Source organism: Acinetobacter sp. MF4642, assembly GCF_002018925.1.
Taxonomy (GTDB): domain Bacteria; phylum Pseudomonadota; class Gammaproteobacteria; order Pseudomonadales; family Moraxellaceae; genus Acinetobacter; species Acinetobacter johnsonii.
On record NZ_MVON01000001.1, the window covers coordinates 57,672 to 115,342 of the forward strand.

Annotated in this window: 52 protein-coding genes (2 of these 52 cut by a window edge); 25 read left to right on the forward strand and 27 right to left on the reverse strand. The window is 41.8% G+C overall.

Annotated elements, in window-relative coordinates:
- Both ispD and rodA read left to right on the forward strand, forming a co-directional pair.
- Nucleotides 1-365: the 3' portion of a 2-C-methyl-D-erythritol 4-phosphate cytidylyltransferase gene (gene ispD / locus MF4642_RS00285; protein WP_101495433.1), read on the forward strand. It extends 355 nt beyond the left edge of the window; the window shows 365 of its 720 coding nt (coding positions 356-720); the start codon falls outside the window, past its left edge; it ends in the stop codon at nt 363-365.
- Between the two features lie 113 nt (nt 366-478).
- A complete protein-coding gene (gene rodA, locus MF4642_RS00290; RefSeq protein WP_078424919.1) occupies nt 479-1,615 on the forward strand; it encodes a rod shape-determining protein RodA in 1,137 nt (378 codons plus the stop codon).
- Nucleotides 1,616-1,696: 81 nt separating this feature from the next.
- On the opposite strand, the gene MF4642_RS00295 is transcribed toward rodA, so the two are convergent.
- From MF4642_RS00295 to betI, 6 genes are all read right to left on the reverse strand, one after another.
- Nucleotides 1,697-2,182 (reverse strand): hypothetical protein, encoded by a 486-nt coding sequence (locus MF4642_RS00295; RefSeq protein ID WP_078424920.1) that lies wholly within the window; start codon nt 2,180-2,182, stop codon nt 1,697-1,699.
- A gap of 56 nt (nt 2,183-2,238) precedes the next feature.
- The gene (locus tag MF4642_RS00300; RefSeq protein ID WP_078424921.1) at nt 2,239-3,513 is read right to left on the reverse strand and encodes an MFS transporter; all 1,275 of its coding nucleotides are present in this window, start codon (nt 3,511-3,513) and stop codon (nt 2,239-2,241) included.
- A gap of 72 nt (nt 3,514-3,585) precedes the next feature.
- Nucleotides 3,586-5,220, reverse strand: coding sequence for a malate dehydrogenase (quinone) (mqo, locus tag MF4642_RS00305; protein WP_078424922.1), 1,635 nt, complete (start codon nt 5,218-5,220; stop codon nt 3,586-3,588).
- Nucleotides 5,221-5,711: 491 nt separating this feature from the next.
- Entirely contained in the window at nt 5,712-7,376 is a 1,665-nt protein-coding gene (betA, locus tag MF4642_RS00310; RefSeq protein WP_078424923.1) for a choline dehydrogenase, read from the reverse strand.
- Between the two features lie 119 nt (nt 7,377-7,495).
- Nucleotides 7,496-8,968, reverse strand: coding sequence for a betaine-aldehyde dehydrogenase (gene betB, locus MF4642_RS00315; protein WP_078424924.1), 1,473 nt, complete (start codon nt 8,966-8,968; stop codon nt 7,496-7,498).
- Entirely contained in the window at nt 8,961-9,587 is a 627-nt protein-coding gene (betI, locus tag MF4642_RS00320; RefSeq protein WP_078424925.1) for a transcriptional regulator BetI, read from the reverse strand. Before betI ends, betB begins: the two co-directional genes overlap by 8 nt.
- Before the next feature lie 545 nt (nt 9,588-10,132).
- On the opposite strand from betI, the gene MF4642_RS00325 reads away from it, so the two are divergent.
- Both MF4642_RS00325 and MF4642_RS00330 read left to right on the forward strand, forming a co-directional pair.
- Complete coding sequence (locus MF4642_RS00325; protein ID WP_078424926.1) at nt 10,133-12,193, forward strand: choline transporter; 2,061 nt, start codon at nt 10,133-10,135, stop codon at nt 12,191-12,193.
- Nucleotides 12,194-12,205: 12 nt separating this feature from the next.
- Nucleotides 12,206-12,820, forward strand: coding sequence for a MarC family protein (locus tag MF4642_RS00330; RefSeq protein WP_004981851.1), 615 nt, complete (start codon nt 12,206-12,208; stop codon nt 12,818-12,820).
- A 54-nt stretch (nt 12,821-12,874) separates the two neighbouring features.
- Here MF4642_RS00330 and MF4642_RS00335 read toward each other — a convergent pair whose 3' ends face one another.
- The 8 genes from MF4642_RS00335 to MF4642_RS00370 all read right to left on the reverse strand — a co-directional run bounded on the left by MF4642_RS00335 (nt 12,875) and on the right by MF4642_RS00370 (nt 18,870).
- Nucleotides 12,875-13,177, reverse strand: a complete 303-nt coding sequence (locus MF4642_RS00335; protein ID WP_004696655.1) for a cyd operon YbgE family protein — start codon at nt 13,175-13,177, stop codon at nt 12,875-12,877.
- 3 nt (nt 13,178-13,180) lie between these two features.
- Nucleotides 13,181-13,282: a cytochrome bd-I oxidase subunit CydX gene (cydX, locus tag MF4642_RS00340; RefSeq protein ID WP_002120988.1), complete on the reverse strand. Its 102-nt coding sequence runs from the start codon at nt 13,280-13,282 to the stop codon at nt 13,181-13,183.
- Between the two features lie 24 nt (nt 13,283-13,306).
- Nucleotides 13,307-14,452: a cytochrome d ubiquinol oxidase subunit II gene (cydB, locus tag MF4642_RS00345; protein ID WP_078424927.1), complete on the reverse strand. Its 1,146-nt coding sequence runs from the start codon at nt 14,450-14,452 to the stop codon at nt 13,307-13,309.
- A complete protein-coding gene (locus MF4642_RS00350; protein WP_004696658.1) occupies nt 14,449-16,029 on the reverse strand; it encodes a cytochrome ubiquinol oxidase subunit I in 1,581 nt (526 codons plus the stop codon). Before MF4642_RS00350 ends, cydB begins: the two co-directional genes overlap by 4 nt.
- Nucleotides 16,029-16,220, reverse strand: a complete 192-nt coding sequence (gene cydP, locus MF4642_RS00355) for a cytochrome oxidase putative small subunit CydP (protein WP_004696660.1) — start codon at nt 16,218-16,220, stop codon at nt 16,029-16,031. Before cydP ends, MF4642_RS00350 begins: the two co-directional genes overlap by 1 nt.
- 683 nt (nt 16,221-16,903) lie before the next feature.
- Nucleotides 16,904-17,521 carry an OB-fold-containig protein gene (locus MF4642_RS00360; protein WP_078424928.1) on the reverse strand — a complete coding sequence of 206 codons (618 nt, stop codon included), beginning with the start codon at nt 17,519-17,521 and terminating at the stop codon, nt 16,904-16,906.
- A gap of 18 nt (nt 17,522-17,539) precedes the next feature.
- A complete protein-coding gene (locus MF4642_RS00365; RefSeq protein ID WP_010326961.1) occupies nt 17,540-17,851 on the reverse strand; it encodes a Rieske (2Fe-2S) protein in 312 nt (103 codons plus the stop codon).
- Nucleotides 17,852-17,865: 14 nt separating this feature from the next.
- Nucleotides 17,866-18,870, reverse strand: coding sequence for an adenosine kinase (locus MF4642_RS00370; protein ID WP_078425062.1), 1,005 nt, complete (start codon nt 18,868-18,870; stop codon nt 17,866-17,868).
- A 139-nt stretch (nt 18,871-19,009) separates the two neighbouring features.
- On the opposite strand from MF4642_RS00370, the gene MF4642_RS00375 reads away from it, so the two are divergent.
- The 3 genes from MF4642_RS00375 (at nt 19,010) to MF4642_RS00385 (ending at nt 23,721) form a co-directional block, all read left to right on the forward strand.
- Nucleotides 19,010-19,459: a GNAT family N-acetyltransferase gene (locus tag MF4642_RS00375; protein WP_058869792.1), complete on the forward strand. Its 450-nt coding sequence runs from the start codon at nt 19,010-19,012 to the stop codon at nt 19,457-19,459.
- 159 nt (nt 19,460-19,618) lie between these two features.
- Nucleotides 19,619-22,558: an insulinase family protein gene (locus MF4642_RS00380; RefSeq protein ID WP_078424929.1), complete on the forward strand. Its 2,940-nt coding sequence runs from the start codon at nt 19,619-19,621 to the stop codon at nt 22,556-22,558.
- Between the two features lie 17 nt (nt 22,559-22,575).
- Entirely contained in the window at nt 22,576-23,721 is a 1,146-nt protein-coding gene (locus tag MF4642_RS00385; protein ID WP_078424930.1) for a phospholipase A, read from the forward strand.
- A gap of 62 nt (nt 23,722-23,783) precedes the next feature.
- Here MF4642_RS00385 and MF4642_RS00390 read toward each other — a convergent pair whose 3' ends face one another.
- Nucleotides 23,784-25,133 carry a TrkH family potassium uptake protein gene (locus MF4642_RS00390; RefSeq protein WP_078424931.1) on the reverse strand — a complete coding sequence of 450 codons (1,350 nt, stop codon included), beginning with the start codon at nt 25,131-25,133 and terminating at the stop codon, nt 23,784-23,786.
- Nucleotides 25,130-25,783, reverse strand: coding sequence for a potassium channel family protein (locus tag MF4642_RS00395; RefSeq protein WP_058869788.1), 654 nt, complete (start codon nt 25,781-25,783; stop codon nt 25,130-25,132). The genes MF4642_RS00390 and MF4642_RS00395 overlap by 4 nt, the downstream gene beginning before the upstream one ends.
- Nucleotides 25,784-25,933: 150 nt before the next feature.
- On the opposite strand from MF4642_RS00395, the gene MF4642_RS00400 reads away from it, so the two are divergent.
- A complete protein-coding gene (locus MF4642_RS00400; protein ID WP_004981827.1) occupies nt 25,934-26,428 on the forward strand; it encodes a hypothetical protein in 495 nt (164 codons plus the stop codon).
- Between the two features lie 36 nt (nt 26,429-26,464).
- On the opposite strand, the gene ilvA is transcribed toward MF4642_RS00400, so the two are convergent.
- A complete protein-coding gene (gene ilvA / locus MF4642_RS00405; RefSeq protein ID WP_078424932.1) occupies nt 26,465-28,003 on the reverse strand; it encodes a threonine ammonia-lyase, biosynthetic in 1,539 nt (512 codons plus the stop codon).
- A gap of 107 nt (nt 28,004-28,110) precedes the next feature.
- Here ilvA and rpiA point away from each other — a divergent pair, with 107 nt between their 5' ends.
- The 8 genes from rpiA (at nt 28,111) to MF4642_RS00445 (ending at nt 36,038) form a co-directional block, all read left to right on the forward strand.
- Complete coding sequence (rpiA, locus tag MF4642_RS00410; RefSeq protein ID WP_004696685.1) at nt 28,111-28,782, forward strand: ribose-5-phosphate isomerase RpiA; 672 nt, start codon at nt 28,111-28,113, stop codon at nt 28,780-28,782.
- Nucleotides 28,783-28,909: 127 nt separating this feature from the next.
- The gene (locus tag MF4642_RS00415; protein ID WP_078424933.1) at nt 28,910-29,593 is read left to right on the forward strand and encodes a SprT family zinc-dependent metalloprotease; all 684 of its coding nucleotides are present in this window, start codon (nt 28,910-28,912) and stop codon (nt 29,591-29,593) included.
- A 259-nt stretch (nt 29,594-29,852) separates the two neighbouring features.
- The gene (locus MF4642_RS00420; RefSeq protein ID WP_078424934.1) at nt 29,853-30,887 is read left to right on the forward strand and encodes a GGDEF domain-containing protein; all 1,035 of its coding nucleotides are present in this window, start codon (nt 29,853-29,855) and stop codon (nt 30,885-30,887) included.
- 107 nt (nt 30,888-30,994) lie between these two features.
- Entirely contained in the window at nt 30,995-32,050 is a 1,056-nt protein-coding gene (gene argC / locus MF4642_RS00425; protein WP_171262485.1) for an N-acetyl-gamma-glutamyl-phosphate reductase, read from the forward strand.
- Between the two features lie 79 nt (nt 32,051-32,129).
- Nucleotides 32,130-32,876 (forward strand): DUF6776 family protein, encoded by a 747-nt coding sequence (locus tag MF4642_RS00430; protein ID WP_078424936.1) that lies wholly within the window; start codon nt 32,130-32,132, stop codon nt 32,874-32,876.
- Between the two features lie 17 nt (nt 32,877-32,893).
- A complete protein-coding gene (gene clpS / locus MF4642_RS00435) occupies nt 32,894-33,310 on the forward strand; it encodes an ATP-dependent Clp protease adapter ClpS (RefSeq protein WP_004981811.1) in 417 nt (138 codons plus the stop codon).
- A gap of 9 nt (nt 33,311-33,319) precedes the next feature.
- The gene (clpA, locus tag MF4642_RS00440) at nt 33,320-35,596 is read left to right on the forward strand and encodes an ATP-dependent Clp protease ATP-binding subunit ClpA (protein ID WP_058951805.1); all 2,277 of its coding nucleotides are present in this window, start codon (nt 33,320-33,322) and stop codon (nt 35,594-35,596) included.
- Between the two features lie 88 nt (nt 35,597-35,684).
- Nucleotides 35,685-36,038 (forward strand): YnfA family protein, encoded by a 354-nt coding sequence (locus tag MF4642_RS00445; RefSeq protein ID WP_004696700.1) that lies wholly within the window; start codon nt 35,685-35,687, stop codon nt 36,036-36,038.
- A 27-nt stretch (nt 36,039-36,065) separates the two neighbouring features.
- Here MF4642_RS00445 and MF4642_RS00450 read toward each other — a convergent pair whose 3' ends face one another.
- The 3 genes from MF4642_RS00450 to MF4642_RS00460 all read right to left on the reverse strand — a co-directional run bounded on the left by MF4642_RS00450 (nt 36,066) and on the right by MF4642_RS00460 (nt 38,321).
- Nucleotides 36,066-36,539 (reverse strand): hypothetical protein, encoded by a 474-nt coding sequence (locus MF4642_RS00450; protein ID WP_004696701.1) that lies wholly within the window; start codon nt 36,537-36,539, stop codon nt 36,066-36,068.
- A gap of 89 nt (nt 36,540-36,628) precedes the next feature.
- Entirely contained in the window at nt 36,629-37,549 is a 921-nt protein-coding gene (gene argF, locus MF4642_RS00455; protein WP_010326946.1) for an ornithine carbamoyltransferase, read from the reverse strand.
- A 121-nt stretch (nt 37,550-37,670) separates the two neighbouring features.
- Nucleotides 37,671-38,321 (reverse strand): TetR/AcrR family transcriptional regulator, encoded by a 651-nt coding sequence (locus tag MF4642_RS00460; RefSeq protein WP_078424937.1) that lies wholly within the window; start codon nt 38,319-38,321, stop codon nt 37,671-37,673.
- A gap of 246 nt (nt 38,322-38,567) precedes the next feature.
- On the opposite strand from MF4642_RS00460, the gene prpB reads away from it, so the two are divergent.
- From prpB to MF4642_RS00485, 4 genes are all read left to right on the forward strand, one after another.
- Nucleotides 38,568-39,452, forward strand: a complete 885-nt coding sequence (gene prpB, locus MF4642_RS00465; protein ID WP_078424938.1) for a methylisocitrate lyase — start codon at nt 38,568-38,570, stop codon at nt 39,450-39,452.
- 2 nt (nt 39,453-39,454) lie between these two features.
- Nucleotides 39,455-40,591 carry a 2-methylcitrate synthase gene (prpC, locus tag MF4642_RS00470; RefSeq protein WP_004696709.1) on the forward strand — a complete coding sequence of 379 codons (1,137 nt, stop codon included), beginning with the start codon at nt 39,455-39,457 and terminating at the stop codon, nt 40,589-40,591.
- A gap of 181 nt (nt 40,592-40,772) precedes the next feature.
- The gene (locus tag MF4642_RS00475) at nt 40,773-41,234 is read left to right on the forward strand and encodes a DUF2147 domain-containing protein (protein WP_078424939.1); all 462 of its coding nucleotides are present in this window, start codon (nt 40,773-40,775) and stop codon (nt 41,232-41,234) included.
- Nucleotides 41,235-41,484: 250 nt separating this feature from the next.
- Nucleotides 41,485-42,411, forward strand: a complete 927-nt coding sequence (locus MF4642_RS00485; protein ID WP_078425063.1) for an alpha/beta hydrolase — start codon at nt 41,485-41,487, stop codon at nt 42,409-42,411.
- A gap of 68 nt (nt 42,412-42,479) precedes the next feature.
- Here MF4642_RS00485 and MF4642_RS00490 read toward each other — a convergent pair whose 3' ends face one another.
- Nucleotides 42,480-44,117, reverse strand: coding sequence for a long-chain-fatty-acid--CoA ligase (locus MF4642_RS00490; protein ID WP_078424941.1), 1,638 nt, complete (start codon nt 44,115-44,117; stop codon nt 42,480-42,482).
- A gap of 603 nt (nt 44,118-44,720) precedes the next feature.
- Here MF4642_RS00490 and MF4642_RS00500 point away from each other — a divergent pair.
- A complete protein-coding gene (locus tag MF4642_RS00500; protein ID WP_035326937.1) occupies nt 44,721-44,957 on the forward strand; it encodes a hypothetical protein in 237 nt (78 codons plus the stop codon).
- 67 nt (nt 44,958-45,024) lie between these two features.
- On the opposite strand, the gene bioB is transcribed toward MF4642_RS00500, so the two are convergent.
- Nucleotides 45,025-46,014 carry a biotin synthase BioB gene (bioB, locus tag MF4642_RS00505; protein WP_004981788.1) on the reverse strand — a complete coding sequence of 330 codons (990 nt, stop codon included), beginning with the start codon at nt 46,012-46,014 and terminating at the stop codon, nt 45,025-45,027.
- 301 nt (nt 46,015-46,315) lie between these two features.
- Nucleotides 46,316-47,410, reverse strand: a complete 1,095-nt coding sequence (queG, locus tag MF4642_RS00510) for a tRNA epoxyqueuosine(34) reductase QueG (RefSeq protein ID WP_058869796.1) — start codon at nt 47,408-47,410, stop codon at nt 46,316-46,318.
- 22 nt (nt 47,411-47,432) lie between these two features.
- Between queG and MF4642_RS00515 the strand changes: the two genes are divergently transcribed.
- The gene (locus tag MF4642_RS00515) at nt 47,433-48,902 is read left to right on the forward strand and encodes a bifunctional ADP-dependent NAD(P)H-hydrate dehydratase/NAD(P)H-hydrate epimerase (RefSeq protein ID WP_058869774.1); all 1,470 of its coding nucleotides are present in this window, start codon (nt 47,433-47,435) and stop codon (nt 48,900-48,902) included.
- Entirely contained in the window at nt 48,899-49,177 is a 279-nt protein-coding gene (locus MF4642_RS00520; RefSeq protein ID WP_078424943.1) for an acylphosphatase, read from the forward strand. Before MF4642_RS00515 ends, MF4642_RS00520 begins: the two co-directional genes overlap by 4 nt.
- Nucleotides 49,178-49,244: 67 nt before the next feature.
- On the opposite strand, the gene slyD is transcribed toward MF4642_RS00520, so the two are convergent.
- The 3 genes from slyD to MF4642_RS00535 all read right to left on the reverse strand — a co-directional run bounded on the left by slyD (nt 49,245) and on the right by MF4642_RS00535 (nt 52,603).
- Nucleotides 49,245-49,727 carry a peptidylprolyl isomerase gene (gene slyD / locus MF4642_RS00525; protein WP_004696728.1) on the reverse strand — a complete coding sequence of 161 codons (483 nt, stop codon included), beginning with the start codon at nt 49,725-49,727 and terminating at the stop codon, nt 49,245-49,247.
- A 139-nt stretch (nt 49,728-49,866) separates the two neighbouring features.
- Nucleotides 49,867-51,168 (reverse strand): NAD(P)/FAD-dependent oxidoreductase, encoded by a 1,302-nt coding sequence (locus MF4642_RS00530; protein ID WP_078424944.1) that lies wholly within the window; start codon nt 51,166-51,168, stop codon nt 49,867-49,869.
- 124 nt (nt 51,169-51,292) lie between these two features.
- Nucleotides 51,293-52,603: a D-alanyl-D-alanine carboxypeptidase PBP6B gene (locus tag MF4642_RS00535; protein WP_078424945.1), complete on the reverse strand. Its 1,311-nt coding sequence runs from the start codon at nt 52,601-52,603 to the stop codon at nt 51,293-51,295.
- A gap of 179 nt (nt 52,604-52,782) precedes the next feature.
- Between MF4642_RS00535 and MF4642_RS00540 the strand changes: the two genes are divergently transcribed.
- The gene (locus tag MF4642_RS00540) at nt 52,783-54,486 is read left to right on the forward strand and encodes a M61 family metallopeptidase (protein ID WP_078424946.1); all 1,704 of its coding nucleotides are present in this window, start codon (nt 52,783-52,785) and stop codon (nt 54,484-54,486) included.
- Between the two features lie 81 nt (nt 54,487-54,567).
- Here MF4642_RS00540 and uraH read toward each other — a convergent pair whose 3' ends face one another.
- On the reverse strand, nt 54,568-54,966 hold the full coding sequence (gene uraH, locus MF4642_RS00545) for a hydroxyisourate hydrolase (protein WP_078424947.1): 399 nt from the start codon (nt 54,964-54,966) through the stop codon (nt 54,568-54,570).
- Between the two features lie 530 nt (nt 54,967-55,496).
- Between uraH and MF4642_RS00550 the strand changes: the two genes are divergently transcribed.
- A protein-coding gene (locus MF4642_RS00550) for an NADP-dependent isocitrate dehydrogenase (protein ID WP_004696733.1) crosses the window boundary here: on the forward strand, nt 55,497-57,671 show its 5' portion. It continues 57 nt past the right edge of the window; 2,175 of the gene's 2,232 nt are visible here — the first part of the coding sequence; it begins with the start codon at nt 55,497-55,499; the stop codon falls past the right edge of the window.

Genomic DNA, 57,671 nt, shown 5'->3' on the forward strand with positions numbered 1-57,671 from the left:
GTCCATGTGTCACGCAGAATTGTTTATTTAAACTGGTTGATACTGCTATTCAGTCCAATAGAGGGGCAATTTTAGCTATTCCTGTTAGAGATACTTTAAAGCGTGTGATCTCAGCGCAAGATATTCAAGAAACGGTTGATCGTTCACAACTTTGGCAGGCACAAACTCCGCAGATTGCTAAACTGGGGGTGCTGAAAAAAGCAATTGAACATGCACTAGAGGCGCAAGCCTTAATTACTGATGAAGCCAGTGCTTTAGAGTTTGTTGGTGAAAAGGTTCAAGTCGTACAAGGGCGCTCCGATAATATTAAAATTACCTATCCAGATGACCTTGAGCTTGCGCGCCTGATTTTGGCGGCACAATAAGAATTATTTAGATTTATTGAGCTAAAACTACAGAAATATGGGTTTGAATGATGTTATCTAAAACACTTTGAACTTATAATTTGCCCTGTCTTTAGCTCATTCAATTTACGCAAATGATACCATCACAGCAGTATCGTTTTTTACGTCAGTCTTTACGTGACGGTAGAAGCATTAAACATGACTCATCTCGCTGGGCTAAATTGCATTTAGATCCATGGCTTTTATGCTTTCTGATTTTAAACGCCGTGTTGGGATTGTTGGTTATTTATAGTGCTTCAGCGCAAGATATGGGCATGGTGTTTCGCCAAGCCACAAGTTTTGCTGTGGGCTTCATTGTGATGATTATCTGTGCACAAATTCCACCCAAAGTCTATCAGGCCATTAGTCCTTATTTTTTCATCTTTGCTGTGATTTTAATGGTATTGGTCTTGGTGGTGGGCGAAACCCGCATGGGAGCTAGACGTTGGATTAGTCTACCCGGTATTGGTAGTATGCAGCCTTCTGAGTTTATGAAGTTTGCCATGCCTTTGATGATGGCGTGGTACTTTGCAGGCCGCGCATTCCCGCCGAAGTTTATGCATATTGTGATTTCGTTGGGTATCATGATGTTGCCGTTTTTATTGGCAGCTTTACAGCCCGACTTAAACCTAGGTCTCTTGATTCCTGGTGTGTGCGTCATTTTCCTCAGCGGTATCTCTTGGCGGCTCATTACTTTGGCCTGTGGCGCATTGGCTGTTGTGGCTCCCTTACTTTGGATGTTCTTTTTGCAAGAGTACCAAAAAAAGCGAGTGCTCACTTTATTTGACCCAGAGTCAGATGCATTAGGCGCAGGTTGGAATATTATCCAATCCAAGATTGCCATTGGTTCAGGTGGCTTAATGGGGAAGGGGTTTACAGAGGGTACACAGTCACATTTGGGGTATTTGCCTGAGCACCATACCGACTTCATTATGTCGACGTATGCAGAAGAGTTTGGCTTTATTGGGGTGTTCTTGCTGTTTAGTTTGTTTGCAGCCATTATCATTCGTTGTTTGATTATTGGTATGAACAGCTTCCATAATTTTGGACGTTTATATGCGGGTGCTGTGGGCTTAACGTTCTTTTTCTTTGTATTGTTAAACTCTGGGATGGTGAGCGGGATTTTACCTGTAACAGGTGATCCATTGCCACTGATGAGTTATGGCGGAACCGCGGTGATTACCATGCTAGCGAGCATGGGCATCGTGATGTCGATTCATACTCATCGCTAAAGTCTAGAAGAATCAAGCCAGCGATATTGCTGGCTTTTTGTGCTTAAAATAAGAAGAAAACTCTAACGGTTTTTTTGATCTTTATAAAGCACCATATTGCTGCCATGTTTCACCTGTATGCAGGCTATTATAATAGTTTTGTAGAGTATTCAAGTCATGGTATTGCGTATAGGCTAATACTAAAAGCCCAAAAATTAAAGCCGCCTTCAATAGATTTAAACGCGAATGTTGCTGTGAAAAATAGCCTAAGCTAAGTAAGATGAGTATGACTGAGGGGAGAATCGCAATACTTTCATGCTGAGAAATAAACCTCCAACCATTGAGATAAATCAGAATTAGAATGATTCCAATCAATCCCATATAGTTATGGATCTTTTTATTTACAGATGCTTTAAAAACAGTAATTGTTTGAAATATTAAAATTAGAACACTGAAAAGGTATGCGCTTTTTCCACCAATAACCACACTATAGATTGCATTGAATAGGCAATAAGCCAACAACACGGATAGTAAGAAAGCATAGAGTTTGGTATAGAGAATGTGTGAAAAGGGGAAAATCTGTTTCATAATTTGCTCTATTGAAAACTCACATCATATTAAAAGAGGATTTGAAGCTTAACATGCTATTCACCTTTTGCCACTGTGGCATGTTTTTTTAGTGTTGGAGATGGCTTGAGTAAATGTCGCGTACGAGTAGAACTTAGACCACAGATTATTAAACACAACGTCCCTCCAATAAGTACTGCTGGCACCACAGAAAAATAGCGCGTCATCAGGCTCATGTGTAGGGCACCGAGCTGATTGCCTGAAGTGACTAATATGCCATTTAAAGCCGCTACACGCCCTAATAGTGCTTTTGGGGGGAGTTGCTGTAATAAAGTTTGTCGAATGACCATGCTGATGCTATCAAAGGCACCGATTAGAACAAGGAAGAAGACTGAGAGCCAAACATGGGAGGATAGTGCAAAGGCTAAAGTACACAAAGCAATTGCAAAACTACTATAGAGCATATTTCTCCATGCATTTTGCATCGGAGAATAACAGGTCAACATCAACATCATGATACAGGCGCCAATAGCTGGTGCAGCTCTGAGTATACCTAAGCCTTCAACACCAAGATGCAGGATATCGTGTGCAAAAATAGGCAGTAAGATAATGACACTACAAAAAAGCATGGCGCTGAGATCCAGCAACATACTCCAAAACATTAGTGGATGTTTAAAAATAAACAAATAGGCTTCTTTCAAACTTTTGCTTAAATGCTGTTTATGTGGGCTAGGGAATTGACGAGGACTTAATCCGAATAAGCAGATGCTACCCACGCAACACAAGAAAAAAACAATAAAGAGGGTCTTTTCAAGCCCAAGTTGGCCGAGTAAAAGTCCTGCGCATAAAGGCGCTAAAATGCCGCCTATTTGCCAAATGAGCGCGGTCCATGTGGCTGCATTGCTATAGGCTGACTCGGGGGTTAGAAAAGGGCGTAATGAATTAAATGATGGGCTGTAAATGCCTCTAAGTATGCCTAAGCAAAAGATGAGGCTATAAATGCCGCATAAAAGTGTATTTTGTTGAATGTGCTGTTGTTGGTACTGAGAAAAAAGAACAATAAATAATAATGGAATTAAAGTGCTATAGCTAAAACTCCACTGCACAATTTTTTGTCGGTTATAGCGATCAGCCCAGTCGCCACTGATCAGGGAGAAGCAAATAAAGGGGAGTAACTCAATTAAGGCAATCATGCCAAGGCTGAGTGGATTTTGAGTGAGTTGATAGATACTATAGGCAATGACGACTTCTTGAATCATGATGGTTAGAATTAAGCACAACTGATTGACACTCAGAAGTGAAAAATCACGTGAACGAAAAGCCAAAAAAGCATCGGAATGGAAAAGCGACATAAACAGAATAGTTTCAAATATGAATTAAAAAAGGATGGCGCAAAGTCCATCCTTTTTAGGGTTTAAAGCAGATTACTGTGCTTTTGCTACCGCAATAGTTTCGTCATTTGCAGCTTTAGCCATAGGTGTATATTTCAAACCAAGGGTTGTGCTGGTGTATTGGCGAACTTGGTCAAGAAGCACAGGATTAGTGCTGAGTTCTTGTTGATACGATTTTACAATTTGATGTAATTTCGGATTCCATTTACCTGCTACTTGCTGAGGGAATGCTTTTTCAAGCAAGCTCAACATAATATAAGGGGAAGTTGAAGCACCAGGAGACGCACCTAATAGGGCAGTCACAGCACCATCTTGTGATGCAAAAATCTCGGTACCAAATTGCAAGCTTGCAGGTTTGCCTGGTTCTTTCTTAATGATTTGAACACGTTGACCACCTTGGTTCATGCGCCAGTCTTCTGGTTTTGCATCAGGATAGTATTTTTTCAACTCATTAAAACGGTCTTCATCGGTCATCATGACTTGGCTAACTAAGTATTTCACCAAATCAAGATTTTCCATACCCACAGCGGTCATTGGTAAAACGTTGTTCTTAGTGGTTGATTTCAATAAATCAAGCTGAGAACCTTGTTTTAAGAACTTGTTTGAATAAGTTGCAAATGGACCAAACAACACATATTTTTTACCATCGATATAACGTGTATCAATATGTGGAACAGACATTGGCGGTGCGCCTAATTCAGCACGACCATAAACTTTTGCAGTATGACCTTCAGTGACTTTTGGGTTGTCGGTCATTAAGAACACGCCACCTACAGGGAAGCCAGCATATTGCTTCGCTTCTGGTAAGCCTGTCATTTGTAAAAGTTTAACCGCTGCACCGCCTGCACCAATAAAGACAAAGCGCGTTTTCACGTGATCTGTTTTTCCTGTAGTGAGGTTTTTAAATGCAACAGTCCACGTTTTATCATCGTTTTGGCTAATGCCAGTCACTTCAGTCGATGTTTGTAACTGGAAATTAGATTGTTTTTTAAGGTGATCGACCAATTGAGTGGTGATCGAACCATAGTTCACATCCGAACCTACATCCATGCGTGTTGCAGCTACTTTTTGTGCAGCATCACGGCCATTCATCACCAATGGTGCCCATTGTTTAATTTCAGCAGGATTCTCAGAGAATTTCATGCCATAAAACATTGGGTTTTTAACCATTGCAGCGTAACGTTTTTCGAGGAAATTCACGTTATCGCCCCAAACGAAAGCAATGTGCGGTACAGGGTTGATGAAACTATTTGGTCGTCCCAAAACACCTTCTTTGACTTGATAAGACCAGAACTGTTTTGCAACTTCAAATTGTTCAGCCACTTTTACAGCTTTGGTAATGTCCATTTTCCCATCTTTTTCAGAGGTATAGTTCATTTCCATAAAGCCAGAGTGGCCTGTACCAGCATTGTTGAAGCCGTTTGAGCTTTCTTGTGCAACATTGTCTAGGCGTTCATACATGCGAATTTGCCAGTTTGGCTCAAGCTCGCTTAGATATGTGCCTAAAGTTGCACTCATGATCCCACCACCAACTAAGACTGCGTCAACAACAGGCTCATTGCTAGTGGTTTGAATTTTTTTAGACGTGACGGGTCTAAATAAGAAAATTACGACTGCAATAATAAGCAGTACGATTAATACCAAAAGGTATTTTAAAAATTTGTTCATGCGATTATGACCTTGGGAAGCAGGTTTTGGATCGCTTTATAGCGAAGAGAAAATAACAATTATGGTGATAGAGGTGCTTGTAAAAAATTAGCTTGGCAGAATTGAAGTAATACTTAAAATCTCAAGTAGCCAAAGCTTAAATTTTTAAGCTATCACGCATCTTGACTTATGGGTATTTTAGACTAAATATGTATTGACTTAGTAATTTTTATTTTAAATGGGTTGGGTTAAATTATAAATATCAGTGATGTTTGTTTTTAGCTATTGTTTTTATTGAGTTTTATTTTGGTTTAATTTCTGCATTTAAAATGCAGATGTTGAATATCTATACAACTACTCAATATCTTAAACGTTTAAATGTCTAAGTTGAGTCATAATATTAGTTTAAAAATCAAGCAATTTGTGATTATGTTGTTTAAGAAATTATGAATAATTGCCTGACCTTATTATTTTAAAGTTGAATAAAAGGTCAGGTTTTACACCATTAAGAGTTATGCGATTTCGGCGCGGTAAAATGGAGCAGTTGAACGTGGTAAAGCTTGATGACCACGTATTTGATCCGCGATTTTCTCAGCCATCATAATGGTGGTTGCATTTAAGTTACCTGTGATAATCAGCGGCATAATCGATGCATCCACCACACGTAAACTTTGCAGGCCATGCACACGACCTTGTCCATCGACTACCGCCATATCATCTTCACCCATTTTACAACTACAGGATGGATGATAAGCCGTTTCAGCGTGATTACGCACAAATTCGTCTAATTCAGCATCGCTACTCACATCTTTTCCGGGACTGATTTCTTCGCCTCGGTAAGGATCAAGCGCAGGTTGCTGCATGATTTCGCGGGTGATTCGAATCGCGTCACGAAATTCCTGCCAGTCTTGTTCTGTCGACATGTAGTTAAATAAAATACTTGGATGATCGAAAGGGTTTTTAGATGTCACCTGTACTCGACCGCGTGAAGGTGAGCGCATCGAACCGACATGGGCTTGGAAGCCATGCTCTTTGACGGCATTGCTGCCATTATAGTTAATTGCAACAGGCAAGAAGTGGTATTGAATATTTGGCCAAGCAAACTCTTTGGAGGATCGAATAAAGCCACCTGCTTCAAACTGGTTGCTTGCTCCAATCCCTGTTCCGTTAAACAACCACTCTGCACCAATTGCAGGTTGATTTTGCCATTTTAAAGCAGGGTAGAGAGAAACAGGTTGCTTACACTTATATTGTAAGTACATTTCTAAATGGTCTTGCAGGTTTTCACCGACACCCGGTAAGTCATGCACGACTGGAATGTCGAGAGATTGAAGTAAGGTGCTTGAACCCACACCTGAACGTTGCAAAATTTGCGGTGATGCAATTGCCCCTGCACAAAGTAGAACTTCTTTATTGGCATAGACCTGAAGCAAGTTGTTTTGATTAGCACCTTGAATATATTCAACACCAATCGCTTGTTTGCCATTGAACAAAATTTGATTGGTCATGGCGTGGGTAATAATGGTTAGATTCGCTCGACCTTTGGCCATATCTAAATAGCCACGTGCTGTGCTTGAGCGTCGACCTTTGGGGGTCACGGTTCGATCCATTGGGCCGAAACCTTCTTGTTGATAACCATTTAAGTCATCAGTGCGTGGATAGCCTGCTTGCACACCCGCTTCGACCATGGCGTGGAATAAAACATTGTTGTCTGCTTTAGGCGTGGCGACAGAAACAGGGCCAGCATCGCCATGATAGTCATTGCCACCGATATCACGGGTTTCTGCTTTTTTGTAGTAAGGCAGACAGTCGGCATAGCTCCAATTTTCAAGGCCTTTCAAGCTAGCCCATTGTTCTAAGTCCATGGCATTACCACGGATATAGCACATGCCATTAATGAGAGACGAACCGCCTAAGCCTTTGCCGCGACCACATTCCATGCGGCGGTTATTCATATGGGGTTCTGGGTCGGTTAAATACGCCCAATTATAACGACGACCTTGCAAGGGATAGGCTAAGGCAGCAGGCATCTGAGTACGGAAGTCGAGACGATAATCAGGTCCGCCTGCTTCGAGTAAGAGCACGGAAACATCGGGGTCTTCAGTTAAGCGAGCAGCCAGTACATTACCTGCTGAACCTGCGCCAATAATAATATAATCGTAGTGTTGAGAATGCATAATGATCCTTTTTCTATGGCAGGACCACGTTGCATGAGAACGTGGCCACATGTTGAGTTGAGGATGAAAAAAATAATAGATAAAAGGAAGTAAGGATTTAGATGGCTAAAATTCAGACTTTAAAAAATACTTTGGTATGCGCCCAGTTCAACTTGAACTGATTTGATGCGGGTATAGTGTTCAAGTGTGGTGATACCATTTTCACGTCCAACGCCTGACTGTTTATAACCACCTACAGGCATTTCAGCAGGGGATTCGCCCCATGTATTGATCCAACAAATACCTGCCTCAAGCTGATGAATAATGCGATGTGCTTGGGAAATATCTTGTGTGACCACACCTGCGGCTAAACCATAACTGGTGTTGTTGGCACGTTGAATAGCTTCTTCAATACTGTCATAGCTTAAAATGCTCATGACTGGACCAAAGATTTCATCTTGCACAATGTGCATGTCGTCATGACAGTCGGTGAACACGGTCGGTAAAACATATGCGCCCTGAGCAAGTGCTGCTTCAGTGCCACGTTGTCCACCAATCAATAAAGTCGCACCTTGTTGTTTGCCCGACTCAATATAAGACAAGACTTTTTCCATGTGCGGAAAGCTGACTAAAGGTCCAAAGTTGGTTTCAGCCTGCATCGGGTCACCTATGCGGATACGTTTGACACGCTCAATTACTGCCTGTTCAAATGCTGCCTTGAGGGTTTGTGGTACAAATACACGGGTGCCATTGGTACATACTTGACCTGAGCTAAAGAAGTTCGCCATTACCGCAATATCGGCTGCGCGATCAAGGTTGGCATCTGCACAAATAATGAGAGGTGATTTGCCACCGAGCTCCATGGTGACTTCTTTGAGACTAGAAGCCGCAGCACTGGCCATAACCTTTTTACCCGTTGCCACACCACCTGTGAACGAAATTTTTTGAATGTCGGGGTGTTCAGTCAACCATTGACCCACTTCAGCACCAAAACCTTGTACCACGTTGAAAACACCAGCAGGTACGCCTGCTTCAGTGTAGATCTCTGCCAACTTTAAGGCGGTAAGAGGGGTCACTTCGCTAGGTTTAAAAATCATGGCATTCCCTGCGGCGAGGGCCGGAGCTGATTTCCAAAGTGCTATTTGGATTGGATAATTCCAAGCACCAATCCCTGCCACTACACCTAAAGGTTCACGGCGTGTGTAGAAAAAACTACTTTCACGTAGTGGTACTTGTTCACCTTGAATGGCCGTTGCAAGTCCTGCGTAGTACTCTAAAACATCTGCACCAGTGACAATGTCCACAGTAGAAGTTTCACTGAAGGCTTTCCCTGTATCGAGTGTTTCAAGGCGAGCTAACTCGTCATTACGTGCGCGTAAAATATCGACTGCACGACGTAAAATACGGGCACGTTCGACCGCTGTTTTGGCAGCCCATTCACGCTGCCCTTGTACAGCACTTTGCACTGCTGCATCGACATCAGCTTTGGATGCTTGCTGAATAGTGGCAATGACCTGACCTGTAGCAGGATTGATACTGTCAAAGGTTTGACCACTGGTGGCATTGAAATATTGTCCGTGAATATAAAGCGAGTGAAGCTGTACATTATTCATTTTGTTGTTCCTGCCGTATCTGTTGAATTAAGCGAAGTTGCATATCGACATAGTCGTATGCAATAGAACGTGCCAAATCACGATCAAATGCTTGATGACCACTTAAACTTCCACGTAACCATAATCCATCAATCAGTGCTGCTAGACCTTTAGCGGCTTGGCTTGCTTGGGCCTTTGGCATGAGCTGCAAGAAATGAAACTTCAAATTTGAATAAAGCCGTTGGTCATTAATTCGTTGCAGTCGACCTAAGTCGGCTAGGTGCATACTGGCAGACCAAAAATCCAGCCAAACCCGCATAGCAGTGTTGTTGACCTGACTGATGTCAAAGTTGGCATCAATAATGGCTTTGAGCGAATGTTCTGGACTGGGCTGCGTCACCTTTGCTTTATAGCTCGCCGTAGTCTTGGCTAAGACATTCAGCATTTGGCGCATGCAACTGTGAATGAGGCCTTGTTTATCGCCAAAATAATGACTCACAATGCCCGTAGAAAGCTGTGCTTTTTTCGCAATTTGAGCAATAGTGGTGTTGGATAAGCCCACTTCATAAATGACTGCATAGGCAGCATTAATGATTTCTTCACGGCGCTCATGCTCAGGTTTTACTCTACGTTTATTCATGACAATCCAGAACAATTTGCCTTAAATTTAAAGGCGTTAGATTCAATAACTTACATGGAAAGCATCATAGCATTTTTTTATGATACTTTTTATTGATTGAACGTTCAATCAATAAAAAGTACACTTATGGTTAAATTCAAAGCAAAATACTGCTAAATTGCTTTGGATATTCCACATAACTGTTTATTTATCAAAAGGATGTGTCATAAGGTTTAATCTCAGGACATCTTTCAGAAAAGTGAGCTGATGAGCTATAGGCTTACGGTTTTATACTTTTCTCGAGTTGAGAAAGCTCTTATAGTCATGTTGAAGGGAGACATGTGTAAGATTCCTATCAAAATATCGATGAACAAGGGTGGCTCACATTTTAAAACTGTGTAGCAAATGTACCGCATAAATGATTTAGACCTTCAGGTTTAAAGAAGATAGCGTTTTTATTCCTGATAAAAATACTGTCGTTTTCGTTAGTCGATTTTTAAGCTCTCGACCACGAGAAGTTTAAAAATTGGCTTTTGTCTTTTTTTATTTACTTTCTTGAGGATTGTATGGCGACAGATAATCCAAGAGCAGTTGATGATCAAACATTAGCGCCTAAAGACCGTTTAAATGGTGTGGTCTTTTATATTTCAGCTCTCATTATTTTAATTTTTTCTATTACCACCATTTTGTTTAATGACTTTGCTAACCGAACCTTGAATACGGTTTTGGCGTGGGTAAGTTCAACTTTTAGTTGGTATTACTTACTCGCAGCGACCTTGTATATGGTCTTTGTCATTTTTATTGCCTGTTCTCGCTACGGCAACATTAAATTAGGCCCCAAACATTCCAAGCCAGAATTTAGCCTTTTAAGCTGGTCTGCAATGTTGTTCTCAGCTGGAATAGGCATCGATTTGATGTTTTTCTCGGTAGCGGAACCTTTATCCCACTATATGCATCCACCCGTGGGTGAGGGGCAGACCTTAGAGGCTGCACGTCAAGGCATGGTGTGGACCCTGTTTCACTATGGTCTAACGGGATGGTGTATGTATGCCTTGATTGGCATGGCATTGGGCTATTTTAGTTATCGCTATAACTTACCACTGACCATTCGATCTGCTTTATATCCGATCTTTGGTAATAAGATTCATGGGCCGATCGGTCATAGTGTCGATACCGCTGCGGTCATCGGTACTATTTTTGGTATTGCTACGACCTGCGGGATTGGGGTAGTACAACTGAACTATGGCTTACATGTGTTGTTTGATTTACCTGAAAACCTTTGGATGCAAACCGCATTAATTGTGGTTGCGGTGGTAATGACCATTATTTCAGTGACTTCAGGGGTGAATAAGGGACTGCGAGTTCTCTCCGAGATTAATATTTATGTTTCTGTCGGCTTGATGCTGTTTATTTTGTTCTTAGGCAATACCGAATTTTTACTGAATGCTTTTGTGCAAAATATTGGGGACTACATTAACCGTTTTCCAAGTATGACTTTGGAAAGTTTTGCCTTTGAACAACCGAAAGAATGGATGAACAGTTGGACATTGTTCTTTTGGGCATGGTGGGTGGCTTGGTCACCATTTGTAGGTTTGTTTTTAGCACGGATTTCACGTGGTCGAACTATTCGTGAGTTTGTTAGCGGAACTCTCATTATTCCTCTGTTTTTCACACTCACGTGGTTATCAATATTTGGAAATAGTGCACTACATAGTGTGATTTTTGATGGTAACTTAGCCCTTGCACAAAGTGTCATTGCAAATCCTGCGCATGGTTTTTATGACTTGCTAGCACAGTATCCATGGTTTCCGTTTATTGCAGGTGTAGCCACAATTACGGGCTTATTGTTTTATGTGACCTCGGCGGACTCTGGTGCACTGGTGTTGGGTAATTTCACCACTCAATTTACCAATGTTGACCATGATGCACCGCGATGGTTGAGCGTATTTTGGGCCGTAGCGATTGGTTTGTTGACCCTTGCAATGTTGATGGCTAATGGGATTACGGCACTGCAAAATGCCACGATTATTATGGGGTTGCCGTTTAGTTTTGTGATGTTTTTGGTCATGGCAGGTTTGTATAAGTCACTGCGACTAGAAGACTATCGACAAGCCAGTAGCAGTTTAAATGCCGCACCCGTGGTGGGCAATGTCGACATTCTCAACTGGAAAAAGCGTTTGTCCCGAGTCATGCACCATCCAGGAACAACCGATACTCGGCGTATGCTCGATGACATTTGCCGACCTGCGGTAATGGCGGTTGCAGAGGAAATGCAAAAACGAGGTATTGACATTAGTGTTCAAGAGAGTGCGCTAGAAGAAGACCCAAATCTATATCATTTAGATTTGATGATACATTTGGAAGAAGAACAAAACTTTGTCTATCAAATTTGGCCAGTACGTTATATCGCGCCGACCTTTAGTGAGCGTGGCAAACTAGGTAAACGGTTCTACTACCGTCTTGAAACCTATTTGTATGAAGGTTCTCAAGGCAACGACCTTGTTGGTTATACCAAAGAACAAGTGATTAATGATGTGCTGGATCGTTATGAACGCCACATGACCTTCTTACATATCAATCGAATCAGTCCAGGGAATCGTCCCTTATTTCCAGACCCTCAAGGATAATTAGGAGGAACCATGTTGACCTCATATTTACATGCTTTTGCTTTGTTTTTCTCATTGCTGAATCCGTTTTTAATGAGTATTTACATGATTGGCATGATTCGGAACTCCGAAGCTAAAGTGTTTAATAAGGCCTTGATTCAGGGTTGTCTCATTGCCTTTATAGTATTTATGCTGTTTGCGTGGGGCGGAGAAGCGATTTTTAGTAAATATTTAAATGTACGCTTTGAAGCCTTTCAAATATTTGGTGGTCTGATCTTCTTGGTGATTGGTTATCGTTATGTGTTTCAGGGGGCAGATACCATTGGTGAAATGCGTGGTGCGCCTGAGCATTTGGCAGGAACCATTGCGATGCCTTTTATGATTGGTCCAGGAACCATCAGTGCTGCTGTGGTGACAGGTATGGCACTGCCAATCAGCGGTGCGGCCATGATTATTTTCCTGACTTTGGCGTTGACTTGTGGTTTGATGATTTTAATGAAATTTGCACATGATCATTTGCGTTACAAGCATGCCAAATATATTGACCGTTATGTTGATATTGTCGGGCGACTGTCGGCCTTACTGATTGGGACTATTGCGGTAGATATGATTATTAATGGGATTATTGGTGTCATGGCTGAAATGTAGAATCCAAGAAAAACGAACTATAAAAAAGCCCTCAGTCAATGAGGGCTTTTTTATTTAACTGAAGAACCAAGTGTAATAACCCCAGATCATCAGTGGCCATGATAGAAACGGGCTAAACAGCCATTTCCAAATCCAGTGACGTGGCACGAAGCCAACACCGTGGATAAAGCCACCTGAGATACCAATCATGATATACATCAGTGCACTGTGGCTATAGTGACCATTGTCATCCAACATAGCAGCAGGATGTACTAACAACACCGCTGCAAGTGGAAAGGCCAATAGGCAGGAAATTAGCATCGCAAATTTGTTCGGCTTTTTATCTACAGTTTGGTTTTCCATAGCAACGTCTGTCATGGTTTATTCCTCATCAAGGTCTTGATGATGTTCGATATACAGAGCACTGAGTACACCTGCAAAGCAAGCCATCAAAATGCCGAGAATCCATGCAAAATACCACATAATTTGATCTCCTTAGACACAGCCTTAGTAAAGGCTGTGTGAATTCTCTTTAATGTGTGTGTTGGTAATAACACCCCACATTTTGTAGTAACACCAAGTGGTATAGCACAAAATAAGTGGGACAAAGATACATGCCGCAACTGTCATTACAGTTAACGTCGTTTTACTTGAAACTGCATCCCACATGGTCAAGCTTGCAACAGGTTGAATGCTTGATGGCATTAAGAATGGGAACAGCGCAAAACCAGCAGTTAAAATTGCACCCACGACCGCTAAACTCGAACCTAAGAAGCTAAAGCCCGCTTTGTTTTTGCCTGCTGCAAGCACCACAATTAAACCACCTAAGATACCAGCGATAGGCGCAATCATGGTAATTGGGTAAGTCGAGTAGTTGTTCATCCAGCCATGGTTGGCATTGGTCAACACTTCTTTTGCCAATGGGTTAGCAACACCGTTGGTGTCAAATGGAGTGACTAAGGTATAACCTTCGATTCCACCAAAGTACAACCAAGCACCAGCACCTAAGAAACAGATGAGGTAAACAATGCCCATAAGTTTCGTTGCTTGAGCTGAGCGTCTGCGTAAGTCACCATCGGTACGAAGCATGAGCCATGCACCGCCGTGTGCACATAGCATTGATAAGCTAACGAGGCCGCAGACTAAAGCAAATGGGTTAAGCAGGGCGAAAAAGCTTCCTGTATAAGTTGAACGGACAGTGTCATCTAAACTAAACGGCACGCCTAAGAACATGTTCCCAAAAGCCACACCGAAGACCAGTGCAGGCACAGCACCACCAATTGCTAAACCCCAGTCCCATGACGTACGCCATTTGGTATTTTGTAGTTTAGAGCGGTAGTCAAAACCTACAGGTCGTAAGAATAGGGCAAACAGTACCAACAGTAGCGCCCAATACATGCCTGAGAATGCTGTTGCATAAACCATTGGCCATGCGGCAAACAATGCACCGCCAGCAGTAATGAACCAAACTTGGTTACCGTCCCAGTGCGGAGCAATGGTGTTGATAGCCGCACGGCGTTCTTCATCTGTTTTGCCCACAAATGGCATGATCGCCATAGAGCCCATATCGAAGCCATCGGTGAGGGCAAAGCCAATCAGCAAGACGCCGACTAAAACCCACCAAATGATTTTGAGTAATTCATATTCGATCATGCTTGAGTCTCCTCATTACGAGCTGCTTCAAGTTTTTCAAAATGGTATTTACCAGTGTGAAGCGAACTTGGACCAAGACGTGAGAATTTGATCATTAAATACATTTCAATAATCAAAAGAACGGTATAGAACGCAGCTAAAGCAGCGATAGAACCCCACACATCACCTGTACTTAAGCTCGATGCTGACAAGTGTGTAGGTAAAACTTCACCAATCGTCCACGGCTGACGACCTACTTCAGCAACATACCAACCTGTTTGTGCAGCAATCCATGGCAGAGGTAGAGCGAATAGTGCGAACTTCAGTAACCATGGTTTGTTTTCTGCATTGCGTTTTGCCACAGCAAAGGTTGCTAGAGCAAATAACAACAGCATAAGGAAACCAGATACAACCATGGCACGGAATGCCCAGAATAAGCTTGGTACGTGCGGAATCGTGTCTTTTGCAGCAGATTTAATTTGATCTTCAGATGCATCAACTACATTTGGTGTGTATTTTTTCAGCAGTAAGCCATAACCCAAGTCTTTTTGAGTTTCAGCAAATGCAGCCTTTAGCTCTGGAGAAGTATCACCCGCGCGTAGTTTTTCCAGTTGCGAGTAAGCCACCATACCGTTACGAATACGATCTTCGTGTTGTACGATCAAATCTTTAATACCAGTCACTTCTTTGTCTAAAGAACGTGTTGCAATAAGACCCATCACATATGGAATTTTCACTGCATAATCTGTAGTCATGGTTTCTTTATTTGGAATACCAAACAAAGTAAAGGGTGCAGGTGCAGGGTGAGTATCCCATTCTGCTTCAATGGCCGCGAGTTTAGTTTTCTGAACATCACCCAGTTCATAACCTGATTCATCGCCCAGTAAAATCACTGAAAGTGTTGAAGCTAAACCAAAAATTGCGGCAATGGCAAATGAACGACGCGCAAACGGAATATCGCGTTTTTTCAGTAAGTAGTAGCTTGAAATAGCAAGGACGAAAATAGCGCCTGTCACATAACCCGCAGACACGGTATGTACAAATTTTACCTGCGCAACTGGGTTAAAAATGAGAGCACCAAAATCTACCAGTTCCATGCGCATGGTTTCATAGTTAAATACAGAACCGACAGGGTTTTGCATCCAACCATTTGCAACCAAAATCCATAAGGCAGACATATTAGAACCGAGTGCAACCAGCCATGTCACACATAAGTGCTGCACTTTGGATAAGCGATCCCATCCAAAGAAGAACAGACCGATGAATGTCGATTCTAAGAAGAATGCCATTAATCCTTCAATGGCTAATGGAGCACCGAAAATATCCCCCACATAGTGTGAGTAATATGCCCAGTTAGTCCCGAACTGGAACTCCATGGTTAAGCCAGTAGTGACCCCTAAAGCGAAGTTAATACCGAAGAGTTTCCCCCAAAACTTGGTCATGTCTTTATAAATTTCTTTACCTGAAATCACATAGGTGGTTTCCATAATGGCAAGAATAAAGGCAAGCCCCAGTGTAAGTGGAACAAAAATAAAGTGATACATCGCGGTCATAGCGAACTGGAACCGCGAAAGATCGACCACGCTTTCAGATATCATCAACGTGTCTCCTTGATTGGGGATGGATTGCCAGCAATACGCTCAGCAACTTGATTGTCAAAATTTTTAGGAATCGTTGGGGCGTCAAACCAGATGTTCTTAATAACCATTAAAATAATCACCTTAATGATTAAAATGGCCACAATCTCTCTGGTGACTTTTTGATTGAGATTTTTGGGGACTAAGCTCATTTCACAAAGCCTATTTTTTAACTTGCTTTATATTATTAAACAAAAACATACAAAAGATAAATAGTCTTTAAACTTAAATAAAAAATATATTATTAAGTTGTTTAAATACATATACTTAAAATAATGGTGTGATGAAAAATAAACTAATATTTTTGTATTTTAAAGTTGACCAAATTACTTATGTTTATATTTAAATACCTGACTAAAATACTTGTATATATTTATTTTAAATCCGACTAAAACGCTTATATTTAACGTTCATCGTTATTTTATTGATAATTCATCTTAAGAATATAAAAGTGATAGGGCTTTTAAATGATGGATTTTAACGGATATGAATCATGGATGATTTGATCTGTTGCATATACCACAAGGAAATTAGGAATTAAAAATCGAATTAATATTTAAAAAGTCTTTTATTGTGTCATCTAAGCTTGAAGGCAGAGGCGGGGAGTAAAATTCTCATCCTGAGCTTATTCTGGGTAAATTTTCTTAGAATCCAGAAAGCTGGATTGTAAATGAAAGATTGCTTTGAAAAGATTGAGCAAGAAGATGAGGCAAGGGTTCGATTTAAACAGCGCGTTGTGAGGCGTTTGTTGGAGGCTAACGCAGTGGCCATGGCAAAGGATAAACTTGCTCATAAAGACGTAGAGTGTTGAAATGGGATCAGATGGGGTGCTTGTTTAGCGCGTACTTTCACCACTAAAAAGTTGATTGGATTTTGAAATTTTCTTTGCTATGTAATGCGACTTTTTTAGACGAATGAGAATAATTTGTGACTGAAATTCAAGTTCACCAAACTCAGGTTCAACTTGGACATAGTGGAGTTGACCATATTCATCGCGAACGCGAGCTTGAGCCGAAAAACCAGGACGTGCATTCCCGCTGGAGATAGTCGCCAGACGCCCCAGTAAGTTGGTTTGTTTTTTATCAGGTCTGGGTTTAATAACTTGATCCAAACAGTGGATCATAAAAACGGTAAAGAAAATTGCAATAATTAGCGCGGGCAAAATCAGATAGTAAGCCGAAGTAAACGCTTGCTCTTTGGCATAAATGCAGAACTGAAGAAAATAACCTGCAACACTAAAATTAAGTAAGAGAAAAACCACAATCAGCACTTTAGAAAACTTAACGTCTAGCAGTGGAGATTCAGTCAGTTTTTGTGGCGAGAGCCTTTTGAGTAAATGACTTGGGCGAGATTTAAAAAAGTAGCCTAAGGTTTCCACCATGCTGAGTATGACTAAAATCAATAAGCTGAAATGAAAGAGCATCAAGTCAGGGTGATGTAGCAACTCATACATGGTGAACGTCCAATTTCATTATTCTTCTGTGAGATAAATCCCGCCGTCAGAATGCACGGTAATCGCTACTTTTTCAAGTGCTTCACCTTGGCATGGGCCAGAAATGCATTCACCTGTTTCCACCATAAACAGCGCACCATGGGTCGAACATTCAATAAATTCTTGGTCGCGGTCTAAGAACTGGTTTTCCAAAAATTCAAGTTCAACTTGCAAATGCGGGCAAATGTTTTGGTAAGCAAAGAAGGCACCGTCACGTTGGGTGATAAAAATCGTATCCCCTTTAGGTGTTTCAAAAGAGCGCGCTTCGCGTTCTGGGATGTCTTCCGTCATGCAAATTTTTTGCATCATGCACATTCCTTTTGCAGTTGTTGGAACAATTCAGCGTAATTTGCCACAGCCAAACGAGGGCCAAACTGTGACACCACTTCACTTGAAATCAAAATTGCAAGTTGCGCAGCTGTATGTAAGCCTAAGCCCGCATTCACTGCATAAAGGAAGGCACCAGCAAAGGCATCACCTGCACCATTGGCATCGATAGCGTGTACTTTACGACCCACGACATTAAATGTTTCCTGTGCATTTGAAATAAGTGCACCTTCCGCCGAAAGCGTAATCACCACATGCTGGCTCAGTGTTTTGAGTTTTGCTAAAGCCGCCTCAACTGTTTCAGTTTCGGTGTACATCATGGCTTCTTGCTGGTTACAGAACAATAAGTCCACACCATCCGCAATCATTTCATCTAGACCATGACGCGCGTATTGCACCATCGCAGGGTCAGATAGGGTTAATGCAATTTTAACACCATGAGCTTTGGCAATTTCACGAGCCTGCTTGACAGCTACACGTGCGCTATCGCTGGTTGAAAGATAACCTTCGATATAGAGCCATTTCGCTGTTTTTAAGGGTTCAAAGTCAATCTGTTGTTCAGTTAACTCGGCCGTGATCCCCAAATAGGTATGCATAGTGCGTTCAGAGTCTTCACTGACTAAAACCATACACGTGCCTGTTACGCCTTCACTGATTGATTTTTCAGTGTTTTTAATGCCTGCTTCGTGTAAACCATTGAGGTAAGTTTGCCCTAGTTCATCATTGCCCACGCGGCATGCATAAAATGCTGAACCACCCAAGGCACTAAAAGCAACGGTAGTGTTGGCTGCTGAACCACCTGAAGCCTGACCTTTATAGCTTTGTGTTTCTTTTAATTTTTTGTAAAGATCTGCTTGTGTTTCACCATCAGTTAACTGCATAGTGCCTTTTTGCAAATGTTGTTGAATAAGGAAGTCGTCAGAGACTTTAAATTCTTGGTCGATTAGTGCATTACCAATTGCAAAAAGATCAACAGTTGCCATGTCTTTTTTCGTCACGTATTGAAAATAAAGCGACATTTTACACCAATGCTCAAGATTGCTGTAGTTTGTTGAGGAAAATTCATTTTATTTACGTGGCAAATGTAGTGAAATGGCTTTGCTCATATTCAAGGAAGTTTAGATGGAAATTTTAATTCAAGCGGCAGAACAATTACCTCCTCAAATACAAGCTTTGGCACAACATGCAGCAAAAGAAGGATATGAACCGTTGACCCGCTTGATCGAAGAATATCAAAGTGGAAAAAATCGTTTTGATCAAAAGGGTGAAGTGTTGTTATTGGCCTACGATCAAGACCAATTGATTGCCTGCGGCGGTTTAAATCAGCAATGGGGTGAAAATGAAATCGAGGCGCGGATTGGGCGCGTACGCCGTTTTTATGTACATCCTAAATACCGTAAGAGCGGTGTGGGTCGTCAGTTGTTGGCGCATCTAGAAAAATGTGCGCGTCCAAACTTTTCTGCACTGTGTTTAAATACCGCGGATTTGTCCGCAGCCAGTTTTTATCAAAAGCAAAACTATGTTTTTGTGGAAAATCACCCGAACTATAATTATTTTAAATATCTCATCTAGTTTTACTTTCTGAGAACACTTCCCTCAAAAAGACTGAAATTTGGAAAGCAGCGAGATGCTTTTCAAATTTCCAGCAAATTACTCGGGTTTTCAGCGTGAAATCTTTTGACAACTACAGCTATAATGCAGGCAGTGTATTAATTATTGTTAGGAGATCACATGACTGTAGATGTCACTGAAACCATTTCTCAAACTGTACATCCTGCGTTTCAGTTGGTACGTCAACACCATGTTGAAGCTTTAGACATTTTAGTGTCTGAATATAAACATAAAGTCACTGGGGCAGTGCATTATCACTTGGCCACCAATCATGATGAAAATGTATTCTTGGTTGCATTTCGCACCCAACCTATGGATTCAAAAGGCGAAGCGCATATTTTAGAGCACACAGCACTGTGTGGTTCTGAAAAATTCCCTGTTCGTGATCCGTTCTTTTTAATGATTCGTCGTTCATTAAACACGTTCATGAACGCCTTTACTGCGGCGGACTGGACAGCGTACCCATTTGCGACTCAGAATAAGAAAGACTTTCAAAATTTACTTGAAGTGTATTTAGATGCGGCTTTTGCAGCCAATTTGAATCCGCTGGATTTTGCCCAAGAAGGGATCCGCATTGAGCTTGAAAACGGTGAGCCTGTTTATAAAGGGGTGGTTTTCAACGAAATGAAAGGGGCAATGAGTTCGCCTTCAGACCAGTTGTATCATCAGTTAGCGCATCACTTATTCCCTGAAACCACTTATCACTACAACTCAGGTGGCGACCCTAAAGATATTCCGGACTTAACTTATCCTGAGTTGGTGGATTTCTACAAGTCACATTATCACCCAAGTAACGCAGTTTTCATGACCTTTGGTAATGAGCCTGCTTACAATCTACAAGAGCAGTTTGAAACTTTAGCCTTGGCCAAGTTTTCAAAAGGTGAAACGCTATTTTCTAAAGAAGAGCGCCGTTTGACTGCGCCACTAGAAGTGACTGAAACCTATGCGGTAGATGCAGAAGATTTAAAAGACAAAACTTATCACATTATTTCGTGGTTATTGCCTAAAGCCAGCGAGATCAAACTACGCTTAGGTATGCGCCTTGTCGAAGGTGTACTGTTAGAAGATTCGGCTTCTCCCCTACGTCATTACCTTGAGACTTGTGGTTATGCCCAGTCTACTGGCCCAATTATGGGAGTAGATGATTCTAACTATGAAATGACCTTCTACTGTGGTGTACAAGGTTCAAACCCTGAGCATGCGGCAGAGTTTAAAGCAGGTGTATTTAAAGTCTTAGAAGACGTCGCTTCAAAACCTGTCGATCAAAACATGGTGGATGCGATTTTACATCAAATTGAATTACATCAACGTGAAATCAATGGCGATGGCATGCCTTATGGTCTAAGTCTGATTTTAAATGGTTTGGGCAGTGCGATTCACCACAGCGACCCAGTCACTGTATGGGATGTGGACTCAGCGATTGCTGCGGTGAAAGAAGAACTGAAAGATCCAATGTGGTTGTCAAACTTAATCAAAACTTATTTGATTGATAACCCACACCGTGTACAAATGACTTTGGTACCTGATGCCAATAAATCTGCAGTGGAAGCAGCGGCAGAAAAAGCACGTTTAACCGAAATTGGTGCGCAGCTAACAGACGCTGAAAAAGCAGAAATTGAAGCACAAACTGAAGCACTTAAAGTCCGTCAAGATACCCCAGATGACCTTAATCTTTTGCCGAAAGTGGGCTTGGAAGATGTGCCTGCTGAACTGCAAATTGTACAAGGGCAGTTGCGCGAGATTATCTCAAATCGTATCGATTATCCGTTAAATCTTTATCATGCAGGTACGAACGGTATTTACTACAACCAAGTACTGATCCAGATTCCGCAAGATGTAGTGCAGTCACCTTACTTTAACTTGCTGTCCATTTTGATGGGCGAGGTGGGTGCAGGTCAGTATGACTATCTTGAACTACAACAACTACAAACTGCGGTGAGTGGTGGTTTAGGTATGGGTGCCTCTTTACGTTCTCAAGTGAATGACAAAAATCAAATCAGTGCATGGTTAACGCTAACCACAAAATCGTTGGTGAGTAATTTTGACAGTATTGCTTTGTTAAAATTGGCGTTTGAACAACTCCGTTTTGACGAAAAAGATCGCATTGTTGAGTTATTGCAACAACGTAAAACACGTTGGGCATCTCGTCTGTCAGGTTCAGGCCACAGTTATGCCATGCAAATTGCGGGACGTAACCACAGTGCTTTAGCAAAACGTGATTATCACAACACGGGCTTAGGTGCATTAAACTGGTTAGGCGATCTAGTCAGCCGTATTGAAAAAGATGCAGCAGCTTATGATGATTTGATCAATGAATTAAAAGCGATTCATTTAAAACTTTTACAAGCACCAAAACAGTTCTTACTGGTTTGTGAAGAACATCAGTCAGACCGTTTGGTTGAAGAAGTTCAAAATGTGTGGGACAAGTTAGCTATTCCTGAGCAAACTGTGAGTTTGAAAATGGCTGAGCAGATCGATACCGATGCAGATGAGGCGTGGTTAATTCAAGCCAATGTTCAATTCTGTTCATCGGCTTATCAAGCTGTTGAGGTGTCACATCCAGATGCTGCACCGCTGATGGTGCTGGCAGCGTACTTGCGTAATGGTTTCTTACACAGTGCAATTCGTGAAAAAGGTGGGGCTTATGGTGGTGGCGCAAGTTATGACGGCAATGCATGTTCATTCCGCTTCTATAGCTACCGTGATCCGCGTTTGGCTGAAACTTTTAATGACTTTGAAGCCAGTGTGCAATGGTTGCTCAATACTGAGCAAAAACCACATCAGCTTGAAGAAGCAATTTTAGGTTTGATTGCGGGTATGGACAAACCAGGTTCACCAGCGGGTGAAGCGATTACGGCATGTTATGCACTTTTACATGCACGTACACCAGCCTTCCGTAAGCAGTTACGTAGCCGTCTTTTGGCTGTGAGTTTAGAGGACTTGCAACGTGTGGCGGTACAATACTTGCTTGAACAAAAACCAACGAAAGCCGTGGTTGCACCTATGGCGAAGCGTGATACTTTAATTGAGTTAGGTTTTAGTATTCAACAAGTTCAGTAAAACAATAAGAGGGTCGTATGGCGTTCAAATCATTTGAGCGTTCAACTTTAGTACTGAGCATGACTGTGCTCACTACTTTGGGTGTCGCTAAAACACATGCACAAATTTCCGAAGTACCTGCAACTCCTGCAACAGCCGAGGCATGTGTTGCATTAGCATCTAATGCAGACCGTTTGGCTTGTTATGATGCATTATTCAAAATTCCTGAAGCAGTAAAGCCGCGCATTGTTTCTGAGCAACGTGCAGCCATGGAAATTGCGCCAGAACCTGAAAATATCACAGGGAAGATTGCACAAGGTGTGAGCTCTGTTTTCGCTTCTGAAGGTCCTAAAATATCCCCGAATTTATCTTTAATGGATAGCCGTTGGGAGCTTTCACCCGAAAGTAAATTAGGGACTTGGAATATTCGTGCTTATCAACCTGTGTACTTAATGCCTGGTTTTTGGACGACAGATAAAAATGAACGTCCATCGAGCCCAAATGAAAACAATACTGTAAATGCCGATCGAGAGCAAAACCTGAAGTCGATGGAAGCGAAATTTCAACTGTCTTTAAAAACCAAAGCAGTCGAGAACTTATTTGGAGACAATGGCGATGTTTGGTTGGGTTATACCCAGTCTTCTCGTTGGCAGGTGTATAACGGTGAAGAATCACGTCCGTTCCGTGAAACCAATTATGAGCCTGAAGCCAGTTTGGTTTTCCGTACCAATTATGAACTGTTGGGTTTAAATGGTCGCTTACTGGGATTAACTTTCAACCACCAGTCTAATGGTCGTTCCGATCCGCTGTCGCGTAGTTGGAACCGTGTCATGTTGAATGTGGGTTTTGAAAGAGACAACTTTGCGCTCATGCTGCGCCCTTGGTACCGTCTAGATGAAGATGCAGGTGATGATAATAACCCTGATATTAAGGATTATGTCGGACGGGGTGATTTAACAGCATTCTACCGTTGGAATGAACATGATTTTTCACTCATGCTACGCCATAGTTTAAAAGGTGGCGATGACTCGCGCGGTGCTGCACAGTTTGACTGGGCTTTTCCTATTTCAGGGAAATTGCGTGGCCATTTCCAGTTGTTTGATGGTTATGGCGAAAGCTTAATTGATTATAACCACCGAGCGACTTATGTGGGTTTGGGCGTGTCCTTAATGAATTGGTACTAATTTAGAGACATAAAAATACCACGTTTGATACGTGGTTTTTTTATGTTTAAGTGTTAGGTGTTTTAACCAATTTGAATATCGGCAGTTGGATGTTTTAAACGGCTCTTTTTTGGCGTCGCAATCAGGTAGGCTAGCGTTAAAGGACCTAAACGACCTGCAAACATCAAGAGCATCAGAATAAATAAACTTGCAGGTTGAAGTTCACCCGTGATGCCGCGTGACAAACCGACAGTACAAGCAGCGGAAATGGCTTCAAATAACAAATCCATAAACTGATGATTAGGTTCGATTAAAGATAAACTAAAGATGCCTAAGAAAATAAGTGCCGAAGTAATAGAGACAACAGCCATTGCCTTAAAAGAGGTTTTTTGAGAAACAGAGTGATTGAACACACGAATTTCATCTTCACGTCTAAGGAAGCTAATCACGCTGAGTAAAACAATAATAAATGTACCTACTTTAATCCCGCCTGCGGTACTCATCGAGCCTCCCCCAATGAACATCAGTAACATGGTCACGAGGGTCGAGGCATCTTTCATCTGTGCCAAATCAAGGCTGTTAAAGCCCGATGAACGAGGCACGGTGGCATGGAACCATGCATTTAAAGCTTGGTCACCTAAGCTCATTGGCGCTAAAGTGAGGGGATTGTTCGATTCAATCGCCCATAAAAGAACAAAAGCAATCAGGTTCAAGCCTGCAATGGTGGATAAAATCAGTTTGCTATTGGTACTTAAGCCTTTCCAGCGCTTGCTGCGCTTAATGTCCATTAACACCACAAAACCTGTCCCACCAATGATATATAGCATACTGATGGTAAAGGTAATGAGATACTGACCCGAGAAGTTCATTAGACTGTTGGGAAACAGTGAAAAGCCACCATTGTTAAATGCGGATACACTATAAAAAGCCGCATAAAACAGAGCTTGATTGAAATTGTAATCTTCTAACCATGCAATGGTCAAAATAACCGTGCCGATCGCCTCAAAAAATAAGGAATATAGCAGTACACCTTTAATGGTGAAGGATACTTTGGATAAGCTGGTTTGACCAATGGTCTCTTGCGCCATGATTTGTTGCTTTAAACCGAGTTTGGTCGACAGACTCAGTGCGGCTAAAATTGCAAAAGTCATAAAGCCTAAGCCACCAATTTGAATCAGTAGCATGATGATGATTTTACCTGTTACGGTAAAAGTTTCACCGACATTCACCACAGACAGTCCCGTAATGGTGACTGCTGAGCTGGCGGTGAACAAAGAGTTAATCCAACTGAGTTCACCGTAGTGTGAAATGGGTAACTTTAATAATAGAGTCCCAATAATAATAAAGCTCAAAAAACCCAAAGCCAGCAGGCTGGGCGGGCTTAAATTAATGGTGCTGTTTTTGGGGGTTTGCCATTCTTTGACTTTTTTCATGATTTGAACCGTGCTGAAAGACGACGTAATGTTTCAACTAAACCTTCAACAACTAGAATATCACCCACTTGTAAAATTAAATTGGGGTCAATGCTGTACAAAACGTCTTTGCCACGTTTATGGAGTAAGGTTTTCACATCAGGTGCTTGATCCATCAGTTGGCGGAAGCGAGTCCCTTGTAGTTTTTCATCAATTTCAATTTTGACAATATAGTGGTTATCTTCAAGTGCCATATAGCGACTGACCATGGGGTAGCATAAAGACTGCGCGATCCGCACGCCCATGTCCTCTTCAGGGTGAATAATTTTACTAATCCCTAAATGGCTTAAGATCATATGGTGCGACTTTGATTTGGCTTTGACCCAAATTTTTTCAACTCCAATATTTTTGAGGTGCAGCACACACAAAATACTGGCTTCAATATTTTCACCAATTGCGACCACCACGGCATCGCAGTTTTTAATATTTAATTCATCGAGGACATGTTCATCTGTTGCGTCGGCAATGACAGCATGGGTCACCTGCTCAGAAATATTTTCAACATATTTTTTTTCACTATCGATACCAATGACATCATGTCCCAGTTCAATGAGTTGAGTTGCAACTGTGGCTCCAAAGCTTCCTAAACCAATCACTGCAAATTGCGCCATGTCATCTTTCCTTTAAATTTTTTTATACGTCGATTGTTAACGAATGTTGTGCCAAATTTCACAAGATGTCATCTTTATACAGACACGCTATTTTCGCTCAACCGCGCTTTGCCTTATACCAATATATCACTCATCCAAAGGAGTATATAAATGCGGAAGACACTGTATGAATCCCTCAGGATCGCGTTTCCAGAATTGAATGATACCGCAATTCCAGAAGAACAAGATGAGTTCGAGCACTTTGTACGTTGGTTGAATAGCTATTATTCAAACATTCAAAAAATAGAACTCGATGATTTTCGACAAAATGGTATTGATGAATGCCATCGACTTCAACAATTAGGTATTGACTTAGACGAGCTGAAAAACCAAATTAATGATGATATGGCGTCTTTTTATCAAATGTATGACAGTGAGGAAGAAGAAACCTCAGACATGCATGGTTATGATTTTGAATTTAGTTTTGATGTTATTTTTAATCACATTAAAATTTTTATTGAGCCTTATGAACTCAGTTTACTGGTTATCGAGCGGGAAAACCCTTATTGGCTATTGGTACCGCATAATGATGAGCTGATCGATAGAATTATTGTTACGTATAACCACACGTTTGGTGATGAAGAGCCGATGCAGCTCATAGAATAAAACCGCCTCGAAGGGCGGTTTTATGTATTGAATCTTTTATTTTAAGAAACGTTGATAACCTAGGTTATTGGTAATTTCTTCATATGGATACGAAATACTTTCTAAAGTTTCAATCAAACCATCTGGATTTTGTTTCGCATCACTTGCTTCTAAACCTACAAGGACACGACCTTCCGCAGCACCGTGGTTACGGTAGTGGAATAGGGTAATGTTATGCGTAGGGCCAAGGCGCTCGAGGAACATTAACAGAGCACCTGGACGTTCAGGGAACTCAACACGGAACAAACGCTCATTTTCAAGGTCTGCATGGCCACCAATCAAGTAACGAATATGCAGTTTTGCCACTTCATCATCAGATAAGTCATCGACATCGAACTGAGTTTTGAGTGCTTCAAAAATATCATGACGCTCTTTTTCACCGCCTTTTAAGCTAATCCCGACAAAGACTTGCGCTGCACTGGCATCGCTCGCACGGTAGTTAAACTCGGTGATATTACGGCCCTGTAGCGCTCGGCAGAAATTTAGGAATGAACCTTTTTTCTCTGGAATGGTCACAGCAAAAATAGCTTCTTTACGTTCACCCAATTCAGTACGTTCCGCAATATAGCGTAAACGGTCAAAGTTCATGTTTGCACCACATACAATTGAGACGATGTTTTGCCCAATTAGCTCGTGTGTTTCAACATATTTTTTAATCCCTGCTAAGGCCATCGCACCCGATGGTTCAACGATGCTACGACATTCATCATAGGTGTCTTTAATTGCAGCGCAAATTTCATCGGTATTGACCAAAACCACTTCACGTTCAACGATCGGGCCTGAGTTATCCGACTTTTGTAGTTGAATCACTTCAAATGGTTTTTCACCAATTTGTGCGACAGCCGTACCGTCGGCAAATAAGCCGACTTGAGGCAGTACAACTCGTTCACCAGCTTCAAATGCGGCTTTTAAACAAGCAGATTCGTCATATTCAACAGGAATGACTTTAACATGCGGTGCAACATCGCCTAAGTAGGCCGCCACACCAGCAATTAAACCGCCGCCGCCAACAGCGACGAAGACATAGTTGACATCACGCCATTGGCGCAAAATTTCATTGCCAATCGTGCCTTGACCTGCCATGACCAGTTCATCGTCATAGGGGGGAATAAAGCTCATACCGTCTTCTGCGGCACGTTGAATTGCATATTTGTTTGCAACATCAAAAGAGTCGCCGTGGAGAACTACTTCACCGCCTAAGCGTTTGACTGCCTGAACTTTAATATCTGGGGTGGTTTTCGGCATCACAATAATGGCACGAATCCCGAGTTTTTTACCTGACAGCGCTACGCCTTGGGCATGGTTGCCAGCAGATGCGGTAATCACGCCACGTTCAAGTTGAGCTCTAGGAAGTTGGCTAATGCGGTTATAGGCACCGCGTAGCTTAAATGAAAAGACGGGTTGTAAGTCTTCACGTTTAAAACGAATGTTGTTATTGAGTTTCTCACTAATTCGAGGTGCCGCTTCGAGTGGAGTTTCGATTGCAACATCGTAGACTGTTGCTTGTAATATTTGTCGAACCAAACGAGACAGCATGTTAATTTCCCATTTAACAGTTTAAAATAGAAGATCATTGTAACAAACCCCTGTACATTTGGGCTGTAAAATCAGCAACAAATGTCAAAAAATAGTTGAGCCAAATTATGAGTCTGTATGCTACCCAAGATGAAAAAAAGCAAGCTGCTGCAAAAGCTGCCTTAAAGCACTTACCTAAAGGTGGCATTTTAGGGGTAGGTACAGGCAGCACCGTGAATTTCTTAATTGAACTTTTGCCCGAGCTTCAGCTTGAGGCGGCTGTGGCAAGTTCAGAAGCAACGGCTGAGCGCTTAAAGAAATTAGGCATTGAAGTGGTTGATATGAACTCTGTAGGCGGTTTAGATGCCTATGTAGATGGTGCAGACGAAATTGACCGTCATATGCATATGATCAAAGGTGGTGGCGCCGCACTTACTCGCGAGAAAATCGTGGCTTCAATTGCGAGAAAATTTGTTTGTATCGTTGATGACTCTAAGTGGGTTGATCAATTGGGGCGTGACTTCCCACTTCCGATTGAAGTGATTCCAATGGCTCGTTCAGCTGTGGCACGTAAAATTGTAGCGCTCGGTGGTGATCCTGCTTACCGTGAAGGCGTGGTGACGGATAACGGTAACGTGATTTTAGACGTCTATAACTTAAATATCTTAAATGCGCTTGAGCTTGAAAAAACCATTAACGACATTCCAGGTGTGGTGTGTAATGGTATTTTTGCAATCAATAAAGCAGATGTGGCAGTTGTTGCAACAGACAGCGGTATTGAAGAACGTACCGCGGTTTAATTTTAAATCTCCCCAAACCTCTCTTTGAAAATGAGAGGCTAAAAGCAAAAACATTTTTATCTTATGTTTTTCTCCCTCCTTTTAAAAGGAGGGCTAGGGAGGATGATTCAATAAAAGAATAATATTAATGACCTTAGTAGACCTACCTGAAATTCAAATCACCCATCATGCACGTGCGACCCGGTTACGACTTCGTGTTGAACCAACTCAAATTCGTTTAACCGTGCCTAAGTTTTGTAGCAAACGGCAAATTCAGGATTTTTTAAATCAATCTGAACAGTGGATGGTTGAAACTTGGCAGAAGCAACAAGCCAATCTGGTACAGATAGATCGAACCCTTCCCATAGAGTTGCGGTTATTTAATCGCCAAAATGCTTTAACGGTGAGCTATAAAACACAAAAAAATGCGTATATTTTGGATGAGGATAATCACCAGCTTTGGATCAGTGACCGTCAGCCCGAAAGTTATTTAAAATCTTTTGTAATTGCATACGCCAAACAGCACTTGCCTATTTATTTGCAACAGATTAGTCATGAAACTGGTTTAAAATTTGCACAATGTTCAATTCGTCAGCCCAAAACCCGCTGGGGGAGTTGTAGTGCCAAACACGACATTATGCTTAACAGTGCTTTAGTGCTGTTTCCTGAAGTCATTACCCGTTATGTCTGTGTGCATGAACTCGCACATACGCAACATTTTGATCATAGTGCACGTTTTTGGGCGGAAGTTGCCAAATATGATGCCACTTTTCAACAGCATCGAAAAACCTTAAAAACAACCGCATTGCCGTATTGGTGGGCAAGCGTTTAAAGTTAATTTTACGTGCAAAATTTAAAAATAATTTCTTCTGATTGATTGAGCGTTAGTCAAAAAATGCTCTAAACTTTATGATCTAAGGTAAACATTCCTCAATTTTAGTCCAAAGACCTCAAATGTGAATTTTACAGATATCCACTATTTTATATTAATCGTTCCAGCTTGCCTGATTTTAATGGGAAGCTTACTTTTAATATGTCATTTTGCTTTTAGAGCTCCCTCATATTTATTGTGGCTCGGGCTCGGATATATTGTGCCTTCGTTTTCTGTGGCGGCACAAAGTTTTATGTCGAATAAGCAGTTGGCTTTGTCGGCACCCATTTTAGGCAGTATGTATTTGTTTGGTGCATGGGTCAGCGCTTATGCCATGGGCTTAAGAAAGAATGCCAATGCACGTCCATATTGGTGTCTTGCCTTGATCGTGATGGCTTTACTTTCACTCAGTTATTATTCCTACGTAGATGATCAACTGTGGATCAGAATGCTGATTCTGAACATTTCAATTGCATTGGTTGAGTCTTTGGTTTTGTTTTCAATGTTTAAACATTATCAAGGGATTGATTTGCTCAATAAAATAGTCGACTTTTCCTACTTGTTTATTGTGCTGTATACCTTTGTTCGCGGAATCATTATTTTTCTCTTTTTAAGAAATACTGAAGCAGACATGCTGGCAAATTCAGTTTGGTGGCTGATGATGCTTGCTGCGAGCATTATCTTAAGTATGTGGTTTGCAATAGTGCTGCTCGGAACCTTGGTGCGCGATATTATCAATCAACTCAATGATGAGCGGCTAAGAGATCCGCTAACACATTTATTCAATCGACGTGTCTTTAACGAAGCCGCTAAACGAAAGTTGCATCAGCTCTCTAAACAGCCTTATTTCTTGCTCATGTGTGATATTGACCATTTTAAGAAAATTAATGACACCTATGGGCATTTGGTGGGTGATCAAATTTTACAACAAGTCGGTCAAATTATTGGGAAAAACGTCCGTGATCATGACTTAGTGGGGCGTTTTGGCGGGGAAGAGTTCATTGTCTTATTGCAAATTGATGACCCCACGCTGGCTTATAACATTGCCAATCGTATTCGTTTAGGTATTGCCGATGCACGACTATCCTCCAAAAGTATTGCCGTGACAGCAAGTTTTGGACTGGCTGCAGTACATCAACCCAACTTAAAATATGCCATACATACTGCCGATCAATTGTTATATCAGGCGAAACATTCGGGACGAAATCAGATTGGTTTTGAGCCTGCACAGAGTATATTGGATGTGTCTCATTAGGTGTCGATAGCACTAAAAACGCATAAATTCCAAGTAAAACAGTTTAGAAAGCAGAAACTTCCTGTCATACTAGGCAGTTACGAAATGGACAGTTTAAGTTTGAGGTAATACACGTGATTTCAGTTGGTATTGTCGGCGGTACAGGTTATACAGGCGTTGAATTGTTGCGTCTTTTACTACGACACCCAAATGTGCAAGTAAGCGTATTAACATCGCGTACAGAAGACGGTCGCCGTGTAGATGATATGTTCCCAAGCCTACGTGGACATACCGAACTCAAATATTCAGATTTGAATATTGATGAACTGAAAAAATGTGATGTGGTGTTCTTTGCGACACCGCATGGCGTTGCCATGAAGCATGCCGAAGAGTTGGTGGCTGCAAATACTAAAGTGATTGACCTTGCCGCAGACTTTCGTTTACAAGACTTAGAACAGTTTGAAAAATGGTATGGTATGCAGCATGCGTGCCCTGAACTACTGAAAGACTCGGTTTATGGTTTGTCAGAATTAAACCGTGAGCAGATTAAACAAGCCAATGTCATTGGTAACCCTGGTTGTTATCCAACAACAGTACAACTGGGTTTAGCGCCGTTATTTAAGCAAAACGACACATTAGTTAAACCTGAAAGCATTATTATTGATGCAAAATCGGGTGTGTCTGGTGCAGGCCGTAAAGCCAGCCTTGGGATGATCTATTCTGAAAATGCAGATAATTTCAAAGCTTATGGCGTTGCAGGTCACCGTCATCATCCTGAAATTGTGGAAGCGTTGGAAAATATTTCAGGCTTAAAAGAGGTGTTTAACCACATTTTATTTGTCCCGCATTTGGTGCCAATGATTCGTGGCATGCTGAGCACGATTTATGTGGACTTAACCGATGCAGGTGAAGCTGCTGATGTGCAAAGTTTATATGAACAGTTTTATGCCAATGAAGCTTTTGTCGATGTGATGCCTGCGGGAAGTTCACCAGAGACACGTTCTGTGCGGGGTGCAAATCAACTACGTATTGCGCTGTATAAACCACAACCGAAAAAATTAGTGGTCATTTCAGTACAAGACAATTTGGTTAAAGGTGCAGCAGGTCAGGCCGTTCAAAACATGAACTTAATGTTTGGATTTACTGAAACAGCGGGCCTAGACGGAATTGGTTTATTACCATAAAAAACGTTTTAAAACTTCACACACATTTAGATTTCGATTTAAATGTGTGTTTTGAATTGAATCAAAATAAGAGATGACGATGCCGAACACTGACACAAATATGACGTCACAACAGCCTGAACCTGCAAAGCCGTTTTTACAGACCAATAAGCCCTTGGCAATTGGTGCTGCAATATTGATGCTTGCAAGTGGGGGATTGGGCTATACCGTCGGACATCGTCAGGGTTTAACGGTGGTAGGTTTTGATGCAGATGCTGAGCAACTGGTCGAAGTGGTACAAAAGCAAAAGACCAGTCTGGATGCTTTAAATAAAAACTATAACGCTGCTGTTCAGGAGCGTGATGTTGCTGTGACCAATTCAAATGAGCTGTATTTGTCATTGCAAAAAGCTCTAGATCAACAAGCGCAATCTGAAACCACTGCTGTGATTTACCGTGAGGTTTTGCGTCAACGCGGTGGTATTCCACTGGCTGTGCAGCATATTGCGATTAAACCTTTGCCTGAAAATGCATTTGAATATCAACTTGACTTGGTTCAAGTCAGTCCATCTAAACGTGCAGCTTCAGGTACCGTTGAACTCCGACTCATTCGTGGTACAGAGGTTTTAGTTGTGCCTCTTGAAGACAAAAATTTTAACTTTGAAAACTATGAGCGTTTAACAGGTCGTTGGACAATGCCTAAAGGCTTTACGCCACAGTTTATCGAAGTCCGTTTAACAGGTAGCACACCAGTGACACGACGCTTTAGTTGGTCACGTGGTGAAGCCGTAGAAAGTCAATCTGCATTTGTCTCTGAAATCCCTCAGGCTGAGGCAAATGCACAATAATTGTGAATTGTAAGTTTATGGGTATTTCTAAGCGTTCAACGTGTTTAAATGAAATCAAGCAGTCTTTTCATGAATCTGGCTATGTCGATTGGCATATCAGCCCGCGCTTGAGCAATGATGAACCGCATGAAGAAGAAAATGGGGATGTCGCTGTCCAAACCGCGCCACCAGAACTTAAGCGTCCTCCACTCTATGCTGTCGTTTTAATGAACGATGACTACACCCCAATGGACTTTGTTATTGAAATTTTACAACAATACTTTGCTTTGAATCTTGACCAAGCCACTCAAGTAATGCTAACTGTACATTATGAAGGAAAAGGTGTTGCAGGCGTTTACCCGAGAGACATCGCGGAAACAAAAGCAAACCAAGTCAATAATTACGCTCGGTCTCAAGGTCATCCTTTACTTTGTCAGATTGAGCCGAAAGATTAAGGGGGTTCCATGCTCAGTCGTCAATTAGAAGTATCCTTACGTTTGGCTGTTAGTATGGCTCGACAAAAGAGACATGAATTCCTAACCGTTGAACATTTATTATTGGCTTTACTCGATAATGATTCGGCCGTAAATGCATTGAAAGCCTGCGGTGCAGATATTATTGTGCTTCGCAAAGAGCTTGAAGAATATGTAGAGCAGCACACTCCTAAGCTGGGCGAAAACAGTGACCAAGCTCCGCATCCAACTGAAAGTTTTGACCGTATCTTACAACGTGCAATTTTCCATGTGCAATCAAGCGGTGGTGATCGTACAGTTGAAGGCGCAGACATTTTAGTTGCGATGTACTCTGAGCGTGACTCTTTTGCAGTCTACCTCTTGAAACGCCATCAAATTAACCGTTTAACGTTGACACAATACTTGGCTCACGGCACACGTAAAGACGAAGTGCAAGTGGAAGAGGAAATTGAAGATCTTGATGGTGAATCTGCTAGTTCAAGCAACGCAGGCCCTTTAGAGCTGTATACAACCAACTTAAATGTTGAGGCACAAAAGGGTAAAACAGATCCTTTAATTGGTCGTGAAAAAGAAATTGAGCGTGCAGCACAAATTCTATGCCGTCGCCGTAAAAATAACCCGTTATTGGTCGGTGATCCTGGCGTCGGTAAAACATCGATTGCTGAAGGCTTAGCTTGGCTCATTGTTAATGGTAAAGCACCGAAACCATTGGCAAATGCTGAAGTGTATAGCTTGGACATTGGTGCTTTGGTGGCAGGAACCAAATACCGTGGTGACTTTGAAAAACGTTTAAAACAGCTTTTGAACGCGTTGAAAAAGAAACCAGAAGCAGTTTTGTTTATTGACGAAATCCACATGATTATTGGTGCTGGCTCAAGTATGGGCAGCACAATGGATGCGTCAAACTTGATTAAACCCGCTTTGGCCAATGGTTCATTGCGCTGCATTGGTTCAACCACATTCCAAGAATACCGCCAAGTCTTTGAAAAAGACCATGCATTGTCACGCCGTTTCCAAAAAATTGATGTCAATGAGCCATCTATTTCAGAAACGATTGATATTCTACGTGGTTTGAAGAGCAAGTTTGAAGATTTCCATCATGTTAAATATGATGACAAAGCTTTAATTTCTGCGGTTGAGCTGTCTGCGAAGTTCATTAATGATCGTTTCTTGCCGGATAAAGCCATTGATGTCATTGATGAAGCAGGGGCACAACGTCGTCTGAAAGCTGAACAAGATGACACCTTGATTACCGTGGAAAATATTGAAGATATCGTGTCGAAAATTGCACGTATTCCACCAAAAACTGTGTCTAAAGATGACAAGACCGTTCTTGAAAATCTTGAACGTGATTTAAAACGTGTGGTCTTTGGTCAAGATGAAGCCATTGAAGCTTTAGGCTCAGCAATTAAACTGTCGCGTGCAGGCTTAAAATCGCCAGATAAACCTGTGGGTAGTTTCGTTTTTGCAGGCCCAACTGGGGTAGGTAAAACAGAAGTCACCAAGCAGCTTGCGAAATTACTGGGTGTTGAGCTGGTTCGTTTCGATATGTCGGAGTATATGGAGCGCCATGCGGTATCACGTTTGATCGGTGCGCCTCCAGGTTATGTAGGCTTTGATCAAGGTGGTTTGTTGACCGATGCGATTCATAAAAATCCGCATTGTGTATTATTGCTAGATGAGATTGAAAAAGCGCATCCAGACGTGTTCAACTTATTGCTACAAATCATGGATCATGGTTCATTGACCGATAACAATGGTCGTAAATCAGACTTCCGTAATGTGGTGTTGGTCTTGACCACAAATATTGGCGCGGAAAGTATTTCTCGCGTGAGTATTGGTTTTATGGATCAAGACAACAGTAATGATAATCAAGATGCGATGAAAAAAGCGTTTTCTCCAGAGTTCCGTAACCGTTTAGACAGTGTGATTCAGTTTAAAGCTTTACCAACGACAGTAATTGAAAATGTGGTGGATAAGTTCTTAACTGAACTCCAAGCGCAACTGGATGAGAAAAAAGTCATTCTAGAAGTGGATCAAAGTGCGCGTGAGTGGATGGCTGAAAATGGCTATGACCGTTTAATGGGTGCTCGCCCAATGCAACGACTCATCCAAGAGCATTTGAAAAAACCACTGGCTGAAATGATTCTATTTGGTGAGCTTGCAGAGCATGGTGGTAATGTTGCGGTTTCTGTGAAGAACGAAAATGGTAAAGCGGTGGGTCTAAAACTCGAAGTTTTCGAAGATCAAACGGCTGAACCTGCTTAAAGATTGCTACATAATAAAAAACCCGTGTTCGCACGGGTTTTTTATTGAAGAAAGTATTTAACAGTTAGAACTAATAAAAGTAGGTTGCATGGATATTCAATTGACGAAAGTTTTAAGTACATTTGTACTGTTTTTGGTAACCGCTGTGATGGAAATATTAGGCTGTTATTTCCCTTATTTGATTTTAAATCAGGGAAGAAGTCATTGGTTGTGGATTCCTACAGCTTTAGCGCTAGGTGCTTTTGTGTGGTTGTTGACTTTACATCCGGCTGCATCAGGACGTATTTATGCAGCTTATGGCGGAATTTATATTTTTACCGCATTGCTATGGTTACGTTATGTCGATCAAGCATATTTGACCCGTTGGGACATAATGGGTGGGGCAGTGGTATTGATTGGTGCGGCCATGATTATCTTACAACCGCAAGGATTGGTTCGCTAAAGTAGAGAACCAATCGCTAGAAAGGTACTATTTGATACCACAATCTTTTTGCTTTAATTCTAAATCGTAGCTATTTTTCTCAGAGCTGAGCTGTAATTTTACAATGTAGGGGTTATGGCGTTGATATTGATGCTCGAAGAAAATATTGCAGTTTTGCACAACATTCTTTTTAATCACTTTTTGAACTTCTTTCGCACCCAAATCCTGTTCAAACTGCGCGAAATCAGGGGTAATGATCAAGCCTTTAAGCTCGGTACGGTCTGCATATAGATTAAATTGTTCAATGATAGTGTTGTTATCAATTTCAATTGGGAGGGTTCTAGAGTCTTCTGCAGTTAATACCGTTAAGATCTCGTTCAACGTTTCTGGTTGTTTAATTTTAAAATTTTGATCAATAATTTGTTTGGACTGTAAGTAGTCATCAAATTCGGAGGCTTGAACCTGAAAAAAAGTAGAGCTTAGAATTGTAGCAAGGCACAGGCCAGTTTTTTTGAAATGCATGGAAAGTGTCGCTTATAAAAATTATGTTCCGATTATAGCTTTACCCGTATAAAAAAAGCACCCTTAGGTGCTTTTCGTTGGAAAATTAATTAATCTTTCTTGGTATTTTCATTGATTAAAAACTCAACCAATGCTTTTTGTGCATGTAAGCGGTTTTCAGCTTCATCCCAAACCACGGCATTTTTATGGTCGAGCATCTTTTCAGAAATTTCTTCGCCGCGATGTGCTGGTAAACAATGCATAAATAAACAATCAGGATGAGCAAGATCCATAAGACGTTCATTCACTTGATAGTCTGCAAACGCAGCTTCACGAATTTTTTGCTCTTCTTCTTGGCCCATGCTTGCCCATACATCGGTCACGATGAGGTCTGCATTTACGGCAGCATCTTCAGCTGAGTTCACCAGTTCTGCACAATGTGCAAATTCACTTAAAAATTCTGCTTTGGGTTCATAACCTTTAGGCGCAGCAATTTTTAACTTAAAGCCCCACATATGCGCAGCTTCAATATATGAATTACACATATTGTTGCCATCACCAATCCACGCTACCGTTTTGCCTGCAATAGGCCCACGGTGTTCAACAAAAGTTTGAACATCTGCAAGTAGTTGGCAAGGGTGGTGATCATCGGTTAAAGCATTAATCACAGGAACTTTTGAATAAGAGGCAAAACGTTCAACAATGTCATGTCCAAAAGTACGGATCATCACAATATCCAACATGCTTGAAATCACGCGTGCTGAATCTTCAATCGGTTCACCACGACCCAATTGGGTGTCTCGTGGAGAGAGGAAAATTGCACTGCCACCAAACTGGCTCATGCCTGCTTCGAACGATACACGGGTACGGGTGCTCGATTTTTCAAAAATCATACCCATGACTTTACCAACAAACGGTTGGAATACTTCGCTGTTGTGCTGTTTACGCTTTAGTTCGATACCGCGTTGCACAACTTGGTTCAGTTCTAAAGTAGATAAATCGCGTAAGGTAAGAAAGTGACGTAGAGCCATTGTTACTCCACAATAATTGCTGAAAACCGAAATAGGTACAGAACAACAATTAGTTGTTGGTTGGTGAAAAGAAAAAAGAGAGTCGATTAATATACTATATGCAAAGGAAATTGCAAAAAAACTAGACTTTTTGATGACCTGCTAAGAAGCGATCTACACAATAATGAACATATTCTAGATTTTCTTGTTCATTTTCTTCAACATAGATGTTCATGAGTACTCGCCACTCTAATTCGCGCACAATGCCAAAAAAAAGCTGCGTAGAATAATTCGGGTGTTCACATCGAATAATACCTATTTCATCTGCTTTGGTTAAAACACAAGCCACAGCATCTTCAATATGTTTAGGCCCTTGTTTGTGAATATGAAAGGCCAACTGCGGATTACGTTGTACTTGTTCCATAATGAGTCTTAAAAAAGAGGCATTTTCTGGAAGTACAAGATGCGTTTGAATATTTAAAATGGTTTGTATTAAATAAACGCGCAAATTGTCCTTCGTAAAATCAAAAGGCATACAAATGTCTTTAAAAAATAGCTCACGTCGGTAGTCGCAAATTGCTGTAAAAAGACCGTCTTTATTCCCAAAATATTTGTAAATCGATGCTTTTGAACCACCCGCATGATTGACAATATCATCAAGTGAAACAGCATCGTAGCCATGTTGCAAAAACAACTCGTTTGCACTTAACAAAAATGCAAGACAGCGTTCATGACCTCGTTTTGTGTGAGGTATGTCACGTGTAAGGGGTTCTAGTTGAACTGAGTCGTGCATATAACTAACAACAGCCTAATAAATGTGGATCTCTAGTTGCTATCATAGCAAAAATATGTACACATTGTTGTTTTGAGGCTTATCTGTTTACCACTAAACCTCAGTGCGTGGAAGAAAATTACACAATAAAAGCGTGAACCATGGGACTAAAGTTTTAGAGTTTTCATTCTAAAATGTCATAGCCAATTCAGTCATTATGGCTATACTCAAAACTCGAAAATTAAAGTAAATGCCGTGGAAAGGACGATGACAGAACAAAGATCTGCAGGCTTAAGATTTAGACAAGCACTGGAAGTGGAAAAACCATTACAAATTATCGGTACAGTCAATGCTTATGCAGCAATGATGGCGAAACAGGTGGGCTACAAGGCCATCTACCTTTCGGGTGCTGGTGTAGCCAACTACTCTTATGGATTGCCTGACTTAGGCATGACCAGTCTGGATAATGTTTTGGAAGATGTACGCCGCATTACCGAACGTGTAGACACCCCGTTACTGGTTGATATCGACACGGGTTGGGGTGGGGCATTTAACATTGCCCGCACTGTGAAACAAATGATTGCCGCAGGTGCAGCCGCAGTTCACATCGAAGACCAAGTGGCACAAAAACGCTGTGGCCACCGCCCCAACAAAGAAATCGTCACCCAACAAGAAATGGTCGACCGCGTAAAAGCCGCAGTCGATGCCAAAACCGATGCAAACTTTGTGGTGATGGCACGTACCGATGCCCTACAAAAAGAAGGCCTACAAGCGGTAATTGATCGTGCCTGTGGTTGTGTAGAAGCCGGTGCCGATGCGATCTTTGCTGAAGCAATGACTGACATTACCATGTACAAAACCGTCTGTGATGCAGTCGGTGTTCCAGTACTGGCCAACATTACCGAATTTGGCGATACCCCATACTACACCAAAGAACAACTGGCAGAACAAGGCATCTCGATGGTGCTGTACCCACTGTCACCGACCCGTGCCATGCAAAAGGCAGCACTGGAAGTCATGCATGCCATTCGTAATGATGGCACCCAAGTCAACGTCCTCGACAAAATGCAACAGCGCAAAGAGCTCTACGAATTTCTCGATTACCACACCTTTGAAAACACATTAGACAAGCTGTTTAAACAGGAGAATTAAAAATGGCTGAAGGAAAAGTCCTCACAGGCGCAGGATTGCGCGGACAAGTCGCAGGAAAGACAGCACTATCAACCGTAGGCAAAAGTGGAGCAGGTCTAACCTACCGTGGTTATGACGTACAAGACTTAGCAGAAAACTGCCAGTTTGAAGAAGTGGCTTACCTGATCTTCTTTGGTGAACTACCAACAGCAGCACAGCTCACCGCCTATAAAGCTAAACTCAAATCACTACGCCAACTGCCACAAGCACTCAAAGAAGTACTTGAGCGTATCCCAGCAGATTCACACCCAATGGATGTGATGCGCACGGGCGTATCAATGCTGGGCAATCTCGAAACAGAACAATCTTTTGCAGAACAACAAGATGTTGCAGACCGCATTCTCGCAACGCTTCCAGCAATCATTTGCTACTGGTATCGCTTTAGCCATGATGGTGTACGTATTGAAGAAAATACCGATGACGACTCAATCGGTGCTCAGTTCCTACACCTACTTCGTGGTGAAAAACCAAATGAACTGCATGAACAAGTGATGAACGTATCACTGATCCTCTATGCAGAGCATGAATTCAACGCATCGACCTTCACCGCACGTGTATGCGCATCAACCTTATCCGATATGCATTCATGCATTACCGGTGCAATTGGTTCACTACGTGGTCCATTACATGGTGGTGCAAACGAAGCAGCGATGGAGATGATTGAAAACTGGACGTCACCTGAAGAAGCTGAGCGAGAAATGCTGGGCAAATTGGAACGTAAAGAAAAGATCATGGGCTTTGGACATGCAATCTACAAAGACAACGACCCACGTAACGGCATCATTAAAATTTGGTCAGAGCGCTTAGCGAAAGATGTTGGTGATACCGTTCTTTATCCAGTTTCAGTACGTTGTGAAGAAGTGATGTGGCGTGAGAAGAAACTGTTCTGTAACGCAGACTTCTTCCATGCATCGGCATACCACTTCATGGATATCGCGACCAAATTATTCACACCAATCTTCGTGATGAGCCGTGTGACAGGTTGGGCAGCGCATGTGATGGAACAACGTGCGGACAACCGTATTATTCGCCCAAGTGCGGACTATACGGGGCCTGAGCTGCGTAAAGTTGTGCCAATTGAAGAACGTTCAGCGGCTTAAATTGAAAAATTTGTAATAAAGCCTCTTCGGAGGCTTTTTTTATATGTAATTTTTTTGTTGATTTTTCTCACGGGTTAATTCATATTAATATTTAATTTTAATGAAATAATAGATAATAAAAAGAATAAAATTGCTATAATCGCGACCGTTTATTTCTTCATTTTTTATTGTAGTTTATTTTATGAAACATAAGTTTTTTTGTGTATCAGCACTGTTTTTGGGGTTGTCTCATTCTGCTTTCGCCATGCCATTTGACCCGCTTATTGGAACATGGAAAGTGATTGATGATCGGACAGGGTATTATATTTCAGATATTGTGATTCGTAAGAATTCTAAAACATCACAATATAGCGCAGTGGTGACCAAGTACTATCCTTTGGCTGGAGCGCCTGTGAGTGATGTATGTAGTAAGTGTCAGGGTGGACTCAAGGATAAACCGATTTTTGGTATGCAAGTGCTGAATGGCTTAATGGGTGATGCAACAGGTCAAAAATTCGCAAAAGGCCAATGGCTGAATCCTCAAGATGGCCGTGTGTATAACATCAATACTGCGCAGTTAAATGCAGGTAAAGATCAGATGAAGGTACAAGCCTCAGCAAAAGATGCGAAAGGTTTGAGCAGCATGACATGGAAAAAGCTTTAAGTCTTTTGATTGTGTCGATAAAGCCATTGCACTTTCATAGTGCGGTGGCTTTTTTATGGATAAAAAAGCTGGAAGGGTATTTGCAAGATTTGCTTAATCCGTATAAAAAGGAAAAATCATCTTTCTTAGTGAGTATTCAAATAAAATTTTGTCTATACAATGAAGAGAGATGATTAAGAATTACTTAATTAATAATGATTATTATTATCATGTGTTAAGATTCAGTATTTCATGGCTGTGTATACGAAAAATGACTCATCTTTATAGAAAGATTTTTACTTCTCTGCTTTCGCGAATTTTTAGCTCGTTGTTGATCTTGGGTGCCAGTTTAAGTATTTATGCGAAACCTGAAATGAAACCTTTACCTGCCAATATTGCAGAAATCGGTTCGGCTTATTACAGCTTTAAAGTCAAAGAGTTTGCAACTACAGATCCAAATAAAACTTATAGCGTTTGGTTGGGTATTCCAAAGACAGTACAGAAGACGAAGGATGCTTATGCATCGGTCTTTATGCTGGATGGGAACGCTGCGATGTCCTATCTGAATGAAGAAATACTTAAGTCTTTGTATGAAAATGATGCCCCTGTATTGGTTGCTATTGGTTATAAAACCAATTTGCCATTTGCCACAGCTCTTCGTTCACTTGACTATACTCCAGCAGATTTATTAACTGGAAAACCCGCCCAAGATCCACGAAATCCAGAGCGAATGAGCGGGGGAAGTGCTGATTTTAGAAATGTGATTTTGAAGGACATCGCTCCTTGGGTTGAGCAGAATGTAAAGCTGGATGCGCAAAAAAGAGCGTTATGGGGGCATTCCTATGGAGGGCTTTTTGTGCTTGATAGCTTGCTCGATGGTCGTTATTTCAGCCATTTCTTTGCTGCAAGTCCATCACTTTCTTGGGCGGATGAGCGCATGATGCAAAAAATTAGAGCCGTAAAATTAGTCAAAGAGCCACAAAAACATGTATGGCTGATGGAAGGTGATCTTTTAATACATACTGGAGCACAGCAAAGCGCTAATTTTGATGCAAATGGCATCAATAAAAATAGAGAAATTTTGTCTATATTCGATCAGCAGGGCGTAGAGGCTAAATTTTTAATCTATCCAAATCTAAAGCATGGTGAGGTGTTTAAAGCATCTTTATTAGACGTGCTTTCAAATAAATTGTATTGATGGTATTTAAACTATCCGAACATAAAGAAAAGCCTGACCATATGATCAGGCTTTTATTCTCAACAACGTTAAACAGGATTTTGTTCCAGTAGTACTTGGCCATATTGAGCACGGAGTTCACGTTTTAGCATTTTACCCGTACCGCTCAGTGGAATACTGTCGACAAAGATCACACGGTCAGGGATCTGCCATTTCGCAATTTTATCAGTATAGTAGTCTAAGACACCTTGTTCAGTGACCGTGCTATCGGGTTTCTTCACAGCGATGACAATAGGACGCTCATCCCATTTTGGATGTTCAGCTGCAATAACGGCTGCCATAAGAATGTCTGAATGTCCCATCGCAAGGTTCTCAAGTTCAACCGATGAAATCCATTCGCCGCCAGACTTAATTAAATCTTTAGAGCGGTCACTGATGCATAAGAAGCCGTCTTCATCTAAGGTTGCAATATCACCTGTGTCAAACCAGCCATCGGTCGTGAGGGCAGATTCATCTTTACCAAAGTAACTGTCAATAATCCAGTGGCCTTTAATTTGTAGATTTCCAATCTGCTCACCATCGCGGACAATTTCATGGTTGCCTTTTTCTTCATCGGTAAGACGTAAATCTACGCCAAAAGGCGGACGGCCTTGAGAAAGACGTAGCTTGAAACGCTCTTGTTCAGAGAGCTGTTGATGTTTGGCTTTAAGTTGGTTGGCAGAGCCTAAAGGACTGGTTTCGGTCATGCCCCATGCATGGATGGTGTCACAGTTATAGTCATTTTTAAAGGCCGCTAACATGGATGGTGGGCAGGCTGAACCACCGACAACGTTACGGTTCATACTTGCTAGCTGGCTGCCTGTTTGTTTGGCTGCTGCCAGTAAACCTTGCCAAATGGTTGGTACACCCAAAGCCACAGTGACTTTATATGTGTCAATCATATTCACTAAACTTGGCCCATCTAAGCCTGGCCCTGGTAATACAACCGTACAACCGACCATAGCTGCTGCATAAGGTGTACCCCAAGCATTAACATGGAACATTGGCACTACAGGCAACATAATGTCATTTGCAGACAGATTGAGAGAATCGGGTAGGCTGATGGCAAAACTATGCAAAATGGTGGAGCGGTGGCTATATAGTACACCTTTTGGATTTCCAGTTGTGCCTGAGGTATAGCACAAAGAGCTTGCAGTTTGCTCATCAAAGCTTGGCCAAGTGAACTGTTCAGACTGTTTGCTGACCAAGTCATCATAAAATTTTACATCGGCAATTTTTTCTGCAATAGCATCATCTGTGGCATCTAGGCAAATAAAGTGTTCTACATGGGGTAAGTGTGCTTTTACTGCAGCAATAAGTGGCGCAAAGGTTTTATCAAATAACACCACGCGGTCTTGGGCATCATTGATAATAAAAATCAGTTGTTCTGGAAATAAACGTGGGTTGATAGTATGGCAAATATAACCACTGCCAGAGATCGCATACCAAGATTCTAGGTGACGATGGTTGTTCCATGCGATGGTCGCCACGCGGTCACTTTGCGAAAGCCCTAAGCCTGCGAGTACATTGGCAAATCGCTTAGAATTGGCTGCGACTTTGGCCCAGTTAGTTTCAGTGATACTTCCATCTGTATTTTTAGAAATAATGGCTGTATCCGCATGGTAGCGTTCTGCGTGATCAATAAGATTGCTAATTAATAGCGGTTGAAACATCATACGTCCAAGCATGTATAAATATCCTTATCGTTGCTTTTTTATCAAACTCTTTATTGGTTGCTCGAAACATCTGTTTTGAGCATTGATTGTATTTTTATCCTAGCTTGATCCAAATTTAAATCAAGCATTGTTTCATTCTCAGCCGCATTTTTAAAAGCGATGTGAAGCAGAACGATAAGTAAATAAAAAGCATCATTTAAAAAAGTAAATGACCATTTATCACTTTATGTTGTTATTCGACAAAAGGCACTTGAAATTTATAAAAAGTATGTTTAAAACTGTGTATAGCTCATGAGATATGAGTTGTGGGTATTTCAGGAAGATATACCTATTTTAAGAAGCGAATTTTTTAAAAATCATTTACAGGAGTTAAAAATGCTTCAGTTGTTTAAAAAATTATTTTGCATCCATGTTTATGAATATGAACAAATGACTGAAATAGGGGAGCATATGGAATGCCGAAAGTGCGGTGATTCTAAAACCGACTAATCATCTTAAGGAAAAGTGAGCGTAGGCTCACTTTTTAATGTCTATCATTTTTTATGGCTTGGTTTGACTGAATTGACTCAGAACGGCTTACAATAGCCGAGTAACAGTATTTAGCGTATTCGGATGATGACTAAAAATTTTCAAGCACAGACTTATATTGTTGATGATAATCTGACTGATACCTTAAGCTGGCTGTGTCAGCATCAAGAGTGTTTTGATTCTTTTCACTATGATGCGCTTCGCCAAACGTTAATAGTACGGCATGCCAATGGTGAAGATGAGATCTTCCAAGGTGATTATCTGAATGCTAGTTACGGTATTTTAATTACTGCGCATAATTTTGCTCGGTCGCCTGAAGGTTAAATCGATATACATTAAAAAAGCCCCATACTGAATAAGGGGCTTTTTTGTGCTTAGCAAATCTTGGAAATTAGCTTGCCATGGCATCTAGGCTAAGGTCTGCCACCGTTGGTTTTGGCTTTTCTGCCACTAAACCTAATTTGGTGAACAGTTGACGGTCCTTACCTTCGCCTGCATTTGGTGTGGTCAATAATTTCTCACCCGAGAACAATGAGTTTGCACCCGCCATAAATGCAAGTGCTTGGTCTGAGTCAGAAAGTGCTTCACGACCCGCAGATAGGCGGATATAGCTGTGCGGCATGATAATGCGCGCAACAGCAATGGTACGAATCCATTCCGTCACATCGAGTTTTTCAACATCTGCCAGTGGCGTGCCTTCAATTGGAACCAACATGTTGATTGGCACAGATTCTGGGTGAATTGGCATTGTTGCAAGCTCTTGCAATAAACCAATACGGTCTTCTTTCTTTTCACCTAGACCAACAATACCACCGCTACACACTTTCATGCCTGCTTGACGGACATATTCTAAGGTATTTAAACGGTCATCAAAGGTACGTGTACTAATAATATGTGAATAATACTCACGTGAGGTGTCGAGGTTATGGTTGTAATAATCTAAACCTGCATCTTTTAAACGCCCAGCTTGAGACTCATTCAGCATTCCTAAAGTCATGCAAGTCTCTAAACCAAGTGCTTTTACCTCTTTAACCATTTCTAGTACATAAGGCATGTCACGTTCATGTGGGTTACGCCAAGCTGCGCCCATGCAAAAACGAGATGAGCCTGAGGCTAAAGCTTCTTTGGCTTCTGAAATCACTTTGTCTACAGCAATTCGCTTTTCGGCTTCAAGTTTTGAGTCATAACGTGCTGACTGAGAACAGTACTTACAGTCTTCAGGACATTTTCCTGTTTTAATCGACAGTAAAGTACTGACTTGAATGGTGTTGGCTTGGAAATGTTGGCGATGTACGGTCTGCGCTTGAAAGACGAGATCAAGAAAAGGCTGATCATACAAAGCTTCGATTTCTTCACGCGTCCAATCATTGCGTAGGTTCATAATGGCGATCCATTTTTAATTCTAACTTGTATACATCATACATTTAACGTGCCAACTTAAAAGGCATTATTGCTCATTTTTAATAGTATCTCCCGATTATGTTTTTAATTTTATCTTTTTATGAGATTGTAAAAATAGTTGCAAAGTTGAGCGTTTTTCCGGAAATTTGGCCACAAAATTCTATTTATTTGGATTTTGAGTTACACTGAAAATGCAGCTAAATAGATAAAATAAATAAAATTATGCAAGCAAATGGCTATTTGATTGAACTTTTATTGATTAAGTCTGTTTGAAGCAAGTTTTAGTGCTTTTTCATCAGTTGCTCTTGGATGGCCCAGTCAATATGGACTTGCACAATATCGTTAAGCTCTGGGCGAGAAGCTTGTAATTGCTGCAATATTTCATCTGAAAATGGTGCATTACCTAGACCAATCGCGACGTTACGCATAAAGCTTTGGTAGCCTGTACGACGTAGGGGACTCCCTTCTGTATTTGCCATAAAAGTGTTTTCATCCCATTGCCAAAGGTCAATTAGTTGAATGTCATCCAAACCATGACGCGGGTTAAAATCATCAATTGGTGTGGTTTTGGCAAAGCTATTCCATGGGCAAATGAGCTGACAGTCATCGCAACCAAACACACGGTTACCAATACCGCGGCGTAGTTCTTCAGGAATAATGCCTTGAAACTCAATAGTTAAATAGGCAATGCATTTACGCGCATCTAATAAATAAGGCTCAACAATGGCTTGGGTCGGGCAAATATCAATACACGCGCTACATGAACCACAGTGTTTGGTGGTGGCTTGGTCAAAAGGTAGCTCTAAAGAGGTGAAGAGCTCGCCCAAAACAAAAAATGAGCCTGATGTTTTATGAATGAGTAAGGTGTGTTTACCGACCCAGCCCATGCCCGCATTTTCAGCCAATGATTTTTCAAAAATGGGTGCCGAGTCTGCAAAGGGGCGAGATTCAAAATCGCTAACTTTGGCTTTGATTTTCTGAGAAAGGGTCTTTAAACGCCCACGCATGACTTTGTGATAGTCACGTCCGCGTGCATAACGCGCAATGATGGCGCTATTTGGTGCAAAAGGCACAAGACGTGGTTCAGGAACGGCTACCAAATAATCCATACGCACACAAATAATACTTTTGGTGCCCGGAACAAGCAGTGTTGGATCTGCGCGTTTTTCTAAGTTTTCAGCAAGAAAATGCATGTCACCATGATAACCAAGTTCTAAATATTTTTTAAAACGCGGCAATTCAACTTGAGCATCTGGTTTGGCGATGACACAATCAGAAAATCCCAAAGCCAGTGCTTCAGCTTTAATCCAAGCCTTAAGCTGCTCTGGATCATATTGATCTACAGGGATTTTTGAGGAAGATGTGGATGTTGTCATAACCAAGAACAAAGGAAAAATCATGCATCAGCAAGTGTACCACAGCAGTGAGATTCAAGCATGGGAAGGACGTTGGTTCGCGCAGCAAAATAGCGCTTATGGGCTGATGCAACAAGTCGCATGGGCAACAACTGAACATATGCTGCCTAGGCTTAAACAGCAGCAAGTCAAAAGCGTTGCGGTGTGTTGTGGTCAAGGCAACAATGCAGGTGATGGTTACTTGATTGCATCGTATCTAGCCGCGCAAGGTTATGACGTTGAAATTTATGCAGCTGCTTTGGGAGAGTCTACTTCACTGCAACAAGCACATGCAGCAGCTGTGCAACAGGGGATAATGATTCATACCGGTTTTGCTTTTCAACACCCTTATGATGCGTATATTGATGCTTTGTTTGGCATTGGGTTAAACCGTGAACTCAGTTCAGACTGGCAGGCAGTGATTCAGCAGATTAATAGACAAACAGGTTTAAAAATTGCGGTTGATATTCCAAGTGGTTTGCAGGCCAACACGGGACAAGCTTTACCTTGTGCAGTTGTCGCCGATTATACCTTTACGGCTCTGGGCTTAAAGGCGGGTTTATTTACTGGGCTGGGTAAAGCTTATGCAGGAGTCGTTGAGCTTATTTCGGTACTTCCCGTAGACAGTGCTTTAAAACCTTTAGCTTCACTTGCTCCACAGTATGTGCAGCTTGTACCACGTCAAGCCTTTGGACATAAAGGAAGTTATGGGCATGTACTGGTGATTGGGGGAGATGCGCAGATGGGTGGTGCGGTGATGTTAGCCGCTGAAGCTGCCTTTCACGCGGGTGCTGGCAAGGTGACGGTGGTGTGTGATGCAAAACACCATACTGCGATTTTATCCCGTGCACCCAATATTATGCTGCGCGATATTAACCAAATGTCGCTCCAAGAGCGTGAAGCGTTGGTGGCACATGTGGATGCAGTTAGTTTTGGTATGGGCTTGGGAAGAGACTCGTGGGCTCAGCAGCAGTTTGATGCATGGTTTCCACTCATTCAGACCAATGCTTTGCAGGTAGTATTAGATGCAGATGCTTTATGGTTCTTAGCCTCAAGACCTGTAAAACTCGGTGAGCAGGTCTACGCAACACCGCATCCTGGCGAGGCCGCAACTTTGCTCGGTATCAGTACCTCAGCGGTGGAGTCTGACCGCATTGCAGCTATTTATGCCTTACAAGAAAAATATGCAGGACAATGGGTGCTGAAAGGTTCGGGAAGCTTGATTTTAGATACGCAACTCTGGATTTGTACCGCAGGTAATCCAGGGATGGGGACAGGTGGAATGGGTGATGTATTGGCAGGCATGATTGCCAGTTTAAAAGCACAGTTGCAAGATGATATTGCTTTACATCAAATTGTGACCTTACATGCCCAAGCAGGTGACCTTTTGGCTCAGCAAGGTGAACGTGGTTTACAAGCACAGCAAATGAGTCAGGCTATTTATACGGTCGTGAACCGAGAGCATACAGTATGAAAGCAGTAAAACTGACCATATCGGGAAAAGTTCAGGGTGTTGGATATCGACGCTGGTTTGCACAATATGCTGTTGCTTTAGGTTTAAAGGGTTATGTACAGAACCTAGCTTCAGGTGCAGTTGAAGCACTGCTTTTGGGGGATGATGGTATGGTTGCCGAACTGGTAAATCATGCTAAAGTCGGGCCAACTCATGCGGTAGTCACGGATGTGGTCATTGTAGAACTGGCTTCAGAACAGCAAAGATTTACAGATTTTCAAATACGTCGGGAATGACTAAGTATTCAAAAATAAAAAAAGGGCGAAAGTTTAACTTTCGCCCTTTTTTCTAAGATGTTAAATCTTAGTGGTGGTGACCACCAGCACCGTGCGCATGGCCGTGCTGTAATTCTTCTTCAGTTGCATCGCGGATTTCTACGATTTCAACTTCGAAAGTTAAGTCTTGACCAGCAAGTGGGAAGTTAGCATCAACAATTACGTTTTCGCCTTCAACTGCTTTTACAGTTACGATTTGAACGCCATCATCAGTTTGAGCTTGGAACTGCATACCCGCTTGGATGTTGTCTACGCCTTGGAACATTTGCGCTGGAACTTCTTGAACGAGTTCAGGGTTGTATTCGCCATAACCTTCAGCAGCAGGAACAGTAACAGTGAATTTTTCACCTACAGTTTTGCCAAGCAATGCATTTTCTAAACCTGGGATGATGTTACCTGCGCCGTGCAAATATGCAAGTGGTTCACCTTGTGATTGGTCTAGCGTTTCGCCTTCAGCGTTAGTCAATTTGTAGTTGAAAGAAACCACGTGATCATTTGCGATAGCAGTCATGTTTTTCGTCCATTCATTTAGAATTTAAGGGGTATATCATAAAGTGAAAAGCAGCTTTTGTAGACTAAATTTAGCAAAAAAACTGCATTTTCCACGTTCTTATGGCGTTTTTTTATTAGTGGGGACGCATTTTTAGATTTCAATGCAATTTTATTTTCGGACCGACTTTTTTATTCATCAGGTCTTTTGCGGTCATCAGCCCAGCTTGGGTATAGCCATGTAAGGTGGCCTGATGGAGTCGATATAAAGAAACATACATGGTTTTTGCCAGCACGCCTTGCACATTGACTTGGCCCAGGAGTTCGCCCACAGCTTTGTATTGACTGAGGGAAACCAAAGAGCCTTTGTCAGAAAATTTAAACATCGGCAAAGACTGACCACGAATGCGCGCTTTGAGCGCTCGAAGCAAAAAGGCTGCTTGTTGGCTGGCCACTTGAGCACGTGGGCCAAGGACTGGTTCATCGGCCGCGGGCTGGCAGTGAGCACAATCGCCAAAGGCAAAAATGTTGGGGTCGGAACGGGTTTGCAAAGTTGCATAGACTTTAAGACGTCCAATCGCATCTTTTTCAAAGCCTTCAAGCGCATTTAAAACGACAGGCGCTTTGATGCCTGCCGCCCAAACTTTTAGATCGGCATCGATTTGTGAGCCGTCAGCAAAATAGACATGGTCTTTGTCTAACTTGGCAACACGGTGATGGATGAGGACTTCAACGCCAAGTTTTTCCAATTGGGTATGTGTGTGATTTGCCATTTTGGTGGATAGGGCGGGAAGAATACGATCCGCTGCTTCAATCAAGGTCACTTTGACTTTGTTTGGGTCAATTTTATTGAGACCGTATTTAAAAAAGGTACTTTTCGCATGGATCAATTCGGCTGCAAGCTCGACCCCTGTGGCACCTGCACCAATAATCGCAATATTGAGTGCGCGTGTTTCGGGGCGGTTTTGTGCATCCAAATACAAATGTAGAAGGTCTTGCTGGAAAATTTCAGCTTGCTGGCGACTGTCGAGGAAATGGCAGTAATGTTTAGCACCTTCGGTCGAAAAGTCGTTAGAGGTCGAACCGACTGCTAGGACTAAGGTGTCGTAGTTGAGTTCAAACTGCGTGGTTTCCGTGTTTTGTTTGGCATATTGGCGTGCTTCAAGTTTTACATTTTTATGTTCTTGATCTAAGCCGACAAAACGACCCAAAACAAACTCATAATGATGCTTAGAAGCATGTGCAAAATAATTAATTTCTTCAACACTTGGGTTGAGTGTACCTGCCGCAATTTCGTGGAGTAAGGGTTTCCAGATGTGGGTGAGGTTTTGATCGACGAGGGTGATTTTAACCCAGTTGGATTTTGCGAAGCTGTCACCGAGTTGCGTTGCTAACTCTAGACCACCAGCACCACCGCCAATAATAACAATATGGTGTGGCACTTGTTCTGTTTGTACAGCCATATGAAGCAACCTATTTATTATTAAAAAAAGAAGATGACATTGAATATGCCATCTTCTTGATTTATTGATAATTAGATTGTCTTACAAGTTACATAAAGTATAAAACTCGGGATACTGCTCGAACTTAACCGAGTGTATAGGTTTTTACTTTAGGTTCATCGCTTGATAAAAATGGAAACAAGCCTTTGAACCAAAACATTAGACGCTGGAAAATATTGGCTTCTTCAATTTGTACATCTTCTTCAATGGTGAACGTTTGAATGAGCTGATTGTTTTGATAGACCTGCACTTTCGCCAGTTGCATCACTTCAGCCAGCGGAGCGGTCAGCTTGTTTTGCAACACTTCAATATTGAAATGCGTTTTTGTGGACTCTAATGGATCAATGCGTTGAATAGTACCATTGCCTGTATTGAGCATAATGCGTTGGTTGGTCTGGTCAAAGGCATGTAAGTCAATGGCATATGGTTGATCGTACAGTGATGTAGTCACAATTTTCGGTTGCTTACTTTCCACTTTGAACATTTTCAATGTCGATTTAACTACAGGCAGTTCAGCAATAATTTGCTTATCTTTCAGCGCAACTTCGTTACGAGTATAGGTATAAGACAAATTCATGAGGTTGTGTGCAACTTCAGCACGCTTAGCTGCACTTTCTGTACCCAAAACGATGACCACCAAGCGACGGTTTGGATTGTCTGGATTCATGGTCGGGCGGTTTGCTGTCAGTGCTAAGTTATATCCCGCTGCTTTGGTATAACCTGTTTTTAAGCCATCTACTGTCGGGTCTTGTTTTAACAGAATATTGGTTGCACGGTGAAAGCGTTGGTTATAGCTAAAACTTTGCTGTTTTGAATAGTGTAGATAGTCTGGTGTTTCATTCACCAAGGCTTGGCCTAATAGCGCTAAATCATGTGCAGTCGAATAGTGCTCTGGCATGGTGATACCCGCAGGGTTTTGGAAATGCGTTTCAGTCATTCCCAGTGCTTTGGCTTCTTGGTTCATTCGTGCAACAAAGTTTGGAATATCACCAGAGATGCGTTCCGCTAAAGTCACTGCTGCGTCGTTGGCAGACATGACCACTAAACCCGCTAAAAGCTGATCCACAGAAATCTGTTCACCTTGTTTTAAGTACATTTGGGACTCATCCCACATCACCGTACTGACCACAGGTGTTGCGGTAAGAATTTCGCTCTTATTGAGCTTCCCTGCATTAATTTCTTTGAGTGCAATATAAGCCACCATCATTTTGGTGAGCGAAGCGGGCGCACGTTGAACATGACTATTATGCTCTGCAATGACTTGCCCCGATTGGCTGTCAAAAACTGTCCAAGCTTGAGCTTCAACTGTTTCAGGAACAATGTTGAGCAATGCCGCTTGAGTGAAACTTGAACATAAGGCGAAGAGTGTAGCGATGAAGTAGATGACAGCTTTCAATGAAATTCCCTAACCAAGCCATTCCGTGACTTTTAAACTTAAAACAGCTGCAAATGCTATGCCTTTTTTACTTCAATGACCAGTCAAAAATGCAGACAAATGTGACTGTGACGCAAAACTGGCGTAAATAATGCTAAGCTAAGTTATAACTCATTTCATTTTATTTTGTATCGCCCATTATGTTGCATTATCAGATCGAATTTGACGATTATCGTCAACACCTTATACACGTGACTTTACGTTTTGTAGCAGACCCAACACAGGTACTTTCATTACCGACTTGGATTCCGGGTAGTTACCTCATTCGCGAGTTTTCAAAGCATATTGAATCGGTTCGTGCTTATGATGAAGAAGGGCGTTTGTTAGAAATTCAAAAATTTGAAAAGAATAAATGGCGTCTTTTTAATACCGATCATGAATTGATTACGGTTGAGTATGATGTCTATGCCTATGATCTGTCGGTGCGCGGTGCGTATGTAGATCAAACCCGTTTATATGTAAATCCTGCATGTGCTTGCTTAGGTTTGGAGGGTCAAGAGGACAAAGCAGTTGAAGTTGAACTGTTCCTTCCTGATGAGCTAAAACACTTCGAATTGGCTACTGGTATGGCTTCAAAAAGCCTCGTTAAAGGTCGTTTTACCTTAAAAGCCAAAAACTATGCCGAGTTGATTGATGCACCATTTGAGTTGGCTGAACAGACTCGGTTTGGTTTTGAAGCCAATGGTATTCCGCACGAGTTTGTGGTGTCAGGTAAACATGTTATGAATGCTGCACGTATGCAGCAAGACATTGAAAAAATCTGTGCAACAGAAATTTCAATGTTCGGCTCAGCGCCATTTTCAAACTACACCTTTATGACGATGGCGACAGCAAATAGTTATGGCGGTTTGGAGCACCCAAATTCAACCAGCTTGATTAGTCCACGTGAAGACTTACCAAAAGCCAATGAGCCTGAAGAGCCGTCTGAAGACTATCAACGTTTCTTAGGTTTATGTAGCCATGAATACTTCCACTCATGGTTGGTTAAATTCATTCGTCCTGAAAACTTTGTCAATTATGATCTAAATAAAGAAGGCTATACCTCTTTGCTTTGGATTTTTGAAGGTTTCACATCTTATTATGATGACCTGATTTTGCTGCGTAGTGGTGTGATTTCCCAAGCCTCATATATCAAACTACTCAAAACTCAGATTGATCGTTATTTGCAAAATCCAGGTCGTTTTGTTCAGTCTGTGTCTGAGTCTAGCTTCGATGCATGGGTGAAATTTTACCGTCAGGATGAAAACTCGAACAATGCAGGCACCAGCTATTACAACAAAGGCTGTTTGGTTGCCCTATGCTTAGACTTAGGATTGCGCTTACGTGGTTCAAGCCTAGACGCGCTTATGCGTAAACTTTATGAGAACACGCAAAAGGGTATACAAGTACATGAGCGTACGATTGTTGAGTTGTGTAATGAACTGACAGGTGATAACTGGATTGAGCAAATCAATCACTTAATTAACACTACAGATGAGTTGCCGCTGGATCAACTTTTCCCTGAATTTGGTTTAAGCTATAGCCTGAAAAATGACAAGTCATTACCGCTAGGTTTAAAGCTTGTAGATAAGCCAGAAGGCGTCTTGGTGCAAAGCGCACGTCGTGATGGTGCTGCTGCTCAAGCTGGCCTTTCTGCCCATGATGTGATCATTGCGATTGATGGTCTCAAAGCAACGGTGAAACTGGTAGAAAAGTATGCCAAGCAAGAAGGTATATATAGCATTTTGGCATTCCGCCGTGATGAGTTGATGAGCTTTGACGTAAAAGCTGCTGGCTCAGAGCTGACTGAAGTGGAATTGAAAGTCGAAGATCAAGCGAAAGCAGAGAAGTGGTTCAAGGCTTAGTCCCTAAGCCACTTGATTTGATTCTGTACAGACAAAAACCGATGCTTAGGCATCGGTTTTTTATGTGCTTATTTATGTGCATTAACTACCACGGTAAGTGGAATAGCCATATTGGCTAATTAATAGAGGAATATGGTAATGATCCAATGAGCCATCAATTACAAATACCTCGGGCACTTCTGGAAAGAATGAGCGCTGATTTTTTTGGCGAAACCAATCACCCGTTTTAAAGGTAACTTTGTATACACCTTTTTGTAAGGCCGTATCTTTGGGATATAAATCGTTGATTCGACCTTGGTCATCGGTCGTGCTTGAGCTGATTTCTGTCCATTTATCATTTTGTTGGGCTTCAAGTGTCACTTTGACATTGGCAGAAGGGAGACCATTTTCCAAATTCAGCACATGGACGCTCAATGGGTTTTGAGCAAAACACCAAGAAGAAAAACCAAGTCCAATGATCGGAAGCAGCATTTTTAGCATTGAATTGACCCTTACCGTTGCAGGAAAAAGATTCAGTTTAACCAACCCTATAAAAAACATAGGTTTAAAAATGTAAAAATAGAGGAGTAGGCGTAGAGGGTTTATGTATTAATATTTAAGCTTTGGCATGTTGGGTTGCTTTGCCTGTTTAAATTTAGCGCTGAGAAAAGTCATTCTGATGCATGTAGGGCTAGATGCATGTAGGGCTATAAGACTATAAAAACGATTTGAAGACTGTATTATGTGAAAACTATCTGTTGTTGTGGCTTAAATGAGGTAAATAACACATTTCGCTAAAAAATTTGTTTATTTGCTAAGCAAAAGCTAAAGCCTTGTGGAAAGACGTGATTTTGAAAAACGAAGGCTGTAGTGGTATTTTCTGGCGAAATGTCGTTATCACTGGATATTACGTTGACTGGAAAGCCCTGAGGGACGATACTTTCAGGGTTTTATTCAAGCACATCGGTTCGCAGGGGTTGAGCCAGAAGCTCATCACCCTAAAAAACTCAATCTAACGCAAGGGGCTATATATGGCTGGTGGAAAGTCAACCATCATTTACACACTGACCGACGAGGCGCCATTGCTAGCGACTTATTCGCTACTGCCGATCATTGAGACCTTTACTAAACCTGCTGGTGTAGAGATCGTTAAAACTGATATCTCTGTTGCCGCACGTGTTCTCGCAGAATTCTCTGAATACCTAAAAGAAGAGCAAAAAGTCCCAGACAATCTTGCAGAACTAGGTCGTCTTACCCAAGATCCAGATACTAATATCATCAAACTCCCGAATATTAGTGCCTCTGTTGCTCAGTTAACAGCATGTATCAAAGAGCTTCAATCAAAAGGCTACGCGATTCCTGACTATCCTGAAAACCCAACTACTGAAGACGAAAAAGCGCTTAAAGCGCGCTATGGCAAATGTCTTGGTTCAGCTGTAAACCCTGTATTGCGTGAAGGTAACTCTGACCGTCGTGCACCAGCTGCAGTGAAAAACTATGCGAAAAAACACCCGCACTCTATGAGCGAGTGGAAGCAATGGTCTCAAACTCACGTTTCTCACATGGATGAAGGCGACTTCTACCACGGTGAAAAGTCGATGACTTTAGACCGTGCACGTAATGTGAAAATGGAACTCATCACCAAGTCTGGTGAAACGATTGTTCTGAAGTCAAAAGTTGCACTTCAAGACGGCGAAATCATCGACTCAATGTTCATGAGCAAGAAAGCGCTTTGCGATTTCTATGAAAAAGAACTTGATGATTGTAAAGAAGCGGGCATTTTGTTCTCTTTACACGTGAAAGCAACCATGATGAAAGTTTCACACCCGATCGTTTTCGGTCACTGTGTGAAAATTTACTACAAAGATGCTTTTGAAAAACACGGTAAATTGTTCGATGAGCTAGGCATTAACGTAAACAATGGTATGGCTGGTCTTTATGAGAAGATCGCAACTTTACCGACGTCTTTACGTGAAGAAATCATCGAAGACTTACATGCTTGCCAAGAACACCGTCCTGCACTTGCAATGGTTGATTCGGCGAAAGGCATCACAAACTTCCATTCACCAAACGACGTAATTGTAGATGCTTCAATGCCTGCAATGATCCGGGGTGGCGGTAAAATGTGGGGCGCTGACGGCAAACCTTATGACTGTAAAGCAGTAATGCCTGAGTCAACTTTTGCGCGTATCTACCAAGAAATGATCAATTTCTGTAAGTGGAACGGTAACTTTGACCCACGTACAATGGGTACTGTACCTAACGTTGGTTTGATGGCGCAAAAAGCTGAAGAATACGGTTCGCACGACAAAACTTTCGAAATGTCTGAAGCGGGTGTTGCAAACATCACTGACCTAGAAACTGGCGAAGTGTTAATGACTCAAAATGTTGAGGAAGGCGACATTTGGCGTATGTGTCAGGTGAAAGATGCACCGATTCAAGATTGGGTAAAACTTGCAGTAAACCGTGCTCGTAACTCGGGTATGCCAGCAATCTTCTGGTTAGACCCATACCGTCCGCACGAAAATGAAGTGATCAAGAAAGTACAAAAATACTTGAAAGACCACGACACTGCTGGTTTAGATATTCAGATCATGTCTCAAGTACGTGCAATGCGTTATACACTTGAACGTGTAGCGCGTGGCCTAGATACGATTTCTGTAACGGGTAACATCCTACGTGACTACCTGACTGACTTGTTCCCAATTATGGAACTTGGTACTTCAGCGAAAATGTTGTCTATCGTTCCGTTAATGGCGGGCGGTGGTATGTACGAAACTGGTGCGGGTGGTTCAGCGCCTAAACACGTACAACAGCTTGTTGAAGAAAACCACTTACGTTGGGATTCTTTAGGTGAGTTCTTGGCGCTTGCTGTTTCTTTAGAAGAGCTAGGCATTAAAGAAGATAACGCTCAGGCGAAACTTCTGGCGAAGACTTTAGATCAAGCGACTGGAAAATTACTTGATAACGACAAGTCTCCATCACGTCGTACTGGCGAGTTAGATAACCGTGGCAGCCACTTCTATTTAGCGAAGTTCTGGGCTGAAGCGCTTACTGCACAAGATGAAGATGCTGAGTTGAAAGCGAAGTTTGCTCCACTTGCGAAAGCACTTGCTGAAAACGAAGACAAGATCATTGCTGAACTTGCTCAAGTTCAAGGTCAAGCTGCTGACATCGGTGGTTACTATGCTGTAGATACAGCTAAA

Bases quoted from the DNA above. Each gene is read 5' to 3' on its own strand.
- MF4642_RS00380 (WP_078424929.1), top strand. From the start codon at position 19,619: ATGACTGTAGATGTCACTGAAACCATTTCTCAAACTGTACATCCTGCG.
- MF4642_RS00390 (WP_078424931.1), bottom strand. From the start codon at position 25,133: ATGAAAAAAGTCAAAGAATGGCAAACCCCCAAAAACAGCACCATTAAT.
- MF4642_RS00445 (WP_004696700.1), top strand. From the start codon at position 35,685: ATGGATATTCAATTGACGAAAGTTTTAAGTACATTTGTACTGTTTTTG.
- argF (WP_010326946.1), bottom strand. From the start codon at position 37,549: ATGGCTCTACGTCACTTTCTTACCTTACGCGATTTATCTACTTTAGAA.
- cydB (WP_078424927.1), bottom strand. From the start codon at position 14,452: ATGATCGAATATGAATTACTCAAAATCATTTGGTGGGTTTTAGTCGGC.
- MF4642_RS00540 (WP_078424946.1), top strand. From the start codon at position 52,783: ATGTTGCATTATCAGATCGAATTTGACGATTATCGTCAACACCTTATA.
- MF4642_RS00395 (WP_058869788.1), bottom strand. From the start codon at position 25,783: ATGGCGCAATTTGCAGTGATTGGTTTAGGAAGCTTTGGAGCCACAGTT.
- MF4642_RS00460 (WP_078424937.1), bottom strand. From the start codon at position 38,321: ATGCACGACTCAGTTCAACTAGAACCCCTTACACGTGACATACCTCAC.
- bioB (WP_004981788.1), bottom strand. From the start codon at position 46,014: ATGAACCTACGCAATGATTGGACGCGTGAAGAAATCGAAGCTTTGTAT.
- cydX (WP_002120988.1), bottom strand. From the start codon at position 13,282: ATGTGGTATTTTGCATGGATTCTCGGCATTTTGATGGCTTGCTTTGCA.
- MF4642_RS00365 (WP_010326961.1), bottom strand. From the start codon at position 17,851: ATGACGGAAGACATCCCAGAACGCGAAGCGCGCTCTTTTGAAACACCT.
- prpB (WP_078424938.1), top strand. From the start codon at position 38,568: ATGACAGAACAAAGATCTGCAGGCTTAAGATTTAGACAAGCACTGGAA.
- rodA (WP_078424919.1), top strand. From the start codon at position 479: ATGATACCATCACAGCAGTATCGTTTTTTACGTCAGTCTTTACGTGAC.
- clpS (WP_004981811.1), top strand. From the start codon at position 32,894: ATGGGTATTTCTAAGCGTTCAACGTGTTTAAATGAAATCAAGCAGTCT.
- MF4642_RS00530 (WP_078424944.1), bottom strand. From the start codon at position 51,168: ATGGCTGTACAAACAGAACAAGTGCCACACCATATTGTTATTATTGGC.
- MF4642_RS00515 (WP_058869774.1), top strand. From the start codon at position 47,433: ATGCATCAGCAAGTGTACCACAGCAGTGAGATTCAAGCATGGGAAGGA.
- uraH (WP_078424947.1), bottom strand. From the start codon at position 54,966: ATGCTAAAAATGCTGCTTCCGATCATTGGACTTGGTTTTTCTTCTTGG.
- MF4642_RS00360 (WP_078424928.1), bottom strand. From the start codon at position 17,521: ATGTATGAGTTGCTACATCACCCTGACTTGATGCTCTTTCATTTCAGC.
- betA (WP_078424923.1), bottom strand. From the start codon at position 7,376: ATGCATTCTCAACACTACGATTATATTATTATTGGCGCAGGTTCAGCA.
- mqo (WP_078424922.1), bottom strand. From the start codon at position 5,220: ATGAACAAATTTTTAAAATACCTTTTGGTATTAATCGTACTGCTTATT.
- cydP (WP_004696660.1), bottom strand. From the start codon at position 16,220: ATGAGCTTAGTCCCCAAAAATCTCAATCAAAAAGTCACCAGAGAGATT.
- MF4642_RS00520 (WP_078424943.1), top strand. From the start codon at position 48,899: ATGAAAGCAGTAAAACTGACCATATCGGGAAAAGTTCAGGGTGTTGGA.
- clpA (WP_058951805.1), top strand. From the start codon at position 33,320: ATGCTCAGTCGTCAATTAGAAGTATCCTTACGTTTGGCTGTTAGTATG.
- MF4642_RS00485 (WP_078425063.1), top strand. From the start codon at position 41,485: ATGACTCATCTTTATAGAAAGATTTTTACTTCTCTGCTTTCGCGAATT.
- MF4642_RS00295 (WP_078424920.1), bottom strand. From the start codon at position 2,182: ATGAAACAGATTTTCCCCTTTTCACACATTCTCTATACCAAACTCTAT.
- betB (WP_078424924.1), bottom strand. From the start codon at position 8,968: ATGAATAATGTACAGCTTCACTCGCTTTATATTCACGGACAATATTTC.
- prpC (WP_004696709.1), top strand. From the start codon at position 39,455: ATGGCTGAAGGAAAAGTCCTCACAGGCGCAGGATTGCGCGGACAAGTC.
- MF4642_RS00325 (WP_078424926.1), top strand. From the start codon at position 10,133: ATGGCGACAGATAATCCAAGAGCAGTTGATGATCAAACATTAGCGCCT.
- rpiA (WP_004696685.1), top strand. From the start codon at position 28,111: ATGAGTCTGTATGCTACCCAAGATGAAAAAAAGCAAGCTGCTGCAAAA.
- ilvA (WP_078424932.1), bottom strand. From the start codon at position 28,003: ATGCTGTCTCGTTTGGTTCGACAAATATTACAAGCAACAGTCTACGAT.
- MF4642_RS00350 (WP_004696658.1), bottom strand. From the start codon at position 16,029: ATGATATCTGAAAGCGTGGTCGATCTTTCGCGGTTCCAGTTCGCTATG.
- MF4642_RS00400 (WP_004981827.1), top strand. From the start codon at position 25,934: ATGCGGAAGACACTGTATGAATCCCTCAGGATCGCGTTTCCAGAATTG.
- MF4642_RS00450 (WP_004696701.1), bottom strand. From the start codon at position 36,539: ATGCATTTCAAAAAAACTGGCCTGTGCCTTGCTACAATTCTAAGCTCT.
- queG (WP_058869796.1), bottom strand. From the start codon at position 47,410: ATGACAACATCCACATCTTCCTCAAAAATCCCTGTAGATCAATATGAT.
- MF4642_RS00330 (WP_004981851.1), top strand. From the start codon at position 12,206: ATGTTGACCTCATATTTACATGCTTTTGCTTTGTTTTTCTCATTGCTG.
- MF4642_RS00500 (WP_035326937.1), top strand. From the start codon at position 44,721: ATGACTAAAAATTTTCAAGCACAGACTTATATTGTTGATGATAATCTG.
- slyD (WP_004696728.1), bottom strand. From the start codon at position 49,727: ATGACTGCTATCGCAAATGATCACGTGGTTTCTTTCAACTACAAATTG.
- MF4642_RS00375 (WP_058869792.1), top strand. From the start codon at position 19,010: ATGGAAATTTTAATTCAAGCGGCAGAACAATTACCTCCTCAAATACAA.
- MF4642_RS00490 (WP_078424941.1), bottom strand. From the start codon at position 44,117: ATGCTTGGACGTATGATGTTTCAACCGCTATTAATTAGCAATCTTATT.
- MF4642_RS00385 (WP_078424930.1), top strand. From the start codon at position 22,576: ATGGCGTTCAAATCATTTGAGCGTTCAACTTTAGTACTGAGCATGACT.
- MF4642_RS00335 (WP_004696655.1), bottom strand. From the start codon at position 13,177: ATGACAGACGTTGCTATGGAAAACCAAACTGTAGATAAAAAGCCGAAC.
- MF4642_RS00475 (WP_078424939.1), top strand. From the start codon at position 40,773: ATGAAACATAAGTTTTTTTGTGTATCAGCACTGTTTTTGGGGTTGTCT.
- MF4642_RS00370 (WP_078425062.1), bottom strand. From the start codon at position 18,870: ATGGCAACTGTTGATCTTTTTGCAATTGGTAATGCACTAATCGACCAA.
- MF4642_RS00300 (WP_078424921.1), bottom strand. From the start codon at position 3,513: ATGTCGCTTTTCCATTCCGATGCTTTTTTGGCTTTTCGTTCACGTGAT.
- MF4642_RS00415 (WP_078424933.1), top strand. From the start codon at position 28,910: ATGACCTTAGTAGACCTACCTGAAATTCAAATCACCCATCATGCACGT.
- MF4642_RS00430 (WP_078424936.1), top strand. From the start codon at position 32,130: ATGCCGAACACTGACACAAATATGACGTCACAACAGCCTGAACCTGCA.
- betI (WP_078424925.1), bottom strand. From the start codon at position 9,587: ATGAATAAACGTAGAGTAAAACCTGAGCATGAGCGCCGTGAAGAAATC.